52 protein-coding genes and 2 tRNA genes (1 of these 54 running past the window's edge) are annotated in these 57671 nt (G+C 35.5%); 23 read left to right on the top strand and 31 right to left on the bottom strand.

What is annotated here, in order from left to right; translation table 11 throughout:
• The 6 genes from prmA to ABIZ51_08025 form a co-directional block, all read left to right on the top strand.
• Positions 1–593, top strand: the 3' portion of a protein-coding gene (gene prmA / locus ABIZ51_08050) for a 50S ribosomal protein L11 methyltransferase (GenBank protein ID MEO7088725.1). Its footprint begins 238 nt before the window's first position; only the last 593 of its 831 coding nucleotides appear in the window; its start codon lies beyond the left edge, outside the window; the stop codon is at positions 591–593.
• A gap of 10 nt (positions 594–603) precedes the next feature.
• Positions 604–5106, top strand: a complete 4503-nt coding sequence (locus ABIZ51_08045; GenBank protein MEO7088724.1) for a hypothetical protein — start codon at positions 604–606, stop codon at positions 5104–5106.
• A 15-nt stretch (positions 5107–5121) separates the two neighbouring features.
• Positions 5122–5766: a glycerol-3-phosphate 1-O-acyltransferase PlsY gene (gene plsY, locus ABIZ51_08040; GenBank protein ID MEO7088723.1), complete on the top strand. Its 645-nt coding sequence runs from the start codon at positions 5122–5124 to the stop codon at positions 5764–5766.
• Between the two features lie 380 nt (positions 5767–6146).
• Positions 6147–7577 carry a chromosomal replication initiator protein DnaA gene (dnaA, locus tag ABIZ51_08035; protein ID MEO7088722.1) on the top strand — a complete coding sequence of 477 codons (1431 nt, stop codon included), beginning with the start codon at positions 6147–6149 and terminating at the stop codon, positions 7575–7577.
• A gap of 129 nt (positions 7578–7706) precedes the next feature.
• Positions 7707–8165 (top strand): low molecular weight protein-tyrosine-phosphatase, encoded by a 459-nt coding sequence (locus ABIZ51_08030; GenBank protein MEO7088721.1) that lies wholly within the window; start codon positions 7707–7709, stop codon positions 8163–8165.
• 9 nt (positions 8166–8174) lie between these two features.
• On the top strand, positions 8175–8888 hold the full coding sequence (locus ABIZ51_08025; GenBank protein MEO7088720.1) for an SAM-dependent methyltransferase: 714 nt from the start codon (positions 8175–8177) through the stop codon (positions 8886–8888).
• A gap of 8 nt (positions 8889–8896) precedes the next feature.
• On the opposite strand, the gene ABIZ51_08020 is transcribed toward ABIZ51_08025, so the two are convergent.
• Both ABIZ51_08020 and ABIZ51_08015 read right to left on the bottom strand, forming a co-directional pair.
• Entirely contained in the window at positions 8897–9757 is an 861-nt protein-coding gene (locus tag ABIZ51_08020) for an alpha/beta hydrolase-fold protein (GenBank protein MEO7088719.1), read from the bottom strand.
• Between the two features lie 131 nt (positions 9758–9888).
• Positions 9889–12087, bottom strand: a complete 2199-nt coding sequence (locus tag ABIZ51_08015; protein ID MEO7088718.1) for a T9SS type A sorting domain-containing protein — start codon at positions 12085–12087, stop codon at positions 9889–9891.
• Positions 12088–12227: 140 nt separating this feature from the next.
• Here ABIZ51_08015 and ABIZ51_08010 point away from each other — a divergent pair, with 140 nt between their 5' ends.
• The 5 genes from ABIZ51_08010 to ABIZ51_07990 are packed head-to-tail and all read left to right on the top strand — an operon-like array spanning position 12228 to position 16871.
• Positions 12228–13238 (top strand): bifunctional oligoribonuclease/PAP phosphatase NrnA, encoded by a 1011-nt coding sequence (locus tag ABIZ51_08010; protein ID MEO7088717.1) that lies wholly within the window; start codon positions 12228–12230, stop codon positions 13236–13238.
• A 25-nt stretch (positions 13239–13263) separates the two neighbouring features.
• Positions 13264–13794: an FKBP-type peptidyl-prolyl cis-trans isomerase gene (locus ABIZ51_08005; protein MEO7088716.1), complete on the top strand. Its 531-nt coding sequence runs from the start codon at positions 13264–13266 to the stop codon at positions 13792–13794.
• A gap of 6 nt (positions 13795–13800) precedes the next feature.
• The gene (locus ABIZ51_08000) at positions 13801–14694 is read left to right on the top strand and encodes an FKBP-type peptidyl-prolyl cis-trans isomerase (protein MEO7088715.1); all 894 of its coding nucleotides are present in this window, start codon (positions 13801–13803) and stop codon (positions 14692–14694) included.
• Between the two features lie 31 nt (positions 14695–14725).
• Positions 14726–15670: an FKBP-type peptidyl-prolyl cis-trans isomerase gene (locus tag ABIZ51_07995; protein MEO7088714.1), complete on the top strand. Its 945-nt coding sequence runs from the start codon at positions 14726–14728 to the stop codon at positions 15668–15670.
• Positions 15671–15692: 22 nt separating this feature from the next.
• Complete coding sequence (locus tag ABIZ51_07990; GenBank protein MEO7088713.1) at positions 15693–16871, top strand: FKBP-type peptidyl-prolyl cis-trans isomerase; 1179 nt, start codon at positions 15693–15695, stop codon at positions 16869–16871.
• 82 nt (positions 16872–16953) lie between these two features.
• Here ABIZ51_07990 and ABIZ51_07985 read toward each other — a convergent pair whose 3' ends face one another.
• Positions 16954–17601, bottom strand: a complete 648-nt coding sequence (locus ABIZ51_07985) for a hypothetical protein (GenBank protein MEO7088712.1) — start codon at positions 17599–17601, stop codon at positions 16954–16956.
• 123 nt (positions 17602–17724) lie between these two features.
• Between ABIZ51_07985 and ABIZ51_07980 the strand changes: the two genes are divergently transcribed.
• Entirely contained in the window at positions 17725–18399 is a 675-nt protein-coding gene (locus ABIZ51_07980; protein MEO7088711.1) for an ATP-binding cassette domain-containing protein, read from the top strand.
• On the opposite strand, the gene ABIZ51_07975 is transcribed toward ABIZ51_07980, so the two are convergent.
• Genes ABIZ51_07975 through ABIZ51_07960 form a run of 4 tightly spaced genes read right to left on the bottom strand, consistent with a single transcriptional unit; the run spans position 18385 to position 23438 of the window.
• Entirely contained in the window at positions 18385–19611 is a 1227-nt protein-coding gene (locus ABIZ51_07975; protein MEO7088710.1) for a glycosyltransferase family 1 protein, read from the bottom strand. The two genes, ABIZ51_07980 and ABIZ51_07975, sit on opposite strands and share 15 nt — an antisense overlap.
• The gene (locus ABIZ51_07970; protein MEO7088709.1) at positions 19518–20642 is read right to left on the bottom strand and encodes a glycosyltransferase; all 1125 of its coding nucleotides are present in this window, start codon (positions 20640–20642) and stop codon (positions 19518–19520) included. Before ABIZ51_07970 ends, ABIZ51_07975 begins: the two co-directional genes overlap by 94 nt.
• Before the next feature lie 50 nt (positions 20643–20692).
• Positions 20693–22483 carry a chloride channel protein gene (locus ABIZ51_07965; GenBank protein MEO7088708.1) on the bottom strand — a complete coding sequence of 597 codons (1791 nt, stop codon included), beginning with the start codon at positions 22481–22483 and terminating at the stop codon, positions 20693–20695.
• Positions 22484–22520: 37 nt separating this feature from the next.
• Positions 22521–23438 carry a DUF6268 family outer membrane beta-barrel protein gene (locus tag ABIZ51_07960; protein ID MEO7088707.1) on the bottom strand — a complete coding sequence of 306 codons (918 nt, stop codon included), beginning with the start codon at positions 23436–23438 and terminating at the stop codon, positions 22521–22523.
• A 553-nt stretch (positions 23439–23991) separates the two neighbouring features.
• On the opposite strand from ABIZ51_07960, the gene ABIZ51_07955 reads away from it, so the two are divergent.
• Entirely contained in the window at positions 23992–25281 is a 1290-nt protein-coding gene (locus ABIZ51_07955; protein MEO7088706.1) for an aminotransferase class I/II-fold pyridoxal phosphate-dependent enzyme, read from the top strand.
• Positions 25282–25359: 78 nt separating this feature from the next.
• Positions 25360–26424, top strand: a complete 1065-nt coding sequence (locus ABIZ51_07950; GenBank protein ID MEO7088705.1) for a mannose-1-phosphate guanylyltransferase — start codon at positions 25360–25362, stop codon at positions 26422–26424.
• A gap of 126 nt (positions 26425–26550) precedes the next feature.
• On the opposite strand, the gene ABIZ51_07945 is transcribed toward ABIZ51_07950, so the two are convergent.
• A complete protein-coding gene (locus tag ABIZ51_07945; protein ID MEO7088704.1) occupies positions 26551–27096 on the bottom strand; it encodes a CopD family protein in 546 nt (181 codons plus the stop codon).
• 158 nt (positions 27097–27254) lie between these two features.
• Here ABIZ51_07945 and ABIZ51_07940 point away from each other — a divergent pair.
• Positions 27255–27337: transfer RNA gene (locus tag ABIZ51_07940), tRNA-Leu, on the top strand.
• A 17-nt stretch (positions 27338–27354) separates the two neighbouring features.
• Positions 27355–29475 (top strand): cation:proton antiporter, encoded by a 2121-nt coding sequence (locus ABIZ51_07935; GenBank protein MEO7088703.1) that lies wholly within the window; start codon positions 27355–27357, stop codon positions 29473–29475.
• A 93-nt stretch (positions 29476–29568) separates the two neighbouring features.
• On the opposite strand, the gene ABIZ51_07930 is transcribed toward ABIZ51_07935, so the two are convergent.
• Complete coding sequence (locus ABIZ51_07930; protein MEO7088702.1) at positions 29569–30231, bottom strand: hypothetical protein; 663 nt, start codon at positions 30229–30231, stop codon at positions 29569–29571.
• 126 nt (positions 30232–30357) lie between these two features.
• A complete protein-coding gene (locus ABIZ51_07925; protein MEO7088701.1) occupies positions 30358–31065 on the bottom strand; it encodes a DUF502 domain-containing protein in 708 nt (235 codons plus the stop codon).
• On the opposite strand from ABIZ51_07925, the gene ABIZ51_07920 reads away from it, so the two are divergent.
• Positions 31064–31366 (top strand): hypothetical protein, encoded by a 303-nt coding sequence (locus ABIZ51_07920; protein ID MEO7088700.1) that lies wholly within the window; start codon positions 31064–31066, stop codon positions 31364–31366. The genes ABIZ51_07925 and ABIZ51_07920 overlap by 2 nt on opposite strands.
• A 17-nt stretch (positions 31367–31383) precedes the next feature.
• Here ABIZ51_07920 and ABIZ51_07915 read toward each other — a convergent pair whose 3' ends face one another.
• The 6 genes from ABIZ51_07915 to fbp form a co-directional block, all read right to left on the bottom strand.
• The gene (locus tag ABIZ51_07915) at positions 31384–32136 is read right to left on the bottom strand and encodes a cyclase family protein (protein ID MEO7088699.1); all 753 of its coding nucleotides are present in this window, start codon (positions 32134–32136) and stop codon (positions 31384–31386) included.
• A gap of 6 nt (positions 32137–32142) precedes the next feature.
• Entirely contained in the window at positions 32143–33273 is a 1131-nt protein-coding gene (gene hemW, locus ABIZ51_07910) for a radical SAM family heme chaperone HemW (GenBank protein MEO7088698.1), read from the bottom strand.
• A gap of 2 nt (positions 33274–33275) precedes the next feature.
• The gene (locus ABIZ51_07905) at positions 33276–34787 is read right to left on the bottom strand and encodes a HAMP domain-containing sensor histidine kinase (GenBank protein ID MEO7088697.1); all 1512 of its coding nucleotides are present in this window, start codon (positions 34785–34787) and stop codon (positions 33276–33278) included.
• Positions 34788–34811: 24 nt separating this feature from the next.
• Positions 34812–35741, bottom strand: a complete 930-nt coding sequence (locus tag ABIZ51_07900) for a UDP-3-O-(3-hydroxymyristoyl)glucosamine N-acyltransferase (GenBank protein MEO7088696.1) — start codon at positions 35739–35741, stop codon at positions 34812–34814.
• 170 nt (positions 35742–35911) lie between these two features.
• Complete coding sequence (gene efp / locus ABIZ51_07895; protein ID MEO7088695.1) at positions 35912–36472, bottom strand: elongation factor P; 561 nt, start codon at positions 36470–36472, stop codon at positions 35912–35914.
• 68 nt (positions 36473–36540) lie between these two features.
• Positions 36541–37563 carry a class 1 fructose-bisphosphatase gene (fbp, locus tag ABIZ51_07890; GenBank protein ID MEO7088694.1) on the bottom strand — a complete coding sequence of 341 codons (1023 nt, stop codon included), beginning with the start codon at positions 37561–37563 and terminating at the stop codon, positions 36541–36543.
• Positions 37564–37647: 84 nt separating this feature from the next.
• Here fbp and ABIZ51_07885 point away from each other — a divergent pair, with 84 nt between their 5' ends.
• The 3 genes from ABIZ51_07885 (at position 37648) to ABIZ51_07875 (ending at position 41085) form a co-directional block, all read left to right on the top strand.
• Positions 37648–38115 carry a GNAT family N-acetyltransferase gene (locus tag ABIZ51_07885; protein MEO7088693.1) on the top strand — a complete coding sequence of 156 codons (468 nt, stop codon included), beginning with the start codon at positions 37648–37650 and terminating at the stop codon, positions 38113–38115.
• A gap of 3 nt (positions 38116–38118) precedes the next feature.
• Complete coding sequence (locus ABIZ51_07880) at positions 38119–39378, top strand: aspartate kinase (GenBank protein ID MEO7088692.1); 1260 nt, start codon at positions 38119–38121, stop codon at positions 39376–39378.
• A gap of 180 nt (positions 39379–39558) precedes the next feature.
• Positions 39559–41085: a peptidase S10 gene (locus tag ABIZ51_07875; GenBank protein ID MEO7088691.1), complete on the top strand. Its 1527-nt coding sequence runs from the start codon at positions 39559–39561 to the stop codon at positions 41083–41085.
• 197 nt (positions 41086–41282) lie between these two features.
• On the opposite strand, the gene trpS is transcribed toward ABIZ51_07875, so the two are convergent.
• The gene (gene trpS / locus ABIZ51_07870) at positions 41283–42251 is read right to left on the bottom strand and encodes a tryptophan--tRNA ligase (GenBank protein ID MEO7088690.1); all 969 of its coding nucleotides are present in this window, start codon (positions 42249–42251) and stop codon (positions 41283–41285) included.
• Between the two features lie 159 nt (positions 42252–42410).
• On the opposite strand from trpS, the gene dxs reads away from it, so the two are divergent.
• Complete coding sequence (gene dxs / locus ABIZ51_07865) at positions 42411–44342, top strand: 1-deoxy-D-xylulose-5-phosphate synthase (GenBank protein MEO7088689.1); 1932 nt, start codon at positions 42411–42413, stop codon at positions 44340–44342.
• 54 nt (positions 44343–44396) lie between these two features.
• Here the strand turns inward: dxs and ABIZ51_07860 are convergent, their stop codons facing one another.
• From ABIZ51_07860 to meaB, 5 genes are all read right to left on the bottom strand, one after another.
• A complete protein-coding gene (locus tag ABIZ51_07860) occupies positions 44397–44741 on the bottom strand; it encodes a hypothetical protein (protein ID MEO7088688.1) in 345 nt (114 codons plus the stop codon).
• A gap of 114 nt (positions 44742–44855) precedes the next feature.
• Positions 44856–45431 (bottom strand): nicotinate (nicotinamide) nucleotide adenylyltransferase, encoded by a 576-nt coding sequence (gene nadD / locus ABIZ51_07855; protein MEO7088687.1) that lies wholly within the window; start codon positions 45429–45431, stop codon positions 44856–44858.
• Positions 45432–45439: 8 nt separating this feature from the next.
• Positions 45440–46003: a guanylate kinase gene (gmk, locus tag ABIZ51_07850; protein ID MEO7088686.1), complete on the bottom strand. Its 564-nt coding sequence runs from the start codon at positions 46001–46003 to the stop codon at positions 45440–45442.
• A 1-nt stretch (position 46004) separates the two neighbouring features.
• On the bottom strand, positions 46005–46874 hold the full coding sequence (locus ABIZ51_07845; GenBank protein MEO7088685.1) for a YicC/YloC family endoribonuclease: 870 nt from the start codon (positions 46872–46874) through the stop codon (positions 46005–46007).
• Between the two features lie 113 nt (positions 46875–46987).
• Positions 46988–47893 carry a methylmalonyl Co-A mutase-associated GTPase MeaB gene (meaB, locus tag ABIZ51_07840; GenBank protein ID MEO7088684.1) on the bottom strand — a complete coding sequence of 302 codons (906 nt, stop codon included), beginning with the start codon at positions 47891–47893 and terminating at the stop codon, positions 46988–46990.
• 116 nt (positions 47894–48009) lie between these two features.
• On the opposite strand from meaB, the gene ABIZ51_07835 reads away from it, so the two are divergent.
• Positions 48010–48768 carry a glycosyltransferase family 2 protein gene (locus ABIZ51_07835; GenBank protein MEO7088683.1) on the top strand — a complete coding sequence of 253 codons (759 nt, stop codon included), beginning with the start codon at positions 48010–48012 and terminating at the stop codon, positions 48766–48768.
• Here ABIZ51_07835 and ABIZ51_07830 read toward each other — a convergent pair.
• From ABIZ51_07830 to ABIZ51_07810, 5 genes are read right to left on the bottom strand one after another with little or no spacing between them, the layout of a single operon-like run.
• Positions 48754–49800, bottom strand: a complete 1047-nt coding sequence (locus ABIZ51_07830; GenBank protein ID MEO7088682.1) for a glycosyltransferase — start codon at positions 49798–49800, stop codon at positions 48754–48756. The two genes, ABIZ51_07835 and ABIZ51_07830, sit on opposite strands and share 15 nt — an antisense overlap.
• A complete protein-coding gene (locus ABIZ51_07825) occupies positions 49797–51386 on the bottom strand; it encodes an O-antigen ligase family protein (protein MEO7088681.1) in 1590 nt (529 codons plus the stop codon). Before ABIZ51_07825 ends, ABIZ51_07830 begins: the two co-directional genes overlap by 4 nt.
• Positions 51387–51421: 35 nt before the next feature.
• Positions 51422–53140, bottom strand: a complete 1719-nt coding sequence (locus ABIZ51_07820) for a S41 family peptidase (protein MEO7088680.1) — start codon at positions 53138–53140, stop codon at positions 51422–51424.
• A gap of 28 nt (positions 53141–53168) precedes the next feature.
• Positions 53169–53390 (bottom strand): membrane protein insertion efficiency factor YidD, encoded by a 222-nt coding sequence (gene yidD, locus ABIZ51_07815; protein ID MEO7088679.1) that lies wholly within the window; start codon positions 53388–53390, stop codon positions 53169–53171.
• Positions 53383–53754, bottom strand: a complete 372-nt coding sequence (locus ABIZ51_07810; protein MEO7088678.1) for a ribonuclease P protein component — start codon at positions 53752–53754, stop codon at positions 53383–53385. The genes yidD and ABIZ51_07810 overlap by 8 nt, the downstream gene beginning before the upstream one ends.
• A 173-nt stretch (positions 53755–53927) precedes the next feature.
• Here ABIZ51_07810 and ABIZ51_07805 point away from each other — a divergent pair.
• A tRNA-Leu gene (locus tag ABIZ51_07805) sits at positions 53928–54011 on the top strand.
• A gap of 175 nt (positions 54012–54186) precedes the next feature.
• On the opposite strand, the gene ABIZ51_07800 is transcribed toward ABIZ51_07805, so the two are convergent.
• The 4 genes from ABIZ51_07800 to ABIZ51_07785 form a co-directional block, all read right to left on the bottom strand.
• Positions 54187–55068 (bottom strand): Omp28-related outer membrane protein, encoded by an 882-nt coding sequence (locus ABIZ51_07800; protein MEO7088677.1) that lies wholly within the window; start codon positions 55066–55068, stop codon positions 54187–54189.
• 24 nt (positions 55069–55092) lie between these two features.
• Positions 55093–56739 (bottom strand): DUF6029 family protein, encoded by a 1647-nt coding sequence (locus ABIZ51_07795; protein MEO7088676.1) that lies wholly within the window; start codon positions 56737–56739, stop codon positions 55093–55095.
• Positions 56740–56768: 29 nt separating this feature from the next.
• The gene (locus ABIZ51_07790) at positions 56769–57293 is read right to left on the bottom strand and encodes a TlpA disulfide reductase family protein (GenBank protein ID MEO7088675.1); all 525 of its coding nucleotides are present in this window, start codon (positions 57291–57293) and stop codon (positions 56769–56771) included.
• A 95-nt stretch (positions 57294–57388) separates the two neighbouring features.
• A partial coding sequence (locus ABIZ51_07785) for a T9SS type A sorting domain-containing protein (protein MEO7088674.1) occupies positions 57389–57671 on the bottom strand: 283 nt, incomplete at its 5' end.

Here is a 57671-nt window from a genome sequence, read left to right as displayed (position 1 = left end):
AAGAATGGGAACATAATTATCATCCTGTTATTGTGAGTGAAAATTGTGTTATTCGCGCTCCTTTTCACGCTCCCAAAAATATGAAATACGAAATTATCATCGAGCCAAAAATGGCGTTCGGAACGGGACATCACGACACCACTTTATTGATGATGCGCGCATTGCTAAAATTATCACTCGATAAAAAAAATATTTTAGACATGGGCTGTGGAAGCGGCGTATTGTCCATAATGGCTTCTAAACGCGGCGCAGCAACAGTCTTTGCAGTGGATATTGATGAATGGTCGTACAAAAACACACTTGAAAATACCGTAATCAACAATACTAAAAATGTGGATGTTTGTAAAGGAGATGCGCAAATTTTGGCAGACAAAAAATTTGATATTATTTTAGCAAATATTAATCGGAATGTATTATTGGACGATATGAAAATTTATTTTTCGGCGCTCGAAAAAAATGGCGATTTATTAATGAGCGGATTTTTAAAACAAGATGCGGAAACCTTGAAAACAAAAGCCTTCGAAACAGGCTTTATTTTTCAAGAAGAAGTATCCGAAAACAATTGGTTATTTTTGCACTTTTCAAAAAAATAATTTTTCAATCATGAAAAAATTCAACTTTATTATTGCACTTTTTATCGGATTGTTTTTCATTCATCCGAATGCAAATGCACAAAGCAAACTGGTTCAATTTACCTCTGATCCAGTTAAATTTCTGAGCGAATTGCACGACTTTTTCGAAAGCGGAAACGGCAACAAAAAAGAAATAAAAACATACATGGAGCAATTTACCATATCGTGGAATGCGCCTAAATTTACCGATAAATACAAACAAGCAGCTTATGATGTATGTAATTTAATGTTAAAAAAACGCATGCGCCCTTTTCCTGATTTTAAAAATTATTTAGATGCACTGAATAATTTTGTCAATTCTGGACAATCTGATAAAAATTTTGAAGTATGGCAAGCTACCTTGCACAGCATGCTGACGGGCAGAACAATCAAAAATTATACTGACTTTGTCGTGATGAGCGCGAACCTCTTTGGCTCCAATACTTTTTATACTTCGCCCACTTACAAATGGAGTTCGAGCACCAGTAATTATCAAATGGTTTATGAAAACGAGGTTCCAAAAATTATTTTTCCAAGCGCTAATTTGCGCTGCTTAAATGAACGCTCTGATAGTACTTTTATTTACAATACAAAAGGCGTTTTCTATCCTTTGACGAATAAATGGGACGGTTATGGAGGGAAAGTAGATTGGTCGCGAGATAGTTTGGATGCGAATACTATTTTCGCACAATTAAATACATATCACATCATTCTGAAAACAGGCGGTTACACGGCAGATTCTGTTATTTTTTATCAAAAAAAATATTTTGATAAGCCACTTATCGGAGTGTTAAACGACAAAGATGTGGCAGAAGCAAAAGGTGTTAATTCTTTTCCGCGTTTTGATTCGTATAACAAGCGTTTCTCAATTAAAAATATTGCTCCGAATGTGGATTACGATGGAGGTTTTTCGATGAGAGGCGGAAAATTTATTGGCTCTGGAAGTGCTACTGAAAATGCTTATTTGTATTTTAAAAGAAACGATTCTATTTTTATTGTTGCTTCCGCGAAAAGTTTTGACATCCGTAAAGACCGAATTCTTTGTCCAGAAACAGCCATAAAAATGATTTTGGATACCGATTCTATTTATCATCCGAATTTAGAAATGCGTTACATCATTGCCACCAAACACTTAACATTTATCCGCACAGATGAAGGAGTTTCAAAAACACCGTATTCTGATACGTATCATAATGTGGATATGTACTTCGAATATTTATCTTGGAAAACAGATGAGCCAAAAATTGATATGGAAATGTTACCAGGAAACTCTCAAGGTGTTGCGGATTTTGCATCCACAAATTATTTTAAACGCGATTTGTACGATAACATCCAAGGACAAGCGAATGTTAGTCCGTTGATTACGATTGCCGGTTACTCCAAATCTTTGGGCGGATCGCGCGATTTTTTAGGCGATAATTTAGCCGGATTTATGGGACATACTGCGGATGACATTCACCCTTTATTAATCCAATTAGCGAGCATGGGCTTTTTGACATTTAATACGGGAAATGATCAAATTCACTTGAAAGAAAAACTATTCAAATACATTACTGATAACGCCGGTCGAACAGATTACGACGTACTTGATTTTCACTCTGTGAACCGAGGACAAATAAATGCCAGCATGAATTTGTTGAATTACGACATCACGATCCACGGCGTAGCTGGTATTTTGTTAAGCGATTCTCAGAATGTTTATATTTTTCCGAAGGACTCGGAAGTAGTTTTGAAGAAAAATAGAAACTTTACTTTTGCCGGAATAGTGCACGCTGGGCGCTTTGATTTTTTCGGAAAAGTATTTTCATTTGAGTACAATGATTTTAAAATCAATTTAACCAATGTAGATTCGCTTCGCTTGAAAGCCGAATCATTTGATGCAGACCCTTATGGACAACATCGCTTAGTTCCTGTAAAAACGGTTATTCAAAATATCAATGGAGAATTATTTATTGATAATCCTGCCAATAAATCAGGCGTAAAAGATTTTGCGAAATATCCTATTTTCAAAAGTAACAAGGATGCGTATGTGTATTACGACAAGCGATCAATTCAAAAAGGCGCCTATAAAAAAGACAAATTTTATTTTCATTTAAAACCATTTACGATTGACAGTTTAGATAATTTCACAAATGCAAGTTTGCATTTTCAAGGTGATTTTGTTTCAGCAGGAATTTTTCCTCAGTTTGCAGAACAACTTACGCTTCAAAAAGATTATTCGCTTGGATTTATTCGCTCTACTCCTCCTGATGGATTTGCCGTGTATGGCGGAAAAGGTGTTTTCAAAAATCAAATTAAACTCAGCAACCAAGGTTTGAGAGGCGATGGAACCGTAGATTATGTAACTTCTACAACAACATCCAACAATTTTATTTTTTATCCAGATTCCACCAATACAATTGCTCAAAATTTTGATATAAAAGAACAAAAAACAAATCCACAATTTCCTCAAGTTCACGGGCAGCACGTCCGGATACACTGGGTTCCTATATTGGATGTAATGGATGCGAGCAATAAAAAAGATTCTGTTTTTCAATGTTTCAACGGACAATCTACCTTTTCAGGGAAATTTAGTTTAACGCCAAAAGTGCTCACCGGAAATGGAAAAGCCGATTTTTCTGGTGCTGAATTAACTGCAGTCAAAACAAATTTTTTACAGCACGAGATGCTTTCGGATACGGCCGATTTTCAACTCAAAGCACTTGACACCGCAAATCTTGCTTTTACCACCACCAACGTGAATGCTCACATTAATTTTGACGAGCGCAAAGGTGATTTCAAATCCAACGGAAAGGGTTCAATCGTTAAATTCCCGGTTAATCAATACATGTGTTTTATGGATAAATTCAACTGGTTAATGGATAAAAACAGTATTGAGTTAAGTTCCGATAAAAACAAAGCCAGTGCAAACGTAGCTGCTGCCAGCGGGGCAAGCCCAAATTCAGATATTGACTTAGCTGGTTCGGAATTTATTTCCATTCATCCAAAACAAGATTCTTTGCGATTTAAAGCACCTTCTGCTAAATACGATTTGAAAAAATACGTGATTACTGCGAAAGAAGTAAAATATATACGTGTAGCAGATGCCTTGATTTATCCAAATAACGGATTGGTTATCATTCGGAAAAAGGCATACATGGAAACTTTAGACAGCGCAAAAATTTTAGCAAACACCACTACTCGTTATCATCATTTATACAATGCTACCGTAAATGTATTTAGTCGAAAAAAATATGCTGGCTCCGGCTTTTATGATTACATCGATGAATTGAAGAAAAAGGAATCTATTTATTTTAGTAATATTAGTGTGGACACTACCTTGCAAACCTATGCTGAAACAACTATTCCTGACAGTGTTCATTTTACGCTAAGTCCTAATTATGATTACAAAGGAAAAGTAAAATTAGCCGCCAACAATCAGTTTTTAGTGTTTTCGGGAACTACTCGAATTCAGCATGGTTGCGATGCTGTTAGCAAAACCTGGTTTGCTTTTACTTCTGAAATAAATCCAGAACAAATTTACATTCCAGTTTCAGATACGCTTTACGATGACAAAGGCAATAAAATTGCAGCTTCTATTATGTACACGAAAGATTCTACTAGAATTTATTCTGCCTTCCTATCGAAAATCGTCGGGCGACAAGACATTCAATTATTGCCTGCAACAGGATTTTTATTTTACGATAAGGCTTCCACAGAATATAGAATATCCAATAAAGAGAAATTGGTAGAACGAAATTTAACAGGAAATTATTTAAGCTTGAATGTTAATAAATGTATCGTTTATGGGGAAGGAAAAATAAATGTAGGAACCGATTACGGACAAGTGCAAATGAATACCGTTGGAAATATTACGCATTATTTAATTCCGGATTCAACTGCTTTTCATCTCATGTTTAGTTTGGATTTTTTCTTCGACGAAAATGCCATCCAGAAAATGGGTGAAGCCATTAACAATTATGCCGGACTTAACTCCATTGATTTCTCTAAGCCTGAATACGAAAAAGGCTTGAGAGAATTGCTTGGAAAAGATAAAGCCGACAAATTAATTTCCCAAGTAAATTTGTACGGATCATTTAAAAAATTTCCAGATGAATTGAAAAAAAGTATGTTCTTTACCGACGTACAAATGAAATGGAATCCACAAACTCGCTCTTTTATATCAAGTGGAAAAATAGGTATTGGCAATTTCAACAAAACTCAAATCAATAAATATGTGAACGGACACATTGAGTTTAAAAAGAACAGAGCCGGCGATGAACTTAATATTTATATTGAGTTGGACGGTAATAATTGGTATTATTTTAATTATGCACGCGGAACCATGCAAGCGATTTCATCCGATGCCAATTTCAATAATGCCATCAGTAGTTTGAAACCAGATAAACGTGAACAAAAAGGAGATAAAGCACAAGGCGGAACGTATTATTTTAATCTTTCTACCTTGAATAAGAAATCAGCATTCTTAAGACACATCAGCAATAGCGGAGAATAAGAACATAACAAAAAAATGATTTTATTTTATCAGATTCTTATTTTGTTTGCAGCTTATTTGCTGGGATCTGTCCCTTCTTCCGTTTGGATAGGACGTATTTTTTACGGCATAGACGTACGCGAATATGGAAGCGGAAATGCAGGTGCCACCAATACCTTTCGTGTACTTGGTAAAAAAGCCGGTATTCCTGTTTTGTTTTTAGATATTCTGAAAGGATATCTCTCCGTACAAATGGCGTACATCTTACCGGTGAAACAAAGTGCGGAAGGCTTTGTAAATTTTCAAATTGTATTGGGAATTGCGGCACTCATCGGACATATATTTCCGATTTATGTTGGTTTTAGAGGCGGTAAAGGCATTGCCACCTTACTCGGTATTTTAATTGCCATCGCGCCAGACGCAGCCTTAATGTCGATTGCGGTTTTTGGAACCGTTTTTTTTCTTTTTCGCTACGTATCGCTTGCGTCTATTGTTGCCGCACTTGCTTTTCCTTTTATCGTGATTGTTATTTTAAAAATAAAATTTCCAACCTTAATTATCTTTTCTCTTTTGATTGCTATTATGGTGGTGATAACACATCAAAAAAACATTCATCGTTTACTCCGAAAAGAAGAATCAAAAATTAAATTTCAGAAGAAGAAAAAAGCATCTGATAATTAGGAGCGTTAAAAAAAATATTTTTTTCAGCCCTTGAAAAATTATTTTTTCGCGGAAACAATATACAAAAAAACAAACACGAAATATTTTTTCTAAAAAAAAATATTTTTTTATTTTCAACTTATTTCTCAACAAAAAGGCTTATCATTGCAAGCGTTTGAAGATTGTAGCAAAATCAGCATATTTTCTTCATTCGCTAAAAAAATAAAAAAGTCAGAATAAAAAAAATGATAAAGTCAATAGCAAACTGAAAAAAAAATGAAACTTTTTTTTTGAAAACTTTAGCCGTTGCAATTAGAAAAAATTACATTTGAAGAAAAATTGAACTAAAGTAGAAATTAACTACTTCGATATAATATCACATTTTAATAGTAGCACAAGTAATGGAGAAGACACACGTAAAAATTTGGGAAAATTGTCTGGAAATAGTAAAAGACAATGTTAGCTCACAAAATTTCAAAACATGGTTTGACCCAATTAAACCAATTAAATTAAACGGAAGTGTTTTAACAATACAAGTTCCAAGTCAATTTTTTTACGAATGGTTAGAAGAACATTATGTTACTTTATTAAAGAAAACAGTACGTAAAGAATTAGGCAGCGAAGGTCGCTTGGAGTATAGCATCATCATGGAAAATTCGCAAACAAATGCGAAACCTTACACCGTTAAAATTCCTACCTCTGGAAAAAAAGATTTGAAAAATCACTCGGTGGCAATGCCCATTGATTTGAATCAAAAAACAATTCGCAATCCATTTATTATTCCCGGATTAAAAAGTTTGACGGTTGAATCACAATTGAATTCCAATTATTCTTTCGAAAATCTTATTGAAGGAGATTGTAATCGTTTGGCTCGTTCTGCCGGATTTGCAGTAGCCAACAAACCGGGCGGAACCGCATTCAATCCTTTGTTGATTTATGGCGGCGCTGGTTTAGGAAAAACACACTTGGCGCATGCAATCGGAATTCAAATTAAAAATAATTTTCCAAGTAAAACAGTATTGTATGTGGCTTCCGAAAAATTTGCACATCAATTTATTGATTCCGTAAAAAATAATAATCAAAATGATTTTATACATTTTTATCAAATGATTGATGTGCTAATTATTGATGATGTTCAATTTTTAGCAGGGAAAGAAAAAACACAAGATGTATTTTTCCATATTTTTAATCATTTACACCAAACTGGCAAACAATTGGTATTAACTTCCGATAAGGCTCCCGTAGAAATGCAAGGAATGGAACAACGCTTGTTGTCTCGCTTCAAATGGGGACTATCCGCGGATTTACAAGTTCCAGGAGTAGAAACCAGAATTGCAATTTTAGAGAAAAAAGTATATGCTGATGGATTGGAACTTCCGAAAGATGTCATCGAATACCTTGCATACTCCATCACCAACAACGTTCGTGAATTAGAAGGAGCTTTGATTTCTTTGCTCGCACAATCATCGCTTAATAAAAAAGCAATCACGATGGAGCTTGCCAAATCAATGATTGACAAGTTTGTAAAAAACACAGCCAGAGAAGTTTCCATTGATTATATTCAAAAAGTAGTATGCGATTATTTTGATTTGCCACTCGAATTATTGAAATCAAAAACACGTAAAAGAGAAGTGGTTCAAGCGCGTCAAATAGCAATGTATTTTGCAAAAAGTATGACAAAATCTTCTTTAGCAAACATTGGTTTGCATTGCGGAGGAAAAGACCACGCAACGGTTTTACACGCTTGTCGTACCGTTAATAATTTAATGGATACCGACAAACGCTTTAAAGCATACATCGATGAATTGAATAAAAAAATCAGCATTCAGTAATAAAAATGAAATAGTAATTTTTATAAAAAAAGGAGTTCTTCGGAATTCCTTTTTTATTTTGAAGTTAAAAAACACGTTTGAAAAATTATTTTTTTGAAGGTCTAAAAATCAAGTTAAAAAACAAGCATCGTGCAAAAAATTTTAATGGTTTGTTTAGGGAATATTTGTCGCTCACCATTGGCGGAAGGTATTTTGCGCGAAAAAGCAAACGCGATTAACTTTCCTATTTTTGTGGATTCGGCAGGAACATCCAATTATCATATTGGCGAACATCCCGATCATCGCGCGATTGAGAATGCACAATCGCATCAGGTAGATATTTCAAAATTAAAAGCTCGACAATTTTCCGTGAAAGATTTTGATGCGTTTGATATTATTTTTGCAATGGACGTTTCCAATTACAACGATATTTTGCGTTTGACGCGAACCGATCACGACAAAAATAAAGTGGAAATTATTTTAAATCGCTTGTATCCAAAAAGCAATAAAAGTGTTCCCGACCCTTATTTTGGTGGCGAAGAAGGCTTCGAAACCGTTTTTCAATTGTTGGATAAAACCTGCGACACTATTTTGCATTCTTTAAAATAAAATTTTCGGATGAACAAAAAAGGCACTCTTTATTTGATACCCACAACGCTTGGGACAGAAGCAGAAATCTCTGAAAGTATTCCAGCAATTGTCGGAAAAATAATCAACGAAATTGATCATTACATTGTGGAAAATGAAAAATCCGCGCGGCATTTTTTAAAAAAAATGGGTATTCAGAAATCGCTCAACGAAATTGTCCTTTATCCACTCAATACACAAACAAATCCGGAAATTTATTCTTCTTATTTGAATGCGATAGAAGAAGGAAAAAATATGGGAATTATTTCCGAAGCGGGTTGTCCATGTATCGCTGATCCTGGTGCTGTAATTGTGAAATTGGCGCATCAAAAAAAAATAAAAGTAGTTCCGCTTACCGGTCCATCTTCTATTTTATTGGCGTTGATGGCATCCGGATTTAACGGACAAAATTTTGCTTTTAACGGTTATTTGCCGAAAGAAAAAAGTGATCGTATTCGGAAAATAAAAGAGCTCGAAAAAAATATTTTTCAAAAGCAACAAACACAAATTTTTATTGAAACGCCTTATCGCAATCAACATTTGCTGGAAGATATTATTTCTACTTGCGATTCGAATACCTTGCTGTGCGTGGCTTGTGACGTAACACTTCCTTCGGAAATGATTGTTACGCAAAGTATTTTAGAGTGGAAAAAAAAATTGCCGGACATTCAAAAACGCCCGACAATTTTCCTCTTGTATAAATAAGATTCTTTTTATTTCAAATATTCAAACGCTTTGTAAACGGCTTGGTGCATAATGGTTGCATGATTTTCATTTATAAAATAGTGAAATTTCACACGTACGTTTTTATTTCTTTGCTTCCTTAAAAAGTGAGCTAATTTTTTGGCATCTTTTTGCATTCGTCCTCCCTCCTTGCCTACAGCAACATACACAGAAGTTTGAACATTCAATTTTGTTTTCAGAAACGTCGAATCTGCAGAAAACAAAGATTCATTATCCCACCACAAACTCGGACTTACAATAATATAATTAGTAAAAAGTTTCGGCTTTTTAAATAAAATTTCTGTTGCCAAAAGTCCACCTAAAGATTCTCCGATAATGGTTTTGGAAGAATTCGTTTTATAATTTTTCTCGATGTATGGCTGCAATTCTTTTTCAATAAAAGCAATAAATCTTTCGGAACCACCAGTTGTCGGAAATGCTTTTTTGTCTTTTTCTATATGTGTCGGAAATGTAAAATCTCTTTGTCTATCCACATTGGCAATACCCACAACAATGGATTTTGGCAATATATTTACCCAAGGGAAATTTAAAAACTGAACAATTCCAGCGATGTGGATGAAATCTTCCTCTGCGGAACCATCCAATAAATAAATCACCGGATACTTGACAGTATCTTTCGGATTATACCCTTCCGGGAAATAAATATTTAACGTGCGTTTTTCACCTAATTGTGATGAGTAGATTTCGACAGTTGTTCCCAAAACAAAAGGTGAATTCTGTTTTAGTCTCGTACTATCTTGCGCAATGGAATGCAAACTAATCAGGCAAAATAACAGCAAGGTAAAATATATTTTATTCATTTTATATTGCTGTTCTTCTCTATACATCATTTATTTTTTGACGAAGATAAAGAAAATCAAAAAAATAATTTTTTGAAGCTACATCCAAACAGTTTTATAATTAATAACAAAAAAAGGGCTGTCTTGTATTAAGACAGCCCTTAAATTATGGTGTTTTACAATTATTTGATGAGTACCAATCTAATCGTTTTTACACTGTTTTTTGAACTTATTCTAACAAAATATACTCCATTTGTGTATTCGCGCAAATCAACTAATGTTTGCAATTTACCTGGTTGAATACTGTAGATTTGTTTTCCTAGAATATCACTAATTGTTATTGTAGAGTTCTCAATCAAACTCGTATTTCCTTCAACAATAGTAAACATTCCAGAAGTTGGATTAGGAAAAACATTGAATGAATTTGATTCTGTATAAGTTGCTATACCTGTACAATTCTCAACAATTGCATTTTGAGTTTGAGTAGATGAGTTTCCATTACCGTCACTAAACGTCCAAGTAACTACAGTTGTTCCAACAGTAGATATCGGAAACGTTGTGGTCGTTGTCCCTCTAACAGAGCCCATGCAATTATCTGTCCCAAATGGAGCAGCAATTGAGTCAATTGGCACACAACTTACAACATCTATCAAAGATGTAGAATCTGATGCAGGAGCAATTGTATCGCGGACAATTACATTTTGGCTTTGGGTAAATGTATTCCCATTACCATCGTTAAACGTCCAAGTAACTACTGTTGTACCTTGTGTTGAAATCGGAAATACTGTAGTTGTTGTTCCTGTTATCGTTCCAGCACAATTATCCATTGCTGTTGGTGCGGTTACCGAATCAATTGTACATTGACTTGTTACATTTGACAAAGATGCCACGTTAGGAACTGGAGCAATTGTATCATGGATAATAACCGTTTGAGGTATTGTGATCGAATTTGAATTATTATCTGTAAATTTCCAATTAACAACGGTTGTACCTTGCGTTGAAATAGGGAATACCGTAGTTGTTGTACCAGTAATAGTACCTGCACAATTATCCGTAGTTGTTGGTGCTGTTATGGAAGCAACAGTACATTGGCTTGTAACAACAGGTAAACTACTGTAATGAATTGTCATCACTCCACCTTGCCAATTGGCTTGCCAACCGCCCCATCCAACGAAATACATACTTAACGTATCATTCATTCCGTATCTATAGTTTGGAAAAGCCCCAGTGTAACTGAGATTAAAAGTTTGTGGAGTATGTAGAAGTGTACCATAACCCATATTAATCCCTTGGATATTTATAGTGCTGTTCGCGCCTGTTCCTCCCCATCCTTGATCAACGGCAGTATAGGTTAAGTCTATTCCCGTGATGTAAGAACCACTCGGAATTGGATCTGCAAAAATATATTGCCATGGAGACCAACCATTAGTTGCCCCTCCAGATGGAATAGTAACTACCACAGTTCCAGGCAAAACTCCTACAGGAGGATTTGGAGGGGTAATATCATTAATAATTACATTTTGACTTTGAGTGGAAGTGTTTCCGTGCCCATCTCTAAACGTCCAAATAACAATGGTAGTGTCATGAGCCGAAATCGGAAATACAGTAGTTGTCGTTCCTGTAATAGTACCAGTACAATTATCTGTTGCTGTTGGTGGTATTATTGAATCGATGGTACATTGTGCTGTAACATTTGGTAACGATGCAGCATTAGGAACAGGAGCAATCGTGTCATGAATAATAACTTTTTGACCAACGATAATAGTATCCAAGCCACTCGCGAATTGCCAATTAACTATACTTGCGCCTTGTGCAGTATCCGGAAAAACAGTAGCTGTAGTACCAGTAATTGTTGCAGCACAAGTATTTGTGGTAGTTGGTGCTGTAAGAGAAACACCACATTGGCTTGTTACAATAGGCAAGTTACTATAATGAATTGTCATTGTTCCACCTTGCCAGTTGGCTTGCCAACCACTCCATCCAACGAAATACATACTTAACGTATCATTCATTCCGTATCTATAATTTGGAAAAGTCCCCGAGTAAGTGAGGTTAAAAGTTTGAGAAGTATGTAGAAGCGTGCCATAACCAATATTAACACCTTGTACATTCATAGTACTATTTGCGCCTGTTCCTCCCCATCCTTGATCAACAGCAGTATATGTTAAATCTATTCCTGTGATATACGAACCACTCGGAATTGGATCTCCAAAAATATATTGCCATGGAGACCAACCATTAGTTGCCCCTCCAGATGGAATAGAAATAGTTGCAACCCCGCATCCTGCAGGATAGTTCGGAATACAACCCGTAGCGTTACCGTTTAATGCCATCAGGCAGAAAGCAGCAGCACTCAAAAAAGAAAGTAATGTTTTTTTCATAAATTTTTTTTATTATTAGTTTAAAAATAGACCGCGAAACTACCTTTTTTTTCCAAATCTTAAATAGATTATAAAAAATAATTTTTTGAAGCTACATCCAAACAGTTTTCTAAATTTGCATTCCTTTTCAAAAAAAAATTTTGACAACAATAGAAATCGAAAAAATTCAAGAATTATTAACTCATCCCAAAAAAATAATTTTGGTAACACACTGGTCACCAGATGGTGATGCCATTGGTTCTTCCTTGGGTTTGTATAATTATTTACTTCTCGGAAAACACGATGTAAAAGTAATTGTGCCGAATGATTATCCGCCTTTTTTAAATTGGATGGAAGGAAACGATAAAATTCTCAATTATCAAAAAGATCCCGTTAATTCGATAAAATCGGTAAACGAAGCCGAAATTATTTTCTTGTTGGATTTTAATTCCTTGAAACGCATCGACGAATTAGGAAAACACATTGAAGAATCCGCAGCTTTCAAAATAATGATTGATCACCATTTGCAACCCGATCCAATTGCTCAAATTTTCCATCACGATGTAAAAAAATCATCTACCGCTGAATTGGTTTTTGATTTTATTTGCCTTCTTGGAGATGAAAATAAAATAAACAAAAGTGTCGCAGAATGTTTGTACACAGGCATTATGACGGATACTGGGTCGTTCCGATTTCCTTCCACTTCGGCGCAAACACATCGCGCCATTGCCTGTTTATTAGAAGTAGGAGCGAATCACGCAGAAATTCACAACCGTATTTACGATGACAATTCGGAAGATAAAATTCATTTATTGGGTTTTTGTTTAAATGAAAAACTGAAAGTATTACCTCAATTTAATACTGCTTACATCACGCTGGATGAAGCGGAACAAAAAAAATTCAAATGTAAAAAAGGCGATACAGAAGGGTTTGTAAATTATGCCCTTTCTATAAGAGATATTAAATTAGCAGCTTTTTTTGCGGAACGCGACGGACTTATAAAAACTTCTTTTCGTTCGAAAGGAAATTTTGACGTGAACCTTTTTGCACGCAAACATTTTGATGGCGGTGGACATAAAAATGCTGCTGGTGGCGCTTCTCAACTATCAATGAAAGAGACGGTAGATAAATTTATTTTAGTGCTGGAAGAATACAAATCTGAAATTATCTAATATTATCCTCGTGAAAAATTATTTTTTGAAACTGTTTTTTTTAAGTGCCGTTTTAATGTTCGCGCAAGCGTGTAATAATAACGCAACAGACGAAAAAATAAATCCTGCCGACACACTTTCTCAAGTGGAAGTGAATACAAAATTGATTAATTCCAACACCATGTTTGCCGTACAGGAACGCGATGAAATTCAAGAATACATCCATCACCATCATTACAATATGCAAGCTACTGCATCCGGAATTTATTATTGGATTTATCAAAAAGGAAACGGCGAACAAGCCAAAGCAGGTGAAACGGCGGTAGTGAAATTTACGATTAGTTTGTTGGACGGCACGCTTTGTTATTCGTCAGACAAAGAAGGTTTGAAAAGTTTTTTGATTGGTAAAGACCAAGTAGAAACCGGATTGCACGAAGCCGTGCAACTGATGCACGTGGGCGATAAAGCCGTTTTCATTTTACCTTCTAACTTGGCAGCAGGAATGGTGGGTGATCGTGAAAAAATTCCGCCGAAAGCCAGTGTAGTGTATGATCTTGAATTGGTATCTTTAAAATAAATCTGTTTGAAAAAAATATTTTTTCTACTCCTTTTTAGTTCTCTTTGTTTTGTTTTTTCGTGTCAGAAAAAAACAGAAAAACACGTTGGTTTTACAGAAACAGATTCTGGTTTATTTTACAAATTACAATCTTTCGAAGACAGTCGTAAACGCCCCGTTATCGGAAATTATTTGGAATTACAAATGGTATATAAAACGGAAAAAGATTCCGTATTTTTAAATACGCAAGAAGCTTTATACAGTGATGGCGCAGCGTTTATTCCTTTTAAAAGCAAACCAAGTTTTTCAGGAAGTTTTGAAGAATATTTTCCAGAAATGAACGAAGGTGATAGTTTGACCTTTTTAGTGAATGCAGATTCTCTTTGCAATCAATTTTTGAAACTGAAAACCTTGCCCGTTTTTATCCACTCCGGAAGTTTGGTAAAAATAGAAACCAAATTGGTGAAAATTTTAACGGCGGATGAATACAGCAAAGAAATGGCGCATCTACAAGAAATGACGGACGATATGGATTTGATAGAACGCGAAAAATTACAGCACTATTTAAAAACTGAAAAATTAAATCTTTCACCCATTTCGAGCGGTATTTATTATCTCCCTGAAAAGGACGGAACGGGAAAAAATGCAGAAGAAGGAACATCTGTAAGAGTTAATTATAAAGGTTATTTTATGGATGGACGATTGTTTGATTCCACACGCGTACCGTTCGAATTTGTATTGGGAGAGCAGGATCAGGTTATTGCAGGGCTCGCTTCCGGAATTTCTTTAATGAAACAAGGTGGGAAAGCAAAATTTATTATACCTTCGCAACTTGCTTTTGGGGAAAATGGTTCATCCAATAAAATGGTGCCACCATACACAACAGTTATTTACGAAGTAGAACTTTTAAACGTCAATTAAAAATAAATTAAAAACAATCAATTCAAAAAACATGAAAATTTTTTCTTTCAAAACAAGCGTATTATTGCTCACTTCCGGAATTTTTATTTTCGCATCGTGCAGCCAATCACCTTATCCTGGTTACAAAAAAGATACAACAGGTTTGTATTACAAATTTTACAAACAAAATGACAAAGGACAACATCCAAAAGAAGGAGACATTGTTTCCGTAAAAATGTTGTATAAAAACGGGAAGGATTCTACTCTGTTTGATTCAAAAAGATTTTCGAGAGATAGCAGCGGTGCTATCCGTTTTCCTTTGGCAAAATCCACTTTCCAAGGAAGTTTTGAAGATGCCTTAAGTATGATGTCCGTAGGCGATAGCGCAAGTTTCAAACTTAGCTCCGATTCTGTTTATTTAAAAACATTCAAAGCAAAAACACTTCCAAAATATGCGGAAGCTGGTACAATGCTTACGTTTGAAGTAAAATTAGTGGGTGTTATGTCGAAAGAAGAAGCTCAAAAAGAGCAGCAAGAGGCAATGCAAAAAAGAAAAGCTGAAACTGATTTGCGTAAAGGACAAGAAGCAGGAACCATTCAAAAATACATTACGGATAATAAAATTACCGTAGCACCAACTGCAAGTGGAATTTATTTCATCGAAAAAACAAAAGGAAAAGGTCCGAAAGCAATTGCTGGAGATACAGTGCAAGTAACTTACAAAGGCATGTTGTTGGACGGAACTGTATTTGATACTTCTGATAGAGGCGCGAATTCTAAACCGGTTAAATTTCCAGTTGGAGTAAATGCTGTTATCAAAGGTTGGGATGAAGTATTGCAAATGATGAACGAAGGTGAACAAGCAGAAGTTTTGATCCCATCATCAATGGCTTATGGTGAAATGTCTCCGGGCGGAATGATACAACCGTATTCTCCTTTATTGTTTGATATCAGTATCGTGAAAATAATCAAAGGAAAATCAGTTGCAAAAAAATAATTTTTCAATCCATTAAATCAGAATGAAAAAAAATATTTTTATCGTATGTGCTGCTGTCGGAATTTTAATTTTCCCTTCGTGCAAGCTATTTCGTAAAACGCCAAAAGCTCCCGTAATGACAACAACTTCGGACGGATTGCAGTATATGATTACTACTAAAGGAACCGGCATTCAGCCACAAAAAGGCGATATGGTAACGGTAAATTATGTGGGAAAATTAATGAACGATACCGTTTTTGATGCATCTGAAAAACACGGAAAAGCCTATACTTTCCGAATTGGAGATGGAGATGTAATAAAAGGTTGGGACGAAGGAATTATGCTAATGCACGAAGGTGACAAAGCATCATTTGTTGTTCCTCCAAGTTTGGCTTACGCAGATAAAGTAGTAGGAAAAATTCCTGCCAATTCTACGCTTAAATTTGATGTGGAATTGGTAAAAGTAACTCCTGCTCCTCGTCCTTTTGATATTGCAGGAAAAGATACCATTACAACTGCTTCCGGATTAAAATACATTCTCGTAAAATCAAATCCTGATAGTATTAAAGCAGTAAAAGGAGATAAAGTTACCGTGAATTACAGCGGTTATTTATTGGACGGAAAAATGTTTGACTCTTCTGTTCAACGCGGAGAACCTTTTTCGTTTAATGTGGGTAAAGGACAAGTAATTAAAGGTTGGGACGAGGCCTTGCTATTGCTTCACAAAGGTGATAAAGCGCGATTGATTATTCCGTATAACATTGCGTATGGCGAAAAAGGGTATGGTCCTATTCCTCCCGCAGCTACTTTGGTTTTTGATGTGGAAATGATAAATATTGCACCAGAGCCTAAACCCACTCCTTATGATATTCAAGGAAAAAAAGTGCAAACAACTGCAAGTGGTTTACAATACATTGTGATAAGCCAAGGTACTGGTGCTAAAGCAGAAGCGGGAAAAACGGTAAAAGTAGATTATACCGGTTATTTAGAGGATGGTAGCATTTTCGATTCTTCCGTTGAACGTGGGCAACCAATTGAATTTCCGTTAGGCGAAAAAAGAGTAATACCCGGTTGGGAAGAAGGCATTGCATTGATGCACGAAGGCGATAAATTCAGATTGATTATTCCGTATAATTTAGCGTATGGAGAACAAGGTAGACCGCCTGTTATTCCTGCAAAAGCAACGCTTACATTTGATGTACAACTGATCAGCGTGAAATAAGTAATAATAAAAAACATAAAAAAGGGCTTTGAAAAATTAATTTTTCAAAGCCCTTTTTTCATTTCCTCTTTTTTCGAAAATTTTATTTTCCATTCAAAAAACGGTATTGAAACCCAATTGAAAAACCAACACCACTTCCTTTCCAATCTGCCAACACATATTGATTAAATGTGCTATTATTACTGGTCATATTGCTATAATTAATAATTGGGAAACTCACATCTGCATTCAAACCAAAACGTTGAAAATAAAATCGCGGATTAATGTGAAAATCAACATAACTGCCCGCACCGTAAATTTGATTATTCCCAAAATCATTTTCATTGTATTGCAAGTGCGAAAATCCTAAATTTAATCCCAATGGAAGATCAAAATGTGCCGACCGAATAACGTGAAAATTCAAAAGTAAAGTAGCATCAAAACTTTTTGCTGTTGGCGTTGAACCTGTAGAAGTATCATATTTTGTATAATACGTTTCCGGTTTTAGCAACAATCCAATTCCAAACCAATTCGCCAAGCCATATTCTCCGCCAATAACAAGACTTCTGGAAGCAGCTCCATTCTTATTATCTTTTATAACATTCGTTCCAATCAATTGATAATGATAATCTACCTGATAAACATCAAAACCAAAATCCAAAGTGGTTACCAAGGCATTTTTATAAAACGATTGTGAAAAGCTTTGTGTAGCCATCAAGCAAATACCGGCAATCAAAAATATTTTTTTCATGTTTTTATTTTTATAGATTTTATTTAAAAAAATTCAATTACAACGAATCGAAAGAGAAATCAATATTACAAAAATTAATTTTCTATTTTTGTAAATTATCTATTAAAAATATTTTTTCAAAAAATGGCGCTCGATAATATCATTCAATTAGAAAATGTTTCTATTTTTCAACAGCAAAACATGGTGCTATCCAATGTTTCATTGGCAATCGACAAAGGCGAATTTGTTTATTTGGTAGGAAAAACGGGTAGCGGAAAAAGTAGTTTATTAAAAACGCTTTATGCGGATTTACACTTAAACCAAGGCGAAGCGTCCATTGCTGGCTATAATTTAAAAACCATTAAGCGAAAAGAAATTCCATTTTTAAGAAGAAAACTCGGAATTGTTTTTCAAGATTTTCAATTATTAAGCGATCGCACCATCAACGACAATCTTTTATTTGTAATGAAAGCCACTGGCTGGAAAGACAAAGCGGCGATGCAAGCGCGTATGCAAGATGTTCTTTTAAAAGTAGGTTTGGAAACAAAAGGATTTAAAATGCCGCACGAACTTTCGGGCGGAGAGCAACAAAGAGTGTCCATTGCACGTGCTTTGATAAATGATCCGGAAGTTATTTTAGCGGATGAACCAACCGGAAATTTGGATCCAGAAACTTCCGAAGGTATCATTAAATTGTTGTTCGATATTAGTAAAAATGGAAGGGCAATTTTGGTGGCAACTCATGACATTCTACTATTTCAGAAGTTTCCTTCGCGCACTATCAAATGCGAAAATGGACACGTATTATCCGAAAATTAATTCGTTGATTTTCTTTGCATTTTCTTCGTCAGAAAAATAATTTTTCAAAACGCCTTTTCGTTTTTCTATTTCCGATGAAGTAAATTCGATTTCAAAAAGTTCTTTTAATTTTTGCTTCATTTCCTCCGCAGTATCAGCCACACAACACACATTTTCCAAATTTGTTCCGCTCAACATATTCTTATTTACCAAGCAAAACCGACCGTTATAAAGCGTATTTAATAATTTTAATTTTAAACCCGTTGCTTGAAACGTAATTAAAAAATGGACATGTGCTTGCTGTACTAAATCTTGCATTTTCGCATCGTCCGGATTTTCTATCAACTCTACATTTTTAAAAGAAGCAATTGTCTTTTTCAATCGCTCCGAAGGGTTTAGTCCTGCAATTTTAAAAGGAATTTCAGTCTCCGAAAAAATAGTTTTAAGCAAATACATTGCGGCATTTTCATTTTCTGCAACAGATAAATTTCCGTGATACAAAACGTAATTTCCTTTTCCAGTAATGGAATTTAATTTTTCATTTCCATGAAAGCTGGTCAAATAAATTATTTTTTTATTCGGAAATTTTTCGTGCAAATATTTTTTATCTGCTTCACTTACAACAAGCATTAAATCTGAATATTTGAGTATTTTTTGATAAAATAAAAGTTTAAAATACTCGCTCAGAAAAAATATTTTTTTGAACACATTTTTTTCTGATTTAAAAAGATGCCAATAATAGTGATGTTCGATATTGCTTTCGCGATAAATTTTCAAACGATTTTTAATGCGTGCATCATTCAAAAAATGACAAGAATGCAAGCCTTCAAATAAAATAGGCGCATCGTTTTTTAAAATATTCTGCATCAATTTTTCGGAACTTCTGCTTGCTACAATGTATGGCAGATAATGAAATGCATTCGAAAAATTATTTTTTCGAGGATAATAATTTACACTTTCACAATATTTTTCGAGCTCTTTACTTTCCGTTCTTCCGTATTGAAAACAATGCAAATGAATTTTTATTCCGAGTTGATGCAGTGCTTTTATTTTATAAAAAATATCGATCACTCCTCCGTAATTTGCCGGAAAAGGAACGTTAAAAGACACGATATGCAAGTGTTTCGAGCTGATTTTTTTTATTTTAAAAATTTCTGATAGGTTTCTATTACTATTTTCTCTTCGTTTTCCCAACACAATTCTTGCGCCGCTACTTTCGTGTTTTCTTTCCATTTCAGAAGCAATTTTTCGTCGGTAAAAATGGAATTGATTTTTTCGGCAATGTGTTTTGGATCGTGATTTTGAATACAATCTCCTACTTGATATTGAAAAATTATTTTTTTCAACTCTATTAAATCAGATGCTAGAACAGGTACTCCTGCTTGGATGTAATCAAAAACCTTATTCGGCAAACTAAATTTATAATTGATGTTTGTGTCTTTATCCAAGGTAACACCTAAGTCTGCAAAATGTGTGTAATTCGACAATTTTTCGAATGGAATTTTTCCCGTCAGAAAAATTTTTTTTTCGAGCTTCCATTTCACAATCATTTTTTCGAGTATCGGAATCACATCTCCGCAACCGACAATTACTAAAATGGCAACGTCAATGTATTGCATCGCTTCCACCAATTCTTCCGCGCCTCTATCTATATTAATTCCGGCGCCTTGCAACAAAATTATTTTTTTATCCGTTTCAAATATTTTATTTTTCTCAATCGAATTTGTTTCTCTTTTTTTTGAAAAAGGAACATTTCTCAACACGTTTACCGGAACTTTATACAAATCGGAAAAGTAATTCGCAATGGAATGATTCACCGTAAAAATAGTTTTTAATTTCGGGAAAATATTTTTTTCAAGACGTAACCAAATCTTTCTTTTTACTTGATTTTGCTGTAATTCTGGCACTTCGGTAAAAATTTCATGACTGTCGTAAACGACGGGAACATTTTTAATTTTCGAAATTAAATAATTCGGCGCAAGTGTATCTAAATCATTCGCCACAAGGATGTCTGCTTTGTGAAAAAGTAAAAAAAGGAATAATCGAAACTGAAATTCAACGTAAAATAAAATGCCTTTTTCAAAGACTAAAAACATTCTTTTCGTAGCATAATTTCTGGGAGCAAGCGTTAAACTTTTTCGTTGCTTTCTACCAACGAGCAAAACGTCAAAGCCCATTTTTTTTAAAGTTGTGGATACTTTATGAACCCGCTGATCGGTGCTTAAATCGTTGATGACAGAAACAATTACTTTCTTCTTTTTCATTTTTATCTGCTGAAGTTGGTACTTGTTTTAGCCTTCAAAAAAATAATTTTTCAAAGTGTTAAATTGCTTTGTTCGGCACGCTTCGCTTGTTTTAGTAAAAGCTCTCTATACTTTGTAAACACAGCCGACTTAGAAACAAATCCGATGTATTTCGTATCATCCAAAACAGGTAAATTCCACGAATTAAATTCTTCAAATTTATGCATCACCGAAAACATTTTTTCTTTCACATCAATACTTGCCGGCGGCTGAAACATTAAGTCTTTGACAAATATCTGATCGTATTTTTCGGTTTGAAACATTTGTTCTCGAACGTTGTCTAACAAAATAACGCCCGCCAAACGTCCATCTTCACTCAGCACCGGAAAAATATTCCGTTTAGAATGTGCAATCACATGAACCAATTCGCCCAAACTGGCTTCTACTGGAACAGAAACAAAATCTTTTTCTACCAATTCATCAATGTGCATTCTGTTGAGCACCAATTTATCTTTATCGTTCGTAGGCAAATGCCCTTTTCGCGCCAGTTGCTTCATGTAAAACGAATACGGTTCAAAATAACGAATGATAAAATACGAAATCGCGGAAACAATCATTAAAGGGACCAATAAAATATAACCTCCTGTAATTTCGGCAATCAAAAATATCGCGGTAAGCGGAATGTGAATCACGCCGCTGAGAATACCAGCCATCGCCACCACAATAAAATTTGCTTCCGTGAGGTGATAAATTCCCAACATATTAACGGTGTGTGCAAATGCAAAACCGAATACAGCTCCCAGGAATAAAGACGGCGCAAAAATACCTCCATTTCCGCCTCCTCCAAGGGTTAGCGAAGTAGCAATAGGTTTTACCAACACAATCAAAGCAGCCACAATAACCATCAGCCATTCGTTATTACTACCTGCAAAAAAAGTATTGTCGAGTATTTGATGAAATTTCCCTTCCAAGAGCATTTCCACTATTTTGTAACCTTCGCCGTATAGCGGAGGGAATAGGAAAATAAGAACACTAAGTAAAATTCCTCCAGTTAATACTTTTCGATAAGGATGTTTCTTTGATTTGAAAAATTCTTCTGTATAGCGCATCATTCGGGTAACGTAAACAGAAAGTATTCCAGTAATCAATCCCAATAAAACGTAAAATGGAATGGCTTTTAAATCCCAAGAATCCGTAACGAGGTAAAAAAGTTTACTCTGATACAACAATTGTGAAACCACGGAAGCCGTTGCTGACGCCATCAGCAATGGAATAAAAGAAGGAATGGAAAATTCGGAAAGCAATACTTCTACGGCAAATAGAACACCTGCAATCGGACAATTAAAAACAGCGCCAATACCTGCGGCAGCACCACAAGCCAATAATAAGGTACGTTCTTTGTAATGCAAACCAAATGCTTTGGACGTGTTAGAACCAATTGCCGCACCGGTTACAACAATCGGAGCTTCTAATCCGACAGAACCTCCGAAACCCACCGTAATGGCACTGGAGATGATATGCGAATATAATTTATCTTTTTCTATTCTGCTCGATTTTTTATGAATCGCGAACAGAATGCTGCTGATACCTCTTCCTATTTTTCCTTTTCGGAAAATTTGCACGTATAAAACGGTCAATAAAATACCAATTAAGGGAAGCAGAAAAAATATATATGGATAGTTTTTCCTGCCGATAAAATCTAAAAAGGTTTCGATTTCGTGAGCTGATAATTTTAAAATAACAGAAGCCAATCCTGCTAAAACACCTACGAAAACACTTAATATCAATAAGAAATTACGATTGCTGATGTGTCGTAATCTCCATTCAGAAAATGTATGTAATATCTTTTTTATTTTTTGCACAAATCAATAATTAAAAAAAGAATCGTTTCATTTTGTATTATATTTTCGTCTCCAGTAAATCAAAACGCAAACGATAAGCGATGCCAAAGTTAAAAAGAAAATAGTTTTTTACAGGAGAATAAATCGGGTTGGTATCGCAGTAAAAAGATGTTCCTTCATTATACTGAATGGGGTTTTTACCAAGATTATAACCTGCTTCCGCAAATGCAAGTAGTTTTTTATAGACAAAATAATCTACATAAAACTTCAACTCTTCTTCGTTGTAACGCACGTAATCATTATTTTGAGAGGCAGCTAATTGGAATGATCGTGTGAAGGCTTTGAAATTAAGCCCGAAAAATAGTTTATCGTTACACTTATATTCTACGTAATAATTGCTGGGTATAATTCCGTAAAATTTCCAATGTTTATTTGCTTTCCATTCAATTGCGCCAAGCGGCATAAAAAAATTCCCGAATGCTTCGCGGTTGTAATACAAACCAATTTTATATTCTAAAAAATTATTTTTTTGATAGGTAAATAACAACGCGCCTCCCATTTGAAATTCTTTTGCTGTTATCGAATTTTGAAGTGCTCCCGCAATTTTTGGAATCGCTAAAAAAGTAGTTTTCCATTTTTCGTTTTTGGAAAGGATTTGCATGCCAACAGGAACCGACAAGGCGTACAAGGAAGCAGAAGGAGAATTAGATGAAGAATCACTGCTGTAGGAATCTACTCTTTCCGCATTGATGCGAAACAACAACACATCTTTATTTTTGAGCTGCTTCGGGAAAAAAAGATTTAAATAATAATCGTTCGTTTGGTTTTGCGAAGGAGTATTATTCACATGCACATAAGACGAAGAAAACAATTGACAGCCTGTGTTTACAATATCCACATACGGTTGAGCAAAAACACCGAGCGTGCCAGCAACTAAAAAAAGAAGTGTCGAAAGAATGTTTTTCTTAATTGCCATTAATTATCTCTTATCGCCACAAAAATAACTTTTTTACGCAATTAAATTGGAAGATTTGAAAATGTGTAGATGCAAAATAAAAAAGCGACATCAGATTTTGAATAAACGAGCCTCATCCCCAGCCCTTCTCCTTTGGAGAAGGGAGCTAAGTGCTAAATTCTCTCCAAGAGAGAGGATTTAGGTGAGGCTTTTAAAATGAAAAGAGAAATTCGATGCAGAAAAACAGATAGCTCCGAAGTAGCAGTACAAACACGCTATTTGAAAGGTAATTCTCTTTGTATTGAATGTTATTCCTCTCCTTCGGAGCTAAAAACAGGTTAACGATTGGTTATTTTCTATTACTATTCCACTCCTCTGGAGCAGATGGAAAAACCTAAATTTTCCCGCAATGATACCGCGTTGCATCGTGCAGATTCTGAATCAAGTTGAGAATGACATTTTTTTTCATCACAATTATAAAGAAAGTGTAGAGATATCCATTATTTAATTCTCCTAAATTTATCCGCGAATGTTATTTTATTAAATTTGTCGGACAATAAATAACATCAAAAACATGAGCACTTCAACAATTGAAAAAATGCGCGACTTAAAAGTGTCGCAAATGGCAGAAACATTGATTGGTTCAGAAATTATAAAGCTGGCTGCCGAAGTGAATGAAAAAATTAAGAATGGAGAAAAAATTTACAACCTAACGATTGGCGATTTTAATCCCAAAATGTTTCCCATTCCTAACGAATTAAAGGCGGCAATAATAGAAGAATATACGAACAATGAAACCAATTATCCCGCTGCCAGCGGAATGCCTGCTTTGATAAATTCGGTTGCACATTTTTTAAAAAAGCGACAAGAATTAGATTTTAAAGCAGACGAAATTTTAATTTCCGGAGGCGCACGCCCATTGATTTACGCTACTTATCAAGCATTAATTGACCCAAACGATTCTATTTTATTTCCAGTTCCTTCTTGGAATAATAATCACTACACACATCTTTCTTACGCCAATTGCATCATGGTGGAAACAAAGATGGAGAATAATTTTATGCCCACTGCGGAAGAATTAAAACCGCACATTCAGAAAGCGGCAATGCTGGCTGTTTGTTCGCCTCTAAATCCCACTGGAACTACATTTACCAAAAAAGGTTTAGAAGAAATTTGTGATTTAATTTTAGCAGAAAATAAACGCAGAGGCGAAAATGAAAAGCCATTGTATTTGCTTTTTGATCAAGTTTATTGGATGCTCACTTTTTCTGATACCAAGCATTTCAACCCAATTACCTTACGTCCTGAAATGAAAAATTACACCATTTTTATTGACGGTATTTCGAAAGCATTTGCCGCCACTGGTGTTCGAGTTGGTTGGGCAATGGGACCTAAAAAAGTGATTGATAAAATGAAAGCGATTTTAAGTCACGTGGGAGCTTGGTCGCCAAAAGCAGAACAATTAGCAACCGCCAAATTTTTGGTAAACGATGCGGCTGTTGATCATTTTTTAAATCCTTTCAAACAACAAATTTTTCAACGTTTGGATTCTTTTTACAAAGGCTTTATGGAATTGAAAAACGAGGGCTTTTCAGTAAATGCGATTGCTCCGCAAGCAGCTATTTATCTAACGGTTCAAATAAAATTACAAGGAAAGAAAACTGCAGATGGAAAAATTTTACACGACACAAAAGACGTTACAAAATATATTTTAGACGAAGCAAAAATTGCTATTGTTCCTTTTTACGCATTTGGTTCTTCCGGAGATTCTGCTTGGTATCGCCTTTCAGTAGGAACAGCTTCCATGGAAGATATAAAAGGCTTTTTTGAAAATTTAAAAAACGCATTGAAAAAATTATCATAGAAAATGGCTTTGAAAAAATATTTTTTAGATCCTCGGAAAATCCTTTCGAGAAAAAAAGATAAAAACTTTTGTGTGATCATGGCGGGAGGTATTGGAAGCCGCTTTTGGCCCATGAGTCGCACCGCACATCCAAAACAATTTTTAGATATTTTGGGAACTGGGAGTTCTTTATTGCAACAAACATATTCGCGCTTTTTACCACTTTGTCCGAAAGAAAATATTTTTGTTGTTACCAATGAATTGTACAAAAATATGGTGCGCGAACAATTACCAGATATTCCCGAAAAAAATATTTTGTGTGAACCTGCACGTAAAAATACCGCACCCTGCGTAGCTTATGCTTGTTATAAAATTTATCAAACCAATCCGGAAGCGAACATTGTTGTGGCACCTTCCGATCATCTTATCTTAAAAGAAAATACGTTTATAAAAGCTGTTAAATCTTGTTTCAAAAAAGCAAGCGCTGATAATTGTTTGGTTACTTTAGGCATCAAGCCAAGCCGGCCAGACACGGGTTACGGATACATTCAATACCAAGATTCTGACAAAAAAGAAAAAGATTCGCGCATCAAAAAAGTAAAAACATTTACAGAAAAGCCGGACTTGGAAATGGCGACTTTTTTCATGAAAAGTGGTGATTTCCTTTGGAATTCGGGTATTTTTATTTGGACAGCCAAAAGTATTGTCGAAGCATTTGAAAAACATTTGCCCGAAATGCATTCTATTTTTAAAGAAGGAATCGGAAAATACGATACTCCTGAAGAGCCTAATTTTATTAAGCAAGCGTACTCTCGTTGCAAAAATATTTCAATTGATTATGGTGTGATGGAAAAAGCCGACAACGTGTATGTGCGCTCTTCCGTCATCGGGTGGTCGGATTTAGGAACCTGGGGATCGCTTTATAATCACATCAAAAAAGACGAAAACGAAAATGCGATTGTCGGAAAAAATGTGATGATGTACGATTCTAAAAAATGTATTGTGAATGTTTCTGCTGGAAAATTAGCTGTGATTGAAGGCTTGGAAGATTATATCGTAGTGGATTCCGACAATATTTTATTGATCTGTAAAAAACAAGACGAACAGCAAATACGCACTTTTGTGAATGATGTAAAAGTGGAAAAAGGCGATAAATTCGTGTAGTGATTTTACAAAATAGATTCTTCACTCCGTTCAGAATGACAATTAGAAACGAGATTCAAAAAACATTTTATCATTCTGAGTGAAACGAAGAATCCGAAACAACGGGAGCTTTCAGTACATTTTATTTTATTTCTGCTCGTTTTTCTCTCTGCTTTTTTTGTACATCTTAATCACGACAAACATCATAGCGGCAAAAACAATCAAGCCGAGTAAGCCCCAAATAAAGCTGGTTTGATCTTTTAAAACAATTATAAAAACGATAGCAAATAAAAAAACAGTGGCGATTTCGTTAAAAAGACGCAAGCGAAAAGAAGTGGTTTTGATGATGTCATTTTGCAATTGTTTGAAAATAATGTGGCAACGGAAATGGTATACAATCAATCCAAAAACGAAACATAATTTCAAAATAAAATACGGGTGCGTTAAATAACTTGGATTTAAAATCACCATCCATGGACCAAATAGTAAGGTTAAAATCATCGAGGGCCAAGTGATGATGTACCACAAATTTTTTTCCATTATTTTAAATTGCGTTTGCAGAATTTTTTTTTCGAGCTCCGGTTTTTTTTCTGCTTCTACGTGATAAATAAAAAGTCGCGGCATGTAAAAAAGTCCAGCAAACCAAGTTACTATAAAAATGATGTGAAGTGCGAGGATGTAGTGAAATTCCATAAAATAGCGTTATGAATAAATGTCAAAGGTAAAAAATCAATCGGAATAACCCTCTTGATTTTCTGTCTCGAAAAATTATTTTTCTAAAGACTCTTTTTTGTATCCGAAAAAATCGAAGATTATCATTTCGATAATTATATCTTTACGATAATTTTAGTGCCCTGATGGCGAAATTGGTAAACGTTGCGGTCTCAGAAGCCGTTGGAGTCTATCCTTGGGAGTTCGAGTCTCCCTCAGGGCACAAACATAAATTTACCGATGACACTACTTTCTGTTGATTTTTCTTTGCCGCTTCAAGACAATGTACTCGTGTTCGCATTGGTTCTTTCTATTATTTTATTCGCACCTATTTTATTAAAAAAATTACGCATTCCAGGTATCATCGGATTAATCATTGCAGGTGTCATAATTGGTCCGCACGGCACCAATTTATTGGTCAAAAATTCCAGCATTGATTTATTTGGAACCATCGGTTTGCTGTATATTATGTTTTTGGCAGGCTTGGAAATCGACCTAAATGATTTTATCAAAAATAAAAACCTCAGCTTGTTTTTTGGCACACTTACTTTTCTTTTTCCGCTCTGTTTCGGAACCGCCATTTCATTTTATTTTTTAAAATTTAGCTTCACATCTTCCATTCTTTTAGCAAGCATGTTTGCATCGCACACCTTAATTACGTACCCAATTATAAGCCGTTTGGGCTTAACCAAAAGTAAATCTGTAACGATGACAATTGGCGGAACGATTATTACCGACACCGCCGTTCTCCTTGTATTGGCAGTAATTACAGGTTCAGCAAAAGGCGGACTCAATTCCGAATTTTGGATCCGACTCGGTATTTCTCTATTAATTTTTGTATTGATTGTATTGATAATTATTCCGCGCATCGGGAGATGGTTTTTTCGTAAGCTCGAAGGCGAAGGAAGTTCCCAATTTGTTTTTGTGCTCGCTGTTGTTTTTACTTCTGCATTTTTAGCAGAACTTGCCGGCGTAGAACCTATTATTGGTGCATTTTTAGCTGGGCTCGCACTGAACCGATTAATTCCACACACATCTGCTTTGATGAACCGAATTGTATTTGTCGGCAACACTCTTTTCATTCCATTTTTTCTGATAAACGTAGGCATGTTGGTTGATTTACACGTCTTGTTTAATGGCAGCCACGCCTTTGTAGTTGCTGGAACCATTATCATCGCAGCCTACATTGGAAAATGGTTGGCTTCTTTTGTTACACAAAAAATTTTCCGCTTTTCTGCCATCGAGCGAAAACTTATTTTTGGGATGAGTACTTCTCATGCCGCTGCTACATTGGCTGTTGTTTTAGTAGGTTTTAAAATGGGATTGTTTAATGAAAATACCTTGAACGGAACTATTTTATTGATTTTAATTACCTGTCTCGTAAGTTCTTTTATTGTAGAAAATAACGGACGAAAATTAGCGATTATAGAAGGTGAGAAAAAGCCTGATATGACGCAGATTCCACAACGAATTTTAATACCAATCTCCAACCCAAATACGATTGAACGCTTGATTGATTTGGCTTTTATGATTAAAAATCCGAAATCGAAAAGTCCGCTATACCCTTTGGTTGTTGTGAAAGATGATGAAGAAGCGCGCGAAAAAATTTTAGCAAATGATAAAATGCTCGAAAAATTAGCGATTCATGCTTCTGCGCTGGAACAAAAAATACAAAACGTTTCGCGTGTGGATATCAACGTTTCCAGCGGAATTATCAGAGCCATCAAAGAATTAATTATTACGGATGTCATTATTGGATGGAATGCTGCTATTTCCGCTACAGATCGCATTTTCGGAAGTGTGTTAGACAATTTACTTCAAAATACAGATCAGATGATTTTCGTAACAAAAATCATTCATCCACTCAATACGCTTCGAAAAATAATTACGCTTGTTCCCGAAAATGCAGAACTGGAAATTGGTTTTTCCAGATGGATAAAATCGATGAAAATATTGTCGGATCAAACGGGTTCAAAAATTATTTTTTTCAGCACACAAATTAGTGCCGAAAAAATAAAATCCGAAGCGATGAAAAATAAATTTTCTGCCGATATTTCTTTTCAAGTTTTTGACGAATGGCAAGATTTTTTAATGCTTTCGCGAGACATCAATCCAGACGATCTAATTGTAATGATTAATGCGCGCCCACATACCATTTCCTATAATCCGTATTTGGATAACATACCAAAAAAACTCGCCAAACACTTTCAGCGCAACAGTTTCGTAGTTATTTATCCAGAACAAAATGCAAGCGAAGACAATGAAAAAGTTACGCAACTGAACGATTTAATGACTTCTCCGATAGAAGAAATTGATAAACTCCGCAAACGCGCACAAAAAACACTCGGCTGGAAAAGCTAAATTTTATCGCTCTCAAAAATTATTTTTTTGAATACAAAAAAAGCGCCTCGAAAAAATATTTTTTCGAGGCGCTTTTTTAACTTAATACAAATATTATTCCACTGCTTTCGCTTTCTTATTCACATCATCCACCACTTTTTGCTGTCCATTTATTTCTTGTTGTTTTTTCTCTTGATCGGCTTTATTCTTCACAAGTGCATCTTGATCATTTTTAATTTTATCTTGATAATTTTTAATGTCTTTATTCATTTTATCGTTGTCGTGCACCAAATCCTTTTGTTGATCATTTAATTTGTTGAGTGCTTTTTGTTGTTGTTTCAATTGTTCTTCGATCGCCTCTCTGGTCATTTTTACAGCAAAATCATGTACTATTTTTTCAGCTATTTTATATTTATCCGATTGTGCAGAAGAGGAAAGATAAGCTCCACCAAGGTCGAAAGCTACCATGAATTTTACTTCTCCATTTTTTTTATCTTCACTTTTTTCGTAAATATCAACAGTATTATTCCCCATTTGTTTGATAACTGCATTGTCCGCAAAAACGCCATCCTTTGTAGAAACTTTAGCGCCATAATCTTTCATCATGGATTTCCATTCGTGCTCAATATCCTTGATACTCGCACCATAGATGGAAACGACCAAGGCATTATTAGTTCCATTTCCGATCTTTTCATCGGCTTCGTTTACTTTTATTTTTTGTGCAAAGACAGATAGCACACAAGAAAAAGCCAAGGCAGTAAGTAGTATTTTTTTCATAACGTTTATGTTTTTTAGTTAATTCTCATTCGAAAATCAATAGCAAGATACAAGAAAATCTTAGAACTAAAAATCACCTCTTCAAAAAAATAATTTTTCAACCTCATTTTTTTCGAAATATTAGTTTTACTCAATTTCTGTAACACCACCCGAAATAATAAATTTCATGACATCCGATGCAGATGCGTCTAAAAGCGTAATGTTTTCTTTCGGAACAATGACCAAGCGTCCCGAGAATGCGTACGAAAGTGGCATATAAACAGCTACTCGTCCGTCTTTTATTCCTAATTCTGCTAAATCATCTTGCGTAATAAATCCTAATTGCTGAACACTCGCTTCGCGGTTGATAATAACTAACACCGGACGATTGAATCGTTTTTTTTGTCCGACAAATGCGGATAAAAAATCTTTTACTGATGAATAAATAATTTTTACAAGTGGAGCTCTTTCAATCAAATGTTCAAATACCGTAAAAAAGGATTTGAAAACAATCGACGAACCCAACATTCCCATCAAAAATATCAGCAATAATAATACTGAAAGTTCAATAAATGGATCGATGTAGGGATTAAAAATCAAGCCAAACATATTCAACAAAGAGCCGATAAATAAAAATATTTTGAAAATAATAAATCCGGTAAATACCACCGGAACCGTTATTAGCAAGCCTTGTATAAAATAACGCGCAAATGTTTTCATGTGTGGTACGATTTTGGTTAGCGGTGTAAAAGTAGGGATTTCTTCCTCTTTGTTTCTGAAAAAGAAATCGTTCGAATTAAACTGTTTTAAAATATACAAGTCAAAAATTAAATTTTTCAGGAGGACAAAAAACATGAAAAAAATAATTGCAACATTATCCGTAATTCTGTTATTAATCCTTTTTAGCAGCAACAGCGCACAAGCGCAATTTGTAGTTCGCATACGACCCATAGCACCAGTTGAAGGAATACGACCTGTTTGCCCCGGCAGCCATTATATTTGGATCGAAGGACACTGGCACTGGAATCGCCGATTTGGGCAATATCAATGGAGGCGGGGCTATTGGATAAGAGAACGCGTTGGACACGTTTGGGTACACGGATATTGGATAAACCGCCCGAATGGATCTGAATGGGTATCGGGATATTGGAGATAAAATTACTTCCGAAAAAATTATTTTACCAAGCGGAAAAGCACGGGTTTACTTGGGCTCGCATCGTTTTCGAAACTGGCTATTTGTAAATTCAAAAAATATTCTCCATCTAAAATAGTATTCGGCACATAAATTAATTCGGTGATGGTTCGATGTTTTTGCGTGTTTTGAGGATATTCCCAGAAAGTATGATGTGCCAATAATTTTCCGTCATCTCTTTCTTTATCAACCGAAGGAAGATCAATTAATAAATGCTGGATACCACTATCCACGATGTATTTAGCTGCTTCGTGATGTAAAAAAGGAGGATTGGAATTGGAATATTGAAAATTAATTTTTGAAATAGGATTACTCAACGTCCTAATAATTATCGCTTCAGGATGATTTCCGTCCAAACAATTTTCGATGTGTTTTTTAGTAATAATCTGATCTCCATTTTCCAATTCATCTGGTAAAATAGTAACGACTTGTGCGATGAAAAAATAATTTTTCAAACACTGATTAATACTGTAAAATTCTTTGCTGATATGTCCTACACATTCGGTATGCGTACCATTTCCGTGCGGATTAAAAAAAATATTCCTGAAATTTACGGAACCACCTTCACTTACAGCACCAATAAAATCTGCATTTCTAACAGGCTCCATTGTTACTGGTGGAACGTACCAAGCATTTACATTATCAACTCCAGCACGCAAGGGAATGGAAATATCCATCGGTTGCGATAAATCCGTTTTGTAATTTTTTCCTTTGTGGTTGATGGTTGTAAACATATTTTTTTAATTAATACTAAAAAGTTCGGACGCAATTTTATCTGCGATTAATTTTCCTTTATCGCTTAAAAATAATTTCTTTTCTTGTAATAAAATATCTTTCGACTGAATATATTTTTCAGATTCATTCAAACATTGTTTCAAAAAATCAGTTCCAAAATTAGTTTCGATGTAGTTCAAATCCGTTCCCCACATCGTTCTCAGCGAAGTTAAAATATATTCATTATAATTTTTTTGAGGTGTTAAATCTTCTTTTTCAATATCCAATTTATTTTCATTCAATGCCTGTATATAACGCACATTGTTCGCCACATTCCATTGTCTGCTATTGCCGTTGTAAGAATGTGCGGAAGGTCCCAATCCTAAATAATGTTCTTTTAACCAATAATTACTATTGTGTTTTGAAAAATAATTGTCGCGACAAAAATTGGAAATTTCATACTGCAAAAAATTATTTTTTTTCATCTCCTCCAACATTATTTCAAACTGAGATGCTCCTTGTTGATCGTCTATATTTTCGATTTTTTTATTTTTGATAGCATGTGCCAAAGCCGTACGAGGCTCTACTGTCAGGCAATATGCTGAAATATGTTTCACTTCTAACTCGAAGGCATTTTGTAAATTAATTTTCCAACGCGCATCACTTAACCGTTGAATTCCATAAATTAAATCGATGGAAATATTTTCAAAACCCGCATCCTGCAAGCCTTTTACAGAAGAAATGGCTTCCGTAGAAGTGTGTGCACGATTCATGAATTTCAAATCTCGATCAAAAAAACTTTGAATGCCAATACTAAATCGATTGAAAAAATTATTTTTCAACGCCTTTATTTTAGTCGGAGATAAATCATCAGGATTGGCTTCTATTGTTATTTCTGCGTCTGAAGCAATGTCAAACTGTTTTTGAATTTCTTCAAAAATAACATTTAACTCATCCGCAGAAAGTATCGAAGGAGTTCCTCCTCCGAAATAAATCGTTTTTATTTTTTGCTTTTCTAGGTAATTTTTTTGAAGAAAAATTTCATTTTTTAAAGCCTCCAAAAAATTATTTTTTTGATTCAAAGAAGTAGAAAAATGAAAATCGCAATAATTGCACGCCTGCTTACAAAAAGGAATATGAATGTAAATACCTGCCATAATTATTTCTTTATGACAATGCGAAATGTAGTGCCTTTACCAGTTTCCGAGTGCTTGACAAAAATTTTCCCAGAATGGTAATTTTCTATAATCCTTTTTACGAGTGATAATCCGAGCCCCCAACCACGCTTTTTAGTGGTATAACCAGGTTCAAAAACAGTTTTAAAATTCGATTTCGGAATACCTTTCCCAGTATCTGTAATATCTATAAATACTTGATTTTCCTGATCTTCAAAGGCAACTGTAATGATTCCTTTTCCCGTCATCGCATCTACTGCATTCTTACATAAATTTTCAATCACCCATTCAAAAAGTGGCACGTTGATAGATGCAAAAACAGGCGTTTTATGATCTGCTAAAAGAATAAAATGTACATTTTTAGACGTTCGTGTTTTAATGTATTCGATCGCCTTTTCCGTTACTTCCACCAAATTCTCTACTTGTAAAACAGGCAAAGATCCGATTTTTGAAAAACGTTCCGTAATGGTTTCTAAACGCTTGATATCTTGTTCCACTTGATGCAACATTTCATCGTCCATGTTTTTCAATTTCAAATATTCAACCCAGGCAAGCAGCGATGACAAAGGCGTTCCGAGCTGATGTGCTGTTTCTTTCGACATACCCACCCAAACTTGATTTTGCTCGATGCTACGCGATGTACTGAATAAAGTATAAGCGATAATTAAAAATAATCCGATGATTAAAAATTGGGCATAAGGATAATATTTTAATTGTGTGAGGATAAACGAATCTTGATAAAAAATATAATTTTTTCCTTTTTCACCTAAATCAATTTCAATCGGGGCATGTTCAGAAGCCATGAGATCAATGGTTTCGGAAAGAAACGCTTTATTTTTCAAATGAGCGGAGTCTATGTTTCCAGAAGCCACGATATTTTGTTTCGTCGAATCAGTAAAAATAACTGGCACGGAGGCGGAATTGATAGCTACTTCCGAAATAAATGATTTGATGAGATCGTCCAACACATTTTTTAATTGGCTGAAAAGTTTAGAATCTTTGTAGTATAAATAATTTTTTCGTCCGCTGGAAATTTCAATTTCTATTGGATCGTGTTGTGCCCGCATGGCTTGTAATTGCTGGCGAAGATAAGTAGTGTCATTTTGTTTGAGCGAATCTAAATTACGCGCAGAAATAATTTTTCCTTTTTCATCCGTTAAAATAACGGGAACCGTTTGGTTATTTTTTATTACTTCAAAAATAAAACTCACATCGCCCGAATTAAAATCAGGATTTGCTAATTCCTTCGTGCCTTGCGCCCACAATTCTACTTTTTCGCGCTCTTCGGATTTTATTTTTTTAAATAGATCGTTCGTGTATTTTACTAAACTCGCTTTGCGCTGAATGGCATCCGCCCATAGCTGAACTTTATTCCGCTCATCACTCGCAATTTTATGTACAAGTGTATTCGTGTACCACAAGGAAAAGCCAATGATAACGAGCGCTGAAATAAAAAGAAATAATTTCCAGCGATGTTTTTTTGAGTAAATGTCCACGAAAAATTATTTTTTGAAACAGGATTATTTCAATCTTTCTACAATCTCCGGAAGCCTTTTCAGCAGCGCCATTTCGCGCATTTTTCCGCGTGCTTCACTTGCCGGTGTACCAAAATATGTTTTTCCACTTTCTAAATCACCACCCACACCCGATTGCGCCAAAACAACAGCACCTTTGCCAATTTTCACATCACTTTTAACACCTACTTGTCCCCAAAGCGTTACGTTGTCTTCAATTGTTACAACGCCTGCAACGCCCACTCCTGAAGCAAACAAACACATTTTCCCGATTACGGTATCATGCCCAACTTGTATTTGATTGTCTATTTTTGTTCCTTCTCCGATAATCGTATCGCCAGAAACACCTTTATCGATGGTACAACACGCGCCAATTTCCACGTTATCGTGGATCACAACACGCCCGCAAGAAATCATTTTATCAAATTTTTCTGGACGTTTTTTATAGTAAAAAGCATGTCCGCCAATTACGGTATTTGAGTGAATAATGACATTGTTTCCGATGATGCAATTATCATAAATAACCACATTCGGATGCAGCACGCAATTGCTGCCAACACTCACATTATTGCCCAAATAAACACCTGGCATAATCACGGTATCTTTTCCAATTTTCGCGGTATCGCTAATCGGTTCCAAAGAAAATTTTTCCGGCTGAAAATGATTGACTAAACTATTGTAATCTCTAAAAGGATCGTCGGAAAAAATTAATGCTTTGCCTTCCGGACAAATTACTTTTTGGTTGATAAGAATCGTATCCGCCTTTGATTTCAAGGCTTTATCATAATATTTAGGATGATCCACAAAAACAATATCCCCCGCTTCTACTTTGTGAATTTCATTTAATCCGCTTACGATGTGGTCGGGATTGCCTTCAAATTCGGCATTAATAATCGCAGCAATTGCTTTTAATTTTTGAGAAGGATTTATTTTCATCTGTAAAAATATTTTTTCATTTTTCGTAATGAAACTATTTTAAATAGCCAAGATTAATACGATTCAAAGGTACATTTATTTGAGAAATCTTCGCTAAAATTTGAACGCAAAAAAAAGCGTCTCGAAAAAATATTTTTTCGAGACGCGAAATACTAAAAGATATTTAAAATTTATTTTACTCTTTCCACGTAAGAACTGTTGCGTGTATCTACTTTAATTTTTTCTCCTTCATCAATAAAAAGCGGAACGTTAATAACAGCACCTGTTTCCAGCGTTGCTTGTTTTAAAGTATTGGTTGCAGTATCGCCTTTTACGCCAGGCTCGGTATAGGTAATAACCAATTCCACAAACGTTGGCGCTTCCGCGGATAGTGCCAAATCTTCTTCGAAAGAAACTTTCACTTCCATTCCTTCTTTCATAAATTTAAATCCGTCACCAAAAAGATTTGCAGGAACATAAATTTGTTCAAACGTAGTCGTATCCATACATACAATGTGTTCGCCTTCTGCATAAATAAATTGCAACATGCGATAATCCACGCGTACCATTTCAACTTCTTCGCCAGAACGGAAACGGTATTCCACCGATTTTCCGCTCTTTAAATTTTTCATTTTTGCTTGATAAAATGCGCGCAAATTTCCGGGTGTACGATGTTGATATTCGGTAATGTAACACAATTCGCCATTAAAACGGATGACGGATCCCACGCCTATATCTGATGTTGTTGCCATTTGAAAAAATATTTTTTTGGAAGCACAAATTTATACTAATTGCGCGGATATCCAAATTATCGTTTTACTTAATTTTTGCTTTCTACGGCAGAATATTTTGCCATGTATTCTTTGCAAAGCTCCACCATTTCAGACGATCCGCAATAAAAAGGAGTGCGTTGGTGAAGTGATTTGATGTCTTGTTCCATAATACGCGAAAAGCCATCAGTTGCCTTTCCTCCTGCTTGTTCAACAATAAATGCCATCGGATTGCATTCGTACAACAAACGCAATTTTCCGCTCGGAGATTTAGAAGTAGTGGGATAAATATAAATGCCGCCTGTAATTAAATTTCGGTGCACATCAGCAACCGCAGAACCAATGTAGCGCGAGGAATACGGACGATTTGTTTTCGCGTCTTCTTCCTGACAATACTTAATGTATTTTTTCACGCCATCCGGAAAATGAATGTAATAACCTTCGTTAATGGAATATGTTTTTCCATTTTTTGCCATCATCATATTAGGATGCGACAAACAAAATTCTCCGATGGAAGGATCCAGTGTAAATCCGTTAACACCTTTACCTGTCGTGTAAACAAGCATGGTAGAAGATCCATAAATAATATATCCTGCAGCCACTTGTTCGGTTCCTCGTTGTAAAAAATCTTCCAAGGTTCCCGGTCCAGTAAGCGACGTCCGGCGGTAAATAGAAAAAATAGTTCCCACCGAAACATTCACATCAATGTTCGAAGAACCATCCAAAGGATCTATTGCCACCACATATTTCGCATTTGCCGACACGTGATTATCAATCAACACAATGTCCTCATTCTCTTCCGAAGCAATGGCACAGCACTCTCCACCCATACTCAAGGCTGCAATAAATTGTTCGTTTGCAAACATATCTAATTTCTTTACGCTTTCGCCTTGCACATTTATTTCGCCTACTTCGCCCAATATATCTGCCAATCCAGCTTTGTTTACTTCTCTGTTTACAATTTTGGCGGCTATTCCGATGTCTCTTAAAAGTCTAGATAATTCGCCTTTTGAATACGGAAAATCAGATTGTTTTTCGATGATGAATTGCCCAAGTGTCTTTACTTTGCTCATGGTGTTTTTTTATTTTTGAAAAGGCAAATATCGTAAAATTTTCATGTGCAAAATAGTTTAACTTTGCTTCCTCAAAAAAGCGATATGGAATATATCCTCCGACAAGGCGAAAAGCGAGATTTAGCAGCACTCTTAGAGTTGATAAAAGATTTGGCTGCGTTCGAAAAAGCGTCCGACGAAGTTGCCGTAACGGTGCAAGAGTTAGAACGCGACGGTTTCGGAGCAACTCCTATTTTTCATTTTTTTGTGGCAGAAACAAGTGAAAAAAAAATTGTAGGAATTGCTTTGTACTACATCAAATATTCTACGTGGAAAGGCAAATGTGTTTTTTTAGAAGATATTATTGTGAAAGAATCTTTTCGGAAATTTGGTATCGGAAAAAAATTATTTCAAGAAGTAGTAAAAGTCGCAAAATCAATGAAAGCAAGGCGAATGGAATGGCAAGTATTAAATTGGAATGAATCAGCCATCGAATTTTACAAAAAATTAAATTCCCATTTTGATGCCGAATGGATCAATTGCAAACTGACGGAAGAAGAGATTAATAAATAAAAAATGAAAATATTTAAGTTTGGCGGAGCGTCCGTGAAAGATGCTGAAGGCGTTAGAAATGTAGCAAAAATAATGAGACAATTCCAACACGAAAATGTTGTCATTGTGGTTTCTGCGATGGGAAAAATTACGAATGCGCTGGAACGTTTAACAGATGCTTTTTTTTATCAAAAAGAAATTCCTGCCAAGATATTAGACGAAATAAAAAAATATCATTTTGATATTTTAGAACAACTTTTTCCGAATAAAAACCATCCTGTTTACAATGAAATAAACAATGCGTTTGTAGAATTGGATTGGGCGATAGAAGGGCTTCCGGAATATTCCTACGATCAGGAATACGATCAAATTGTTTCTGTCGGAGAAATTATTTCAACTAAAATTGTGAGTGCGTATTTGTCTGAAACTGGAATAAAAAACGGCTGGAAAGACGTACGCGATATTATTCGTACCGACAATACTTACCGCGCAGGTACTGTAAATTGGGAGGTTACGGAAGAGATTTCAAAAAATATTTTTTTGAACACCGAAATAAATATTTTTGTAACACAAGGTTTTATTGGCGGCACTTCCGAAAATTTTACGACAACTTTAGGGCGCGAAGGTTCTGATTATACTGCGGCAATCCTCGCGTACGCGCTGGATGCAGAAAGTGTTACTATTTGGAAAGATGTGCAAGGCGTGCTGAACGCAGATCCAAAATGGTTTGATACAACACAAAAAATAGAACACCTTTCTTATCAAGATGCCATTGAATTAGCGTATTACGGAGCAACGGTTATTCATCCGAAAACAATTAAACCGCTTCAAAATAAAAAAATTCCACTGTACGTAAAATCGTTTATGGCGCCCGAAAAAGAAGGAACTATTATTAATCATTTGCAAACTTCCTTGCCCATTCCGTCCTTTATTTTCAAGATAAATCAGATTTTAATTTCTATTTCTCCGAAAGATTTTTCATTCATCGCAGAAGAAAATTTAAGTACTATTTTTAAACTTTTCGCAGAACATCGGATGACGATAAATGTGATGCAAAATTCTGCGATAAGTTTTTCGGTTTGTATGGACAATGACGAAAAAAAAATTCCCAAACTGATTGCTTTGCTTCAAAAATATTTTCGGGTTTTGTACAATGATAATTTAGAATTAATTACCATTCGCTATTACGATCAAGCAACGATAGAAAGGGTTTGCGTTAATAAGAAAATTTTACTCGAACACAAAAGTCGTTATACGGTTCAATTGGTGGTAAAGAATTTATAAAATTTATTTGTGGATTTTACGTGCTCTAAAAATAATTTTTTCAAACACGAAATTTTGAACGAAAAAAAGGTCTTCAAAAAAATATTTTTTCGAAGATAAAATCTGTATTCGCCAGAAAATTTTTTCAATAAAAAATATAATTATATTTGCACGAAAGCCTTTATTTATATATCTATTCTCATGAAAAAAAATCTTCTATTTTCCGTTTGTCTATTTAGTTTTATCGGATTTTACAATTCGTATGCACAAAAGAATACCGAAAAATCGCATTCTGTAGACGCTAGCGCGATGTACGACAAAAGCGACAGCGTTCCGCCGCCCGTTATTACGCATCATCACATCACAATAGATGGAAAAGAAATTAATTATACCGCTACAACTGGCTATATGCCTATGAAAGACAGTTTAGGCAAACTTCTCGCAAAGATATTTTACATTGCTTATACCAACGATGCGCCCGCTGCAAAACGTCCTGTAACCTTTGCATTTAATGGCGGTCCAGGCTCTTCGTCAATTTGGTTGCACATGGGCGCAATTAGTCCGATACGAGTGCATTTTGGAGATGACAATGGCGGAATGCCAGCGCCTCCTTACACTTACGGTGACAATCCAAACTCTTGGATTGGTTTTACGGATCTTGTTTTTATCGATCCGGTATCTACTGGTTACAGTCGTACCAACAAAGGTGTGAGTCCGCGCCGTTTTCACGGATATGCGCAAGACATTGCTTCTGTTGGAGATTTTATCCGATTGTATACAACGCGTAACGATCGTTGGGGAAGTCCGAAATTTTTGACTGGAGAAAGTTATGGAACTACGCGCGCTTCGGGTCTTTCCGGCTATTTGCAAAATGAGTATGGAATGTATTTGAATGGTATTACGCTTATTTCGTCGGTACTTAATTATCAATATTTAGAATTTAATAAAGGCAACGAAATTCCGTATGTGCTGTATCTGCCAACCTACGCTACCACGGCTCAATTTCATAAAAAACTTTCACCAGAATTGGAAGCAATGAGCCCTTCAGATTTAGCGCAAAAGACAAAAATTTTTGCGGAAGGCACGTACAATTATTTTTTAGTATTGGGCGATCAAGCACCTATAGAGCTTACCAACAAAGTAATTGACTCGCTTAATTATTTTACTGGACTGAGCAAAGAATACATTCGAAGCGCAAACGAACGCATCCAAGATTGGCGATTTTTCAAGCAATTATTGCGCGATGATGGCAAAACGGTAGGTCGTTACGACAGTCGTTACACCGGCGAAGATGCCGATGACGCAGGCGAAGCACCTTCTTACGATCCAAGTTATTCAGGCGTAAGCGGACTTTTTAACGGCGTATTTAATGAATACATCCGTAAAGATTTGGGTTACAAAAGCGATATGCAGTACGAAGCCCTTACCAATGTGTGGCCTTGGAGTTTTGGCAGCTCGAATAGTTATTTAGATGTTTCTGAAACGTTGCGTGATGCGATGACTGAAAATCCGTATTTAAAAGTGATGATATGTTGCGGTTATTACGATTTGGCAACTCCCTTTTTTAATGCCGAATACGCCGTTGATCACATGGGTTTGCGCAAAGATGTGAGAAAAAATATTTCGCTTACTTATTACAATTCTGGACACATGTTATATGTGAACAAAGCCGATGATGCGAAATTAAAAACGGATGCAGAAAATTTTTATCAAAGCGCCATTAAATAAAAATAGTTCAAAAAATTATTTTTTCAAATGAAAAATCTCGCAATAAATAATGCGGGATTTTTTTGTTTTTTCTTGTTTGAAAAAATATTTTTCAAACGTGCAGATTCTTCACTGCGTTCAGAATGACAACGCTTTTTCAATTGTCAATTTTCCATTCTCAATTTTCAATTAGCATCAGCAAATTTTCAAATCGAATTTTAGTATCCCACTTTTTCGCGTACTTTTTTTAATGTTTGTTGCGCGACAGCTTTTGCTTTAATAGCGCCTTGTTGAAGTTTTTTTTCTATTTCGGTTGTGTTGTTCATGTAATGAAGAAACAATGCGCGTTCGTTTTTATATTTTTCGACGATGAGTTCAAAAAGCGCTTGTTTAGCAGTTCCGTAACCGTATCCGCCTTTCAAATAATTCGCTTTCATTTCGGCAATTTGCGTTTCTGATGCCATTAATTGATATAGTGCAAACACGTTACACGTATCCGGATTTTTTGGTGCTTCTAAAGGAGTAGTATCGGTTTTAATGGATAAAATAATTTTTTTCAACTCCTTATCTGGTAAGAAAATATTGATAAAATTATTATACGATTTACTCATTTTTTGTCCGTCGATACCAGGCACAATCATCACTTTTGCATCAATCATCGGTTCTGGAATAACAAATGTTTCTCCATACGTACGATTAAAAACTCCGGCAATATCGCGCGCCATTTCGAGGTGTTGCAATTGATCTTTCCCCACAGGAACAATGTTGGCATCGTACAAAATAATATCTGCCGTCATCAAAACTGGATAGGTAAATAATCCAGCATTTACATCCGCCAAACGATTTGATTTATCTTTAAAAGAATGTGCGTTTGCCAACATCGGAAAAGGTGTTAAACAGCTTAAAATCCAAGTCAATTCGCATACTTCCGTTACATCGGACTGTCTGTAAAAAACATTTTTTTCGGTATCGAAACCAAAAGCAAGCCACGCCGCTGCGGTGCTGTACGTGTTGTTTCTCAATGTTTCAGAATTGCGAACGGTGGTAAGCGAGTGCATATCCGCAATGAAAAAAAAAGATTCGTGCGCACCTTTTTTAGAAAGTTCAATTGCCGGAATAATGGCTCCGAGTAAATTTCCGAGATGTGGAATGCCTGTGCTTTGTACGCCTGTAAGTAAACGATTCATGATTTATTTTTTGCAAAGATAGTTTTTCTTCGAATTAGTTTTTGATACAGAAATAATGCCTTCAAAAAAATATTTTTTCAAAGCCTATTTTTTCAATGGAAGAATGTCCCGTGCAAAAATTAAATTTTCATACCTTTGCATACTATTACACGAAAACAGATGGATTTTAAAACCGGAAAATTACTGGAAAACATTGTTGTTCCTGCTGATTTACGAAAATTAAAAGAAGAAGAATTGCCGCAAGTTTGCGACGAGCTTCGTCAATACATCATTGATTTGGTTTCTAAAAAAGGCGGGCATTTCGGCGCCAGCTTAGGCGTAGTGGAGCTTACCGTTGCTTTGCATTATATTTTCAATACGCCTTACGATCAATTGGTTTGGGACGTTGGACATCAAGCTTACGGACATAAAATTTTAACAGGTCGCCGAAAAAATTTTCACACTAACCGTATTTATCATGGTATTAGCGGTTTTCCGAAACGCAGCGAAAGTGAATACGATACATTTGGTGTAGGACATTCGTCTACTTCTATCTCTGCAGCGCTTGGTATGGCTGTGGCTTCGCATTATAAAAAAGAAAATGATCGTCAACACATTGCTATTATCGGCGATGGCGCGATGACTGGCGGACTTGCCTTTGAAGGCTTGAACCACGCGGGTATCGAGAATTCTAATTTGTTGGTAATTCTCAATGATAATTGCATGTCCATTGATCCGAATGTGGGCGCTTTACGCGAATATTTAACGGACATTACCACTTCGCATACCTATAATAAAGTAAAAGATGAAGTGTGGAATTTACTCGGAAAAATTAGCAAATTCGGACCTGGCGCGCGCGAAATTGTTGCCAAAGTAGAAAATGGTATTAAATCTTCTTTGCTCAAACAAAGTAATCTTTTCGAATCCTTGAAATTCCGTTATTTCGGTCCGATTGACGGACACGATGTTATCCGAATGACAAAAATTTTAGAAGATTTAAAAAATATTCCTGGTCCTAAAATTTTGCATTGTTTGACGATGAAAGGGAAAGGGTATAAATTTTCGGAAGAAGGAAATCAAACCATTTGGCATTCGCCCGGATTGTTCAATAAAGAAACCGGTGAGATTATTAAAATTATTCCGAAAGAGCCGCAAGCTCCCAAATACCAAGATGTTTTTGGACATACCTTGGTGGAATTGGCAGAAAAAAACCTTAAAATAATGGGGATTACCCCAGCAATGCCTTCTGGTTGTTCTTTGAATATTATGATGAAAGCGATGCCTGAAAGGGCTTTTGATGTTGGGATTGCCGAACAACACGCTGTTACATTTTCTGCAGGGCTTGCTACACAAGGCTTAGTGCCTTTTTGCAATATTTATTCTACGTTTATGCAACGTGCCTACGATCAGGTAATTCACGATGTGGCGATTCAAAATTTGCACGTTGTTTTTTGTTTGGATAGAGGTGGAATTGCAGGTTCAGATGGCGCAACGCATCACGGAGCTTACGATTTAGCTTATTTCCGCTGCATTCCAAACATGATTGTTTCCGCTCCAATGAACGAAGAAGAGCTCCGAAATTTAATGTACACAGCACAGTTAGAAAAAATAAAATCTCCATTTTCTATTCGCTATCCGCGTGGAAATGGTGTGATGCCTGATTGGAAAAAAGATTTTTCGGAGATAGAAATTGGTAAAGCCAGAACTATTAAGAATGGAGAGGATCTGGCAATTTTAACGATTGGTCATGTGGGAAATTATGCGTTGGACGCTTGCAAACAATTGGAGAAAAAAGGTATCAGCGCAGCGCATTACGATATGCGTTTTGTAAAACCGATTGATGAAAAATTATTACACGAAGTTTTTTCTAAATTCAATAAAGTAATTACGGTGGAAGATGGCTGTGTGATGGGCGGAATGGGTAGTGCCGTGATTGAATTTATGGCAGACAATAATTATTCTGCGCAAGTAAAACGATTGGGAATTCCCGATAGAGTAATTGAACACGGGGAACAAATGGAGCTTCACACCGAATGTGGATATCATCCAGAAGGTATTGTAAATGCTGCAATGGAGATGATTGGAATGAACAACAAAGCAATGGTTGTTTAAAGAATAAGGCTTCGAAAAATTAATTTTTCGAAGCCTTAAAAATGAATGCAAAAATTAATTCGCACCTTCTAAATTAAATTCTAAATTTTCTTCAAAAGCCAATGCTCCATTGTTTTCCGCTTTTTTAGAAACAGGTATTTCTTTAGCAGGAATTGTTTTTTTAGCCACTTTCGAAGGCATCAAGGTATTTAATCCGTTCAATTCTAATCGTAAATCGCGCAAGCACATCCCGAGTAAAATGGCTTTCTTCGTATCGAGCGAAGTGAATTCAATATCAAATTCATCTTGCTGAATGGCCTGCGCTTTAACCGACATATCGATTTTATTGTCTAAACAATATTCTATCAGCGCAGAAATATTTTTTCTTTTTAAAGTTACGGATGGCATTTTTTCGTTCATGGTTTTAGGTTTTTAAGAGATATCAAAATAATCTATATCTGTAAAAATAAAACTTTTTTTTTACTTGAAAAAGTGTTTTGAAAAATTATTTTTTTGAAGACTAATTTCGGCTCTTTATTTTTTGTAGAAATTCATTTCCTGCACGTAACGTGCAACGGGTTCGGGCATAAAATGAGAGACATTTTTTTTATTCCGAATGGCTTCTCTTATAAAAGAAGAAGAAATATCCATGAGCGGCGCTTCCGTTATTTTTACGTTCGGATGATTTTTTAAATCATCTCCAACTTCGTTGGGGCGCGGATAAATGTATAGCTGATAATTTTCTAAAATGCTTTCGTAATTTTTCCATTTATGAAACGTATTCAAATTATCGCTGCCCATAATCAACACAAATTCATCTTTTGGATGTTTTTCTTTTAAATAGGTAAGAGTATTTATCGTGTATGAAGGCTGCGGTAAATTAAATTCTATCTTACTTGCTTTCATTTTTGGATGATCTCCAATTGCTTCTTGTACCAAGGCAAAGCGATGATTGTTCGCTAACAATCCTTTTTTTTCTTTCAGCGGATTATGCGGAGAAACAACAATCCACAAGCGTTCCAAATCGGTAAATTCCAACATGTAATTGGCAATCACCATGTGTCCAACGTGAATGGGGTTGAAGGATCCGAAAAGAAGTCCAATTTTCATTTAAAAAATCAGGTTAAAAATTCGTTCACTAATTTTTCTGCTTCCGCGAAGGCAATATGCAAATGTTCATTCAATAAAATTTTATCAAACAAGTGTGCTTTTTCTAATTCTACAACTGCTTTAGCAGTACGTCTGGCAATACTTTCCGGCGTTTCTGTTTTTCTTCCTTTCAATCGTTTTTCTAAACTGGCAATGGAAGGCGGCATCACAAAAATAGCCAATGCTTGCGCACCAAATTGTTTTTTCAAATTCAATCCTCCGTCTACATCCACATCAAAAATAACGTGTTTGCCCATTTTCCAAATACGCTCAATTTCACTGCGAAGTGTTCCATAAAAATGATTTTCATATACTTCTTCCCACTCAATAAATTCATTGTTTTCGATTCGTTTTTTAAATTCTTCTACACTTAAAAAATAATAATCCGCGCCATTTTTTTCAGTTCCTCTTTTGGCTCTACTACAAGCCGAAACGGAAAATTCCAACAAAGAATTTACTTTCAATAAATGATGTACAATGGTTGTTTTTCCTGCACCGGAAGGAGCTGAAAAAATAATTAATTTACCGTTCATTTTACAAAACGTTTAGCGATTGTTCTTTAATTTTTTCCAATTCATCTTTCATCTGAACAATTATTTTTTGAATGCTTACATCATTTGCTTTCGAGCCAATGGTGTTAATTTCGCGACCAATTTCTTGGGAAATAAATCCGAGTTTCCTTCCGCAAGAAGGCTCTTGCATCGTTGTCGTAAAATAATTACAATGTGTTTTTAGGCGCACTTTTTCTTCTGTGATATCAATTTTTTCAACGTAATAAATCATTTCTTGTTCGAAACGGTTATGATCTATTTTATCTACAACAACAACTTCAGAAATATTTTTTTGAATTCGATCTCTGATTTTTTTTATCCTTAAAGGATCAGCTTCTTCTACGTCTTTCAGACCTTTCAAAATATTCTCAATTCTTTTTCCGAGCTCTTGCGCCAATACCTTTCCTTCGTCTCCGCGAAATTCATTTAATTTTTCAGCTGCTGCTTTTACGGCAATCATTACCGAAGACCATTCGCTTTCATCTGGCTCTGAATTTTCTACTTGCAATACATCTGGCATTTTTAAAATCACCGATAAATAATTTTGAGGTGTTTGATCCAGCTCTGTTTCCAAGGCTTTCAACTCGTCAAAATATTGTTTAGCTAATACTTTATTGACAGAAAATTTTTTTTCGCGCTCTTCTTCTTCGGTATAAATTACGACATCCACTTTTCCGCGATCGAGAATTTTTCCCAATTCCGAACGTAATTCTGTTTCTTTCGCCTTGTATCGTCCTGGCATGCGAACGCTTAGATCTAATTGTTTGCTGTTTAAAGAGCGCATCTCAACAGAAATTTTTTTTTCAGAAAAATCAATACTTGATTTTCCAAAACCGGTCATAGATTTTAACATAATTATTTTATTTTTTTCAAAAGTAAGGAAAATAAGCGCTGATTCGCACGCTGTAAAGGAGAAGAAAAAACACGTTCAAAAAAATAATTTTTCGAAGCACTATTTCCGGAGAATTATTCTGCGAAAAAATCCTTCACAAAACAATACAAATTAAAATCAGGAAATTTTATTTTTACAGAAATTTTATTTTGCAATTCTTTTTTAGAAACCGTTTTCATCCGCTCGTATTGTATCAATTTATAGGCTTTCTCAGCTAACAAAAATATTTTTTTTTCGTTGGTAATTCCTATTTTAAAATGTTGCTCAATTGCAGTTACAAGCTCAATAATTCCAATATTTTGAGAAGCAATCGTTTTTAAAATCGGAATGTGCCAATCGCTTTTAGAAACAACAGATTGCTTCAGGTTTTTCATAAAAATATCTGCGCCTTCTCTGTCGGATTTATTCACTACAAAAATATCAGCAATCTCCATAATTCCAGATTTACTGGTTTGTATATCATCGCCCGATTCTGGAACCAACACAAGCACCGTCGTGTCCGCCAAACCCGCAATCTCTACTTCCGATTGTCCCACGCCCACCGTTTCCACAAACACATAATCAAAACCGAAAGCACGCATCACATCTGTAATTTCTATGGTTTTAGCAGACAACCCACCGAGCGATCCGCGCGTAGCAAGCGAACGAATAAAAATATTTTCATCCGTAAAATGTTCGCTCATTCGTAGGCGATCTCCGAGTAAAGAACCGTAATTAAAAGGCGATGTAGGATCAATGGCAACAATTCCGATTTTCTTTTTTTGTTCTGATAATTTCGAAATCACCGCATTTACGAGAGTGCTTTTCCCTGCACCTGGTGGACCAGTAATGCCAATCAAAGGTGTATTTTTAGTAAACGTTAGCGATGCTAAAATTTCCGAATGTCCTTCTAATTCGTTTTCAACAATGGTGATGCAACGCGCCAACGCTTTCGCATCGCCCGCTTTAAAAGATTTTATCAATTGTTGAATGGCTTCCATAAATCAAAACAAATATACGATATAATGCAAAAGAGGCTTTCAAAAAATAATTTTTCAAACGCTAATTTCGGACGTTTCATTTCCCTTTATATAGTACATTTGTTTCACAAAATAAGATGAACGAAATAAAATTATCCGTTGTTATCATTGCCTTTAACGAAGAAATAAATATCGAAAGATGTTTGTCGTCCGTGAAAGATATTGCCGATGATATTGTAGTGGTGGACTCTTTTTCAACTGATAAAACGGAAGAAATTTGTAGCAAATACGAGGCGCGATTTATCTCTCATAAATTTGATGGGCACATCGAACAAAAAAATTGGGCGATTACGCAAGCGCTTTATCCACATATTTTATCATTAGATGCCGATGAAGCATTAGACGAAAATTTGAAAAAAAATATTTCGGATGCTAAAAAGAATTGGCAGTTTGATGGTTATGAAATGAATCGTTTGACTAATTATTGCGGGAAGTGGATTAGGCATTGCGGCTGGTATCCAGATAAAAAAATGCGTTTGTGGGATAGTCGGAAAGGCAAATGGGGCGGCACAAATCCACACGATAAATATGAAATGGAAAATAAAAATTCAAGACTTGGATTTTTGCAAGGCGATATTTTACATTATAGTTTCTACACGATTGAAGATCATATCAAACAAATAAATTATTTCAGCGATATTGCCTCAAAAGCCTTATATATCAAAGGAAACAAAGCCAATTTCACAACTATTTATTTCAATCCGATTGCAAAATTTATCAGTAGTTATTTTATTCGTTTAGGATTTTTGGATGGTTATTACGGATTTGTCATCAGTAAAATTTCAGCCAAACACACGTATTTGAAATATAAAAAATTGCAATTACTTGGAAAGTAATTTTTCGAAAACACTTATATATTCGGCAGTAATGGCGGGAATGGAATGTCTTTCAGAAGCATAAAGAAAAGCTTTTTCAGTCAATTCATTTTTCAAATTTTGATTATCGAGCAGCTCCGAAATATTTTTTGCGAGCATTTTTGCATCTTTCTTTTCTGAAACCAACCCTCTTCCAGAAATCAATTCGTTTAATCCTCCAGCATTTGTACTTGCCACCGAAACCTTGTAAATAAAGGCATCCAAAACGCTACTACCCAAACCTTCTTCTTCAGAGCTCATCGCAAAAACATCAAACACAGAAAAATAATCTGTAACATCTTCTGTAAATCCATTCAGAAAAAATATTTTTTCGAGACCTAGTTTTTCGATTTCAGCTTCCACCTTTTTTTCCAAAACTCCTTCTCCAAAGTGCAAAAAAACAAAATCGTTTCGAAGTAAGGAAAGTTCATAAATGGCATTCACCATCGTAATCGGATCTTTGTGCGGAACAAGCGCAGCAATAGTTCCAATAATTTTTTTATCCTTCCAAGAATTTTCAAAAATAAATTTTTCAGCACGCTCTTTATCAATGGGTGAAATTTCTAACGCATCGCTAATCACGGAAACATTTTCCATTCCAAAATTTTCCAAAATAGTTTTCACTGGATTGGAAATAGCAATTAATTTATTTGTAAAACGGTATTTCATTTTCGTAAAAAATCCACTCGGAACAAAATCAACTCTGCGTGTATAAACGACTGGCTTGCGATGAATAAATTTTGAAAGAACCGCTGCAAACTGAGCTTTGGCAGTTTGTGCGTGAATCAGATCGTAATCATTTCCGTAAAAAAGTAAAAATAAAATTGTTTGAAAAAATGATTTTACTTGGTACGTATTAAAATCATTTTTTTTGGAAATATGAGACAACGGATATTTTTTTCGACACAACACATCTACCTCTAATCCTGCATCACGAAAGCCTTTCATGTTATAAAAAGTTTGACGCTCTCCTCCTCGCCATGATTTTTCGGTATTTACTTCAAGGATTTTCATTCGTCTATTTTTTCGTTTTTAAAGGAGAAATTATTGAAGAGAAAAAAGGCATTAAAGAATGCGAAAAAAGTAGCTCCAGCTTGTGTTTCAAGTGTATCTTCACTAAACATAGAAAGCAAAGCAATCAGAAAAAAAGTGATATAAAAATAATTAGAAAATCCTTTTTCCCGCAACAGTGGATATACAAGAGAAAGAACAAACCACGCGAAACCAATAATCCCAAAAGCCACGCCAATAGCCAGAAATTGATTGTGTGAACGCAACCGCTCTTCTACCTTAAGAGGCGATTTTTCACGAATATATTCGGCAGCAAACGCATTTTTTACATCGCCCGTTCCAACACCAATCAGCGGATTACGTTGAATAATACCAATGGCGGCTTTCCAATACGACAAGCGTTGCGAAACTGAATGTCCAGAAGGGTTTTCATTGTTTTCAAACGTATGAATATCGCCCAACAATTGATACAACCGCGCATTTAGATTTCCCAAGTGTTGATACTTATAATTTGGAATTCCTTTTTGGATGGAAAAAATTTCAGCGTCACTTAATGTATTTACGCCCACTGCATCTTTGCGTTCATTTTTAGATGTGAGGAAACGAATCAAGGTGTATTTAATATCGTTTCCTTTTAAATCTTTTTGATCAAATTTAATAGTGCTTCGCCTATTCCAAGAGGTTTCCAACTCATTCCAACAAATATACATCATCACAAAATGCCCGTTTTCGGAAAGTGTGCTGGTGCTGTCGTTGAAATATAAATTGCGTTGCGACGTTTTTTTTTCAAGCGTTGAAAAATTAATTTTCGGAGGCATTTTATCGTATTGATGAATCCTCATCGCGGCATACGCAAAAACAATTATCGGCAACAAAATCATTAGTGCGAAAAATATTCTTTTATGCTGTTTCCACGCCAAATAAATCAATAAAATAAAACTAACGAGAAACAGAACCAGCAAGCCAGTAATGGATTCCAGAATAATCATAAAAATAATAAACCATAAAATAAGGAGCGCAAAAAAATATTTTTTCGACGTACTTTTTTCCGTGTAAATGTAATATGCCAAAGTAAAAATGCAGATGCAAATTAACAATGCCAAACGTATCGCAGCAATAAAAATAGATATGTCGCGCACGTCTACAATCACGGTTTGTGGCGGATCTGTAGGAATGTATCCAAAAAATACGGACATCGAAATAAAAGTGGAACACAGTACGGCAGCAATAAAAATATGTAAAATCCAATGCAATTTTTTAAGCGAAATTTTTTCAGAAGAAGAAAGTATCAAAGGAAGTAAAAACAGTGGGATTTTTTTTCGGATATCTTCTAAACCGTAATCAAAATCGCTCGTGTAGAGCAATCCAATCAAATGTAAAATAAATACAGAAGCAATAATTACAGCAGCCTTATTGTTCCAAAATTTGCAAATTTTTTCTTTCAGATGTCCTTCCCACAACCAATTGAGGAGTAAAACAATTTGCGCCAAACTCATTAAAAACATGGACAAAGGCAAACCAATTACCAAAATTGCCAAGCCGAAAAAATAAATAGCAGAATGGTATGAGCGAGGCAAATTTATCTTCATGAAAAATTAATTTTTCGGAGTACTAAAATAAAATTTTATTTCTGTGTATGAAGTCCTGTTTGCTGATCATGAAAAGAGTGAATCGGTTTGGCGATGGTAGTTAAAATCGAGTCGTAGCGAGCCGTATCATTTAGCAGCGTAACAGCATCCGTAATTTCCGGATCCCATTTCAGATTGTCTGCTTGCCGTCCTTTTTGATAATAATAACGCGATACAATTTCGTTTTCGATTAATTCCATAATACCTTTTTTATTTTTTTGTAAATCGGCTTTTTTATCGTGTTTTATTTTGTCTTCCAAAGCCGTAAATTCAGGTGTTATGTCCTCATAATAATTTTCTTTTTTCGTATCTTTTTTAAGCTGTTCTAAAGTTTGTTCGCTTTTCGTGGTATAATCGTAATTTTTATCTTTAATGAAATCCAAAAAATTATTGAAATCTTGATCAGTAATCGAGAAATCCGCTACCGAAGGAATGGTAGGATGTTGCGTGCGATATTGTGTTGCGAAATCAAAAATTAAGGATTTATTAATCAGACTGAGTTCGATGTTGCTAATTTGATCTTGTTGAAATTTCACATCCGGATCAATACCGCCGCCGTCGTATACAATTCGTCCGTCTTTCGTACGAAAAGCTGTAATCAAAGAATCTGGAACATCAGGCACAGTGCCATTTTGCGCACGGTGCGAATAATCTAATTTCTGAATACATCTTCCGCTCGGAATGTAATATTTTGCAACCGTTAATTTTAATTCCGCATTGTAACTCAACGGCCGCGTTTGTTGCACCAAACCTTTACCAAATGTGCGTTGTCCGAGAATAACACCTCTGTCTAAATCCTGAATACTTCCGGAAACAATTTCCGCTGCGGATGCGGAACCGCCGTTCACAAGCACTACAATGTGCGTGTTTAAATCCGTTGGCGGATTAAGTGTTTTATGGCTATGATCCCATTCCGCCATTTTGCCTTTTGTATTGACAACGACTTGTCCTTGCGGTTCAAAAATATTCACCATATCCACGGCTTCGTTGAGTAAACCGCCTGGATTTCCGCGCAAATCAAAGATTAAATATTTAAAATCCGGATTTTTTTTCAACTGTAAAAAAGCGTTTTTCACTGAATCGGCGCAGTTTTCCGTAAAACTGGTTAATTGAATATAACCTGTATTCTTGCTTACCATCCCGTAATAGGGCACGCTGCTCACTTTAATTTCTTCGCGCTGAAGCGTTTTTAAAAGCTGTTGTCCGTCTCGTTCCACCAATATTTTTATTGCCGTATTCGGCTGGCCTTTCAAAAATTTCCCGATGTCATCAGGACTTTTTCCCTTCACGGAAATGCCATCAATTTCTAAAATTTTATCTCCCGCCATCAAGCCTGCTTTTTGTGCAGGAAAACCCTCGTACGGTTCCGCAATATAAATGTAATCGCCTTTTTGGCGAATGAGCGCGCCAATACCGCCGTACTGGCCCGTTGTCATAAAACGAAAATCTTCAATTTCAGATTCTGGAATGTAATCAGTGTACGGATCCAAAGAAGCCAACATCGCATCCATGCCTTTTTTCATCAAGGTTCCGGGCTGAATACTGTCCACGTAATAAATATTTAATTCTCGAAACATCGTCGAAAAAATGTCGAGATTTTTAGAAATCTCAAAATAATTATCCGCGAAACTATACGAAACAATCGCATAACCAACAATGCTTACAGCAATTATCGCTAAACGAAATTTTTTTAGAATATGGAAAAAAGTCTTCATCAAAAAATATTTTTTTAAAACTGTTTTTTCAAGGAACCGGATCGTGTCCGTGACCGCCCCAAGGATGGCACGACAAAATTCTTTTCAACGTTAAATATCCGCCTTTTCCGGCGCCGTATTTTTTTATAGCTTCAATGCCATACTGCGAGCAAGAAGGCGTGTATCTGCACGAAGGCGTTAAATGAGGCGAAATCGCATTTTGATAAAATTTTATCAAAACAATAAAAAAAGCGCTCATCATTTTATTCATTTTCCTGCGATAAACGTTGTAAAATTAATAATATTTTCGATTCGATTTCCGCATACGAAAGCGACGTGCTCGAGGTATAAATAAATGCGATGCGCGTATTTTCTTTTTGTAAAAGAAGTGTTTCTTTGTTTTTGCGATATGCTTCTCGTATCAATCGTTTCAAGTGATTTCGATCGACGGCACGTTTAAATTTTCTTTTCGGGACGCTGATTAATATTTGTGTTAAAAAATTATTTTCCGAAACTGCTTTTTTCCACACCACTCTAAAAGGCGCTACAGAAAAGAATTTTCCGGTCTTTATCAATTCCTCGATGAGGATTTGACTGCAAAGTCGTTCTTGCTTTTTGAAAGTTTGTTTTGGCATGCTTTTATTCCCGATACAAATTAACGATAGATATTGGATTTTGCGAAGATGGATTTGAAAAATTATTTTTTGGAAGGTTCTTTTTTGAAGAAAAAAAATAAAAAAAATTGCGTATCCAAAACAAATGAATAATTTCGTCCTCCGTTTTAGGACTTTTTTCTTGAAAAATAATTGCCCGGGTGGCGGAATTGGTAGACGCGCTGGTCTCAAACACCAGTGAATTAACCTTCATACCGGTTCGATCCCGGTCTCGGGTACGATTCTTGAAAGCTTCCAAGTTTCAAGAATTAAGCATAGCCTTGTTATCGAAAGATAATGAGGCTTTTGTTTTTAGCGGTATTTGCTAATTTCCAAAACAGACAGCTGCAATGTGTATGGGTCATTGAGATTTACAACCAGTTTTCGATACTGCTTAATTTTTCAAATGGGTTTTTACTCCACTCGATCATCCTCCGCTTGCAATACAAAATTATCAGAGGTTTCGTAAATAAACGAAATCACATGACACGTTGCGGCATTCCATGCTGGATTGATGTGATAATTTGTATAACTTTTTACAACCGTTGTTCCAGCACTTACGTTTCCTGTTGCTAAGGTATCGCCCCAAGCATTGTTAATGACATCACGTAATGTAAAACGTTTTGAATAATTGGGAATATCACTCGGGTTTGTGGCATAATCTTCTTGCCAATCAAAAATACTATCCTGAACCAATAATACAACCAATTTATAGGTATTTGTTCCGCTTAAAGCAGATACAAATTGAGATGAAAGGCTGGTGTTTAACATTCTTGTGGAAGTATTATACGTATTGGTAACGGTGATGTTTGCCAATATCGGCGCTTTTGTTAAACTATCAACCACCGTTGCCCAAGCAGTAGTAGGCAACCCTTTGCTTCCACTAACTGTAAAGCGATCAATCATACCTTGTGGTAATCCATTATTTGAAATCCCAAAAAAATTATCGTAAGTAGTACCAACAGCCGAGCGGTAATCAACACTGTACGCCCCTGTTGGAGCCCCTGTTGGTAAAGGGTTTGGCGATGGACAAGGTCCAGCAAAAGAAGCACTTACATTTAATTCCATACACACCACTTGATTCCCATACAATTGGCGCAATGTTTCCGATTCTGCTCCAGCTGTTGGGCAATTTCCACAAAGATGTCCGGTATAATCTTCCACCAACACTTTACGCACGGCATTATTCCCAGTAATTGTTTTAGTGCTTTGTGGTTTATACGGATTGTTTACTTTATCGCAGGAAGCGAGTAAAAATAAACTCGCGATGCATCCAAAAATCAGTATTTTTTTCATTTGAAAAATTATTTTTTTGAACGATTAAAAGCTACTTGTAATGCTTAAGGTTAAACCATTTGATGCTGGTACATTACGGCATACGCCGCCTACACAAAAAATTCCGGCACGTTGTTTTCCGTAACCAACAGTAATACGGCTGGCATTAATGGTATAGCCAGCATTGGCGATGAAATAATGAATTTGTTGTGCCGGATTTGGATTTCCATAATTGTATTCATCCAATGCAGATACAAACCAATTGGAACCTAAGCTATATTCTAACAACAACGAAGCCCAATTGTGCATGTCTTGCTTGGTTGCTAAATGTTCTAAATCACAACGCAAAGCATGATCGGAATTAAATTTATAGGTTACATCTACCACCGCAATGTTGGAGTAAATAGTGGGCCAGCCAACTTGTCCTTGTATTACGTTTTTATTGTAAACTTGATAGGCATATTCGGCAGTTCCTGTAAATTGTTTGGAAAATTTATGATGTACGGAAGTAAATAAATCGCGGTAATACGTTTCTTGCCCGATGGCAAAAAAATCGGATTTGTATCCTTGGCGCGTTGTGCTCATATCATTTACATTAACCGTATCCAAGGAGTTAGCGCCCGAAAAATTAACGAGTAAATCTGTGCCGTAATGTCCGCCAAGTAAGGATTCTTTTTTAATTTTATATTGCACTTCACTTTCGAAACCCATTTCACCGTTTGGCTGTGTAGCATAAGGGTAAAACGACATTAATTCCTCTGTATGTTGCAGTGTAAGTGCTGGTAAATAATTAATATCTAACACACTTCCTGTTTGAGTACGATCGGATTTAAAATCCATATTATCCACGCGTTTTCCGTCCAGTGTAATAGAAAATCCTTTTTGGGAATAACTGGTCATCACCAACAAGGATTGTCCTGGTTTATAAATGTAATGATTGAACGTAGAAGGATCATTTATTTTGTAGGCATATTCCCCGTATAAATTTAATCCATTTCGAATGATATTAATGCGTCCGGCGCTTGCACCAACATTTTGCGGTAATACATAAATGGGATCTTGATCCACTTGGTATTTACTAACAAAACTTCCACCAAGGATAATATGTGTTTTATCATTCGCCATTTTATCAATCAACTCATTTAAATTTACTTCGCCGTCTGCTCCTCTCACCAATCCAGGACCTTCGCTAAAAAATTCGCGTTGTTTCCCGATAATTCCTTTGATGTAAATTCCTTTGTAAGGATTGTAGCGCAGACGTACTCCATCCATTGCATTATCCAATCCCAATCCACGTTCCTCATAACTTCTAAAAATCATTCCGGTACCAAATTGCTCGTAAAAGCTGCCTACGGTAACTTCCATGTTATCCATTTTATAGCTGAAATAACGATACGGAATGCCTGTACCTTGATAACGAGAATCAAAACCTTGCATCACATCTAAATAACTTTCATAACGAAATCCAGCAGAAATATTGCCGTTTGTATAATTCACATTAAGGAATCCATTGCTCAACATTTTTTCAGGAACAGGTGGCGCTCCAATAGTTGAATCGGGGTTATAGTATTGTGCATCCAATTCGAAATTCCCGTGTATTTGTCCCATATTATTTTGGGCTTGCAGCGTATAGCAGGTAGTAAATAGGAGAAACGACAGCGTTATTTTTGCAACATTTTTTTTCTTTTTCACAATCTAAATCGAGTCTAAAAATTATTTTTTTATTCGGTTATTTTTTCGCCTTTAGCAACTTTTTTCACAATATCATACAGTTTGTCGGCATCTCCTTCCGCATAGGAATTATGTTGCCAAACAATTTCTCCGTTTCCATTCAAAACAAAGGTAAAAGGTACATTGTTCACATTCATAGCGCGTTTAAAATCTTGATTTTCGTCGATGTACACATCATACGTCCAACCTTTTGCATTCACGTCGGTAGCCACGTTGGCGGCAGCTCTGGCATCGTCAATAGATATAGCAATTACTTTTACGCCAGTTTCTTTTTGCCAATCAGGATATTCTTCTGCAATGGCATCCAATTCTTTTTTGCAAGGTTTGCACCAAGTAGCCCAAAAATCAATAATAATGGGCTTTCCGTTGTTGCTAATTTTGCTGGTGTTAAAAACGCTACCGTCCAATGCTTTTAAATCAACGGAAGGTAATTTTTGCAATGCTTTTTGCTGAGGTGCTGTAAAGGAAATACCCGTAAAAGCAGCCGCAATAATAACTAAAAAATATTTTTTCATAATGAAGTTTTAAAAAAGGTTAAAAAAATAAATCAGCGGCAGGACATTCAAAAAACGTTCCAAACCGCTGATTCATTTAATTAATTTAGAAAAATTTATTTACTAATGATAACTTTCTTAGTGATGGAATTATTATTGGCAATGATATTCACAAAATAAATTCCGTTAGTCAAATTTGATCCATCCAACTGAATGATGTGTTGCCCTTGTGCTAATACACCTTCGTTATCAGTCATTACTTTTTGCCCTAACATATTGTAAACAGTAATCAATACATTTTCCGATTGTTTCATACCAAATGCAACGTTTGCAATGCTATTGGTAGGATTTGGATAAATGTCTAAATACGACAAGCTGCTGTTTTCTTTAATATCTGTT

The sequence above is a fragment of the Bacteroidia bacterium genome (assembly GCA_039924845.1).
Classification (GTDB): Bacteria; Bacteroidota; Bacteroidia; order DATLTG01; family DATLTG01; genus DATLTG01.
This window is presented reverse-complemented; position numbering and strand designations above follow the sequence as displayed.

Bases quoted from the DNA above. Each gene is read 5' to 3' on its own strand.
- efp (MEO7088695.1), bottom strand. From the start codon at position 36,472: ATGGCAACAACATCAGATATAGGCGTGGGATCCGTCATCCGTTTTAAT.
- ABIZ51_07835 (MEO7088683.1), top strand. From the start codon at position 48,010: ATGAACGAAATAAAATTATCCGTTGTTATCATTGCCTTTAACGAAGAA.
- ABIZ51_07915 (MEO7088699.1), bottom strand. From the start codon at position 32,136: ATGTTTACAACCATCAACCACAAAGGAAAAAATTACAAAACGGATTTA.
- ABIZ51_07830 (MEO7088682.1), bottom strand. From the start codon at position 49,800: ATGAAAATCCTTGAAGTAAATACCGAAAAATCATGGCGAGGAGGAGAG.
- ABIZ51_07960 (MEO7088707.1), bottom strand. From the start codon at position 23,438: ATGGCAATTAAGAAAAACATTCTTTCGACACTTCTTTTTTTAGTTGCT.
- ABIZ51_08020 (MEO7088719.1), bottom strand. From the start codon at position 9,757: ATGATGTATAGAGAAGAACAGCAATATAAAATGAATAAAATATATTTT.
- ABIZ51_07945 (MEO7088704.1), bottom strand. From the start codon at position 27,096: ATGGAATTTCACTACATCCTCGCACTTCACATCATTTTTATAGTAACT.
- ABIZ51_07800 (MEO7088677.1), bottom strand. From the start codon at position 55,068: ATGAAAAAAATACTGATTTTTGGATGCATCGCGAGTTTATTTTTACTC.
- ABIZ51_07900 (MEO7088696.1), bottom strand. From the start codon at position 35,741: ATGAAAATAAATCCTTCTCAAAAATTAAAAGCAATTGCTGCGATTATT.
- ABIZ51_07975 (MEO7088710.1), bottom strand. From the start codon at position 19,611: ATGGAAAGAAAACACGAAAGTAGCGGCGCAAGAATTGTGTTGGGAAAA.
- ABIZ51_07955 (MEO7088706.1), top strand. From the start codon at position 23,992: ATGAGCACTTCAACAATTGAAAAAATGCGCGACTTAAAAGTGTCGCAA.
- ABIZ51_07825 (MEO7088681.1), bottom strand. From the start codon at position 51,386: ATGAAGATAAATTTGCCTCGCTCATACCATTCTGCTATTTATTTTTTC.
- ABIZ51_08015 (MEO7088718.1), bottom strand. From the start codon at position 12,087: ATGAAAAAAACATTACTTTCTTTTTTGAGTGCTGCTGCTTTCTGCCTG.
- dnaA (MEO7088722.1), top strand. From the start codon at position 6,147: ATGGAGAAGACACACGTAAAAATTTGGGAAAATTGTCTGGAAATAGTA.
- ABIZ51_07995 (MEO7088714.1), top strand. From the start codon at position 14,726: ATGAAAATTTTTTCTTTCAAAACAAGCGTATTATTGCTCACTTCCGGA.
- ABIZ51_07810 (MEO7088678.1), bottom strand. From the start codon at position 53,754: ATGCCAAAACAAACTTTCAAAAAGCAAGAACGACTTTGCAGTCAAATC.
- ABIZ51_07790 (MEO7088675.1), bottom strand. From the start codon at position 57,293: ATGAAAAAATATTTTTTAGTTATTATTGCGGCTGCTTTTACGGGTATT.
- ABIZ51_07875 (MEO7088691.1), top strand. From the start codon at position 39,559: ATGAAAAAAAATCTTCTATTTTCCGTTTGTCTATTTAGTTTTATCGGA.
- meaB (MEO7088684.1), bottom strand. From the start codon at position 47,893: ATGGAAGCCATTCAACAATTGATAAAATCTTTTAAAGCGGGCGATGCG.
- fbp (MEO7088694.1), bottom strand. From the start codon at position 37,563: ATGAGCAAAGTAAAGACACTTGGGCAATTCATCATCGAAAAACAATCT.
- plsY (MEO7088723.1), top strand. From the start codon at position 5,122: ATGATTTTATTTTATCAGATTCTTATTTTGTTTGCAGCTTATTTGCTG.
- nadD (MEO7088687.1), bottom strand. From the start codon at position 45,431: ATGAAAATTGGACTTCTTTTCGGATCCTTCAACCCCATTCACGTTGGA.
- hemW (MEO7088698.1), bottom strand. From the start codon at position 33,273: ATGGCAGGTATTTACATTCATATTCCTTTTTGTAAGCAGGCGTGCAAT.
- gmk (MEO7088686.1), bottom strand. From the start codon at position 46,003: ATGAACGGTAAATTAATTATTTTTTCAGCTCCTTCCGGTGCAGGAAAA.
- ABIZ51_07860 (MEO7088688.1), bottom strand. From the start codon at position 44,741: ATGAACGAAAAAATGCCATCCGTAACTTTAAAAAGAAAAAATATTTCT.
- ABIZ51_07950 (MEO7088705.1), top strand. From the start codon at position 25,360: ATGGCGGGAGGTATTGGAAGCCGCTTTTGGCCCATGAGTCGCACCGCA.
- ABIZ51_07845 (MEO7088685.1), bottom strand. From the start codon at position 46,874: ATGTTAAAATCTATGACCGGTTTTGGAAAATCAAGTATTGATTTTTCT.
- ABIZ51_07820 (MEO7088680.1), bottom strand. From the start codon at position 53,140: ATGAAGACTTTTTTCCATATTCTAAAAAAATTTCGTTTAGCGATAATT.
- ABIZ51_07880 (MEO7088692.1), top strand. From the start codon at position 38,119: ATGAAAATATTTAAGTTTGGCGGAGCGTCCGTGAAAGATGCTGAAGGC.
- ABIZ51_07885 (MEO7088693.1), top strand. From the start codon at position 37,648: ATGGAATATATCCTCCGACAAGGCGAAAAGCGAGATTTAGCAGCACTC.
- dxs (MEO7088689.1), top strand. From the start codon at position 42,411: ATGGATTTTAAAACCGGAAAATTACTGGAAAACATTGTTGTTCCTGCT.
- ABIZ51_07925 (MEO7088701.1), bottom strand. From the start codon at position 31,065: ATGTTTTTTGTCCTCCTGAAAAATTTAATTTTTGACTTGTATATTTTA.
- yidD (MEO7088679.1), bottom strand. From the start codon at position 53,390: ATGAATAAAATGATGAGCGCTTTTTTTATTGTTTTGATAAAATTTTAT.
- trpS (MEO7088690.1), bottom strand. From the start codon at position 42,251: ATGAATCGTTTACTTACAGGCGTACAAAGCACAGGCATTCCACATCTC.
- ABIZ51_07970 (MEO7088709.1), bottom strand. From the start codon at position 20,642: ATGAAAAAGAAGAAAGTAATTGTTTCTGTCATCAACGATTTAAGCACC.
- ABIZ51_07990 (MEO7088713.1), top strand. From the start codon at position 15,693: ATGAAAAAAAATATTTTTATCGTATGTGCTGCTGTCGGAATTTTAATT.
- ABIZ51_07980 (MEO7088711.1), top strand. From the start codon at position 17,725: ATGGCGCTCGATAATATCATTCAATTAGAAAATGTTTCTATTTTTCAA.
- ABIZ51_07930 (MEO7088702.1), bottom strand. From the start codon at position 30,231: ATGAAAAAAATACTACTTACTGCCTTGGCTTTTTCTTGTGTGCTATCT.
- ABIZ51_08045 (MEO7088724.1), top strand. From the start codon at position 604: ATGAAAAAATTCAACTTTATTATTGCACTTTTTATCGGATTGTTTTTC.
- ABIZ51_07920 (MEO7088700.1), top strand. From the start codon at position 31,064: ATGAAAAAAATAATTGCAACATTATCCGTAATTCTGTTATTAATCCTT.
- ABIZ51_08025 (MEO7088720.1), top strand. From the start codon at position 8,175: ATGAACAAAAAAGGCACTCTTTATTTGATACCCACAACGCTTGGGACA.
- ABIZ51_07935 (MEO7088703.1), top strand. From the start codon at position 27,355: ATGACACTACTTTCTGTTGATTTTTCTTTGCCGCTTCAAGACAATGTA.
- ABIZ51_07985 (MEO7088712.1), bottom strand. From the start codon at position 17,601: ATGAAAAAAATATTTTTGATTGCCGGTATTTGCTTGATGGCTACACAA.